The sequence below is a fragment of the Pseudaquabacterium rugosum genome (genome assembly GCF_038066575.1).
In the GTDB taxonomy this organism is placed as follows: domain Bacteria; phylum Pseudomonadota; class Gammaproteobacteria; order Burkholderiales; family Burkholderiaceae_C; genus Pseudaquabacterium; species Pseudaquabacterium rugosum.
The window spans coordinates 1-57,322 of sequence record NZ_JBBUTF010000022.1; the positions used below are offsets into that span (position 1 = coordinate 1).

Here is a 57,322-nt window from a genome sequence, read left to right on the forward strand (position 1 = left end):
GAGCCCCGCAGCGTCTTGCCATCGATGGCGATGTGCTGCTGCGCCAGGTTCGGGCACAGCTGGGTCATCCAGCCTCGAAAACAGTCCTCGAACCGCGCCGAGTCCAGCATCGCGAACACTCGGCTGAAGGTGTCGTGCGAGGCGATGCCCTGCTCGAACGGCAGGAAGCGACGCAACCACTCCAGCTTGAACTCGCCCCACTCACTGACATCGACCCAGTCCTCCGCCCCGGCGGAGATCGCGCACAGCGCCGTCAGCAGCAACTCCTGCAGCGGGTACTGGAAGCGTCCGCTCGGTTTGCGCGGATCGTCCAGGTCTTCGAAGCGCCGCATCAGTTCGTCGCCAGCAGCGGTCAGGTCGGATGCCATCGTGTCAGGTCGTTTTCGGGAGCCGCGTTCGTATCACACATCGGGGGTGGGGGGCTAATGCAATCGCCCTGCGTTCTTCCCCGAGGAGGCGCCCGACGATCTGTTCCTGGTGCGCCAGCGCAAGGCCAAGCTCGAAGGTTATGTGCAGAGCCTGGCGGCGATGGACGAGTTGATCGACTTCGGGGCGATGGCTGCTGCGGTGGATCGGGCCTGCCCCCGGCCCGACCGCAGCAAGGGCGGCCGCCCGCCGTACGCCACCGAGCTGCTGGTGCGCATGGTCTTCCTGCAGGGCCTGTACAACCTGTCGGACGAGCAGTGCGAGCGCCAGGTGCTCGACCGCCTGAGCTTCCAGCGCTTCTGCCGGGTCGATGGCGCACTGCACATTCCGGATGCGCGTACGCTGTGGTCGTTTGGCAGTCACGGCGGCCAACGCCGATGACGGCCGCCAGCTACAGAAGGTGCTGCAGACGGCCAACACACGCGGCCGCTTGTGGGCCGATCGCGCCTACGACAGCGAAGCCAATCGCCAGGCGCTGCGACAGCACGGGCTGTGCAATGGCATCGCGCGGCGGGCCCGGCCGGGCCAGACGGCCAAGGTGAGGCTCAAGCAGCCCAACAAGACGATCAGCCGGACACGGGCGCGGGTCGAGCACGTCTTCGCGGCGCTGCACCAGCAAGGCGGCAAGTGCGTGCGGGCGAGAAGCTTGGCGCGCAACGCGCTGGCATGGGTGGCGTACAACGCGCGGCGGCTGCGGCGGGCGAGCAAGGGCCTGTCACGGTCGGCTTTGGGCGATCTCAGCGCGTTCGGATGGGTTTCGGATAGCGCCCAGATCGATTGAAGCAGGCGGAGTCCAGTTGTTCCATGGGCGCAATGGCGTAGCTCATGTCAGCTCCCGCATCGATCACCGGCCGCAAACATGCATAGAAAAATGGGGTTCTCTGTGCATGTGACCCCCGACATGACAAGGGAAGCTTGCTTTCCTATGCATGCAGGCGCTTCCACCCATGGTGTTGAACTGCTTTTCCACCTGTTGGGCGAACTCGTCCTGCAGCCGCCTGAACCGCCAGCGTGGTCCGCGGAGACCAGTTGGTCTGAGCGGCCCACCCCACCCAGCTCCCTGACAGACAATGCCCCATGCATCCGATCCTGACCTGGACCGCCGCCGACGGCACGCCACACCAAGCCGCCTGGCGCTCGCTGGCCGGCCATCCGGCCCCTGAACGACTCCTGCTCGCCGACGACCGGCTCGGCGCCGACGCCGCACTGCGTGCCGTCGAATCCGGCACCGGCCTGCTGTGGCAGGGCGATTACCTGAACGCGCGCCACCTGCTGCAGGCCATGTCACGCCGGCTGGAGGCGCGGCTGCAGCGCCCGGGCGCGCAGCCGGCGGGCCAGGGCCCGGCCGAGGCCTTCGCCCGCCATCGCGCGCTGCAGGGCGAGCGCGCCCGCCTGCTGGGCCGCCTGTTGCTGCGCCTGGACGCCGATCACCAGCTCGGCCTGCCGCGTGCGCCCGACGTGGCTGACGCCGCGCGCGAGGCCCACGGCCCGGTCGACGGCCCCTGGATCACCAGCCTGCGGGAGCTGCTGGGCCTGATCGGCGCGCACGAGTGGCGCAAGAAGGGTGTGCCGGTGCCCGCCCTCGGCCGCAAGGCGCTGGTGCACCCGCACTACGGCGTGTTCTCGCCGGTGCGCGGCGAGTATGTGCAGTTGGTGGCCGAGGCCCCGCTGCCGGCCATCGTGCACGGCGCGGGCGCCTTCGACATCGGCACCGGCACCGGCGTGCTGGCCGCCGTGCTGGCCCAGCGCAAGCTGCGGGTGACGGCCACCGACAACCAGCCCGCCGCCCTCGCCTGCGCGGCCGAGAACCTGGCGCAGCTCAAGCTGGACAAGCGGGTCACGCTGCTGCAGGCCGATCTGTTCCCGCCCGGCCATGCGGGGCTGATCGTCTGCAACCCGCCGTGGGTGCCGGCCACGCCGGCCTCGCCGCTGGAGTCGGCCGTCTACGACCCCGACAGCCGCATGTTGCGCGGCTTCCTGGCCGGGCTGGCCGCCCACCTGTCGCGCGGCGGCGAGGGCTGGCTGATCCTGTCGGACCTGGCCGAGCACCTGGGCCTGCGCAGCCGCGCCGAGCTGCTGGGCTGGATCGAGGCCGGCGGGCTGTGCGTGATCGACCGCATCGACACGAAGCCGGTGCACCCGAAGTCACGCGACGCCGGCGATCCGCTGGCGATCGCCCGCGCGCAGGAGCTCACCTCGCTGTGGCGCCTGGGGCACCGGCCCAAGGGCTGACCGCTCGCTGACCACCGGCACGCTGCCCAGCCGCGGCCCCAGCGGCGGCAGCGCGGCCAGCGCCGACAGCAGACGGCCGACCTTGCGCAGGCCGGTCTTGTCGCGCAGGCTGCCGATCTGGGCCCGGATGGTCGAGATCTTCACGCAGCGGTGGCGCGCGATCTCGCTGACCGCCTGCCCCTCGCACAGCGCGGACAGCACCTCGACTTCCGACGGCGTGATGCCCAGGCTGCGGGCATAGAGCGCCAGGGTGCTGGCCTCGACCGCCGAGGATCCGCCCTGCATCACCAGCAGGCGCCCCGACTCGCCGGCCAGCGGTGCGACCACCACCGGCCGGCCTGCCTCGCCGCCGGGCACCAGCAAGGAGCGCACGCCGAGCATCGCCTGCTCGTAGGCCCGCCGCAGCGCAGGCTGGGCCTGTGGCAACAGCGCGCGCAACTGCCCCTCGATGACCTCCAGCCCGGCGGCCTGTGCCTGGGCCAGCCGTGCGGCCGGATTCCGATACTCGACGGTGCCCCCGGCATCGACGATCCACAGCGCCAGACCCAGCGCGTCCAGTGCGCTTTCCAACAGCCGCTCACGCGGCGTCATCAGCGTTGATGACATGTTGACCCCCTTTGTCTTGTGTGCAGCGCCGGGTGCGCAGGACTGCCCCAACACTCCGGCGTGTCGCGACTGTCCGACAGGCGATCCGGGCTCGCCAAGCGATGTCTGGTAATGCCCGGCATTAGCGTGCGCGACACCCACCGCCCCGTTCCCGCCCGCCGTACCGCAAGCCCCGAACCGCCCATGCGCTGGACTGCCACTGATTTCGAACGTCTGGATCCCCGCCTGTTCCGTGCCTTCCTGGCCGTGGTCGGCCACGAGAGTTTTTCAGCCGCCGGGCAGCAGATCGGGCTCACCCAGGGCGCCATCAGCCAGCAGATCGCCAAGCTGGAGGACCGGCTGAACGCGCAGCTGTTCGTGCGCGCCGGCAACCGGGTGGTGACCACCGCCGTGGGCCGCATGCTGTCCGACCACGCGCAGGCCTACATCGACCACACCTCGCGCTTTCTCGAACAGCTCAACGAGGAATTCGAGTCCATGCGCGGCCAGGTCAGCTACGCGATGCCCGAGAGCTGCATCCATGCCCCTCATTTCGGCTGGCTGCTGGACCGCCGCCGTGACTACCCGGAGCTGGTGCTGGCCATCGAGCTCAAGCCGGCCGAGGCCGTGCTGGCCGACGTGCTGGCCGGCGAGATCGACTTCGGCTTCGCCAACCGCGACGTCGATCATCCGGCGCTGGTCTGCCACCCGTTCTGCGCCGAGGAATACGTGCTGGCCTGTGCCGCCGGCCGCGTGCAGACGGCCACGCCCGCCTCGCTCGACGAACTGCTGGCCCTGCCGCTGATCGTCTATCCCGGCATGATCGACGGCCTGAATGTCTGGGCCGCACGCCACTGCAACGAGCGCGATCCGGTGGGTGCCGTCGCCCTGCGCACGCTGGGACAGTTCAACGACATCCGTGGCGCGCTGGCCATGGTGGCCGGTGATCTGGGCCTGACCGTGCTGCCGCGCCACGTGGCCGCGGCGCAGGTGGCCGCCGGTGCCATCCGCATCCTCGAGGGCCGGCCCGAGCGCGCGGCCATGCAGCCCATCGGCATCGTCCGCCGCCGTGACCGCCGCATGTCCGCACGGGTGCGGCGCGTGATCCGGTGGTTCCTGGAGATGCACACCGAGCTGCAGCCGGTGCCCGAGGAGTTCCTGGACTGAACTGAACGGCAACGCGGCCTGCGGGCTCCGCCCGGGTGTCGCCGGAACCGGAGCGGCGGCTCAGACCCGCGCGCGCGGCGGCGCCGACCGCGCATCCTCCAGCAGAAGGCGTGCGGCCTCGATGCGCTGGGCCAGCGGCGCGGCGCGCGCGTTCATCACCGCGCGCAGAAAGACCTGGGGATCGTCGGTGGGGGGCAGGTCGTCGAGCCGGGCGTCGGTCGACGAAGGCGGCGGCTCGGCCACCGGGGCTGCCGCGGCCATCACGGCCACCGGGGCCGCCGCCGGCTGCAGGCCCGGCCGGCCCGCGGTGGCGCCGGCCTGCGACGCCGCGGCAGACGGGATCGAGGCCATGGCCGGCGCCGGCGCGGCCACCACGGCCACGGCCTCCGCCATCGCCAGCATGTCCGCCGCCACCCGCCAGGCCTGGGCCCGCACCGGCCGCAGGGCCGCCAGCAGCCGGGCTTGACCATCGTCGCCGGGCGGCAGATCCAGCCAGGGCGTGTCACTGAACAGGGGCGCCAGATCGGGCGCGACGAAGGCCGACCAGCGCGGCTCGCCGTCGTCGCCGGGGCCGTGGTCCTGCGGCACGGTGGGCAGGGCCCAACCGGTCAGCCGGTCGGCGGCGGGATGCAGGGCCCGCAGGAGGGCTCCGGGGTCGGCGGCGTCGAGGGCATCGACCTGGTCCAGGGCCTCGCCGATGTCGACCAGCCCGGGGGCCGCGGTGGCTGCGGTGGCTGCGCTTCGGGCGCTGCGGGCCGCAGGGTCCGTGGGTGCGGGAGCCCCCGCAGCGGGCAAGGGCGGCCAGGTGCGCAGCCGGTGCGCCGGCAGATCGGGCAGCCAGCGGCGCACGGCGGAGGCCAGCCAGGCGGCCGCCTCGGCCTCGGGCACCGGGCGTTCGAGGGCGAACCACAGCTGCATCGCGTCGACGCCGTCGACGGCGATCAGCGGCGCCGGCAGTTGCAACGCGCTCTGCACGCCGGACCACAGCGGCGCCAGCAGGCTCCAGTCGGCCGGGCGGCCGACCGACAGCACCAGCGCGCGGCCGCAGCCGGGCTGCAGCGGCTCGGCCGGATGGGGTTCGAACAGGCGGCGCCAGGCGGCGCCCAGATGGGCAAAACTGTGTTCGGACACGGGCAGGAGACGAGGTCGATCGGTGGAATGGCGGCCGGCCACCACGGCCACGCACCCGGTTGCCCGGACCCGCGGCAGACTGCGCCGGCACTGTGCAGCAATTGTGATCCCCGCGCGGCGCCCCCGGCATGGCGGCCGCGCACTTGCCAGCCGGGGGCGGCCTGCGGTCCACTGCCGGGTCTGCCAGGTTTGCCGAGCCATCGCCCCGTGCATCCTGGGTCGGCCGACCGGTCGGGGCCATCGTGCCGCGGCACCCATGCCGGCCGTGCCCGCCCAGCCGCCGAACGACCCAACGGCCCGTCCCTGCGTCCCAGTACCCCGCCCGCCTTGCCCCGCCTGACGATCACCACCCGCCTGTTCCTGGCCGTGCTGGCGATGACCGCGCTCGTCGCGCTGGTCATGGGCGTGGCCGCGCAATGGAGCTTCCACCGCGGCTTCATCGGCTTTCTCAACGAGCAGGCGGCCGCGCGCCTGGATGTCTCGGTGCCGCGCCTGCAGTCGGCCTATGCCGAGCACGGCGACTGGGAGTTCCTGCGCGGGCGCAACCGGCTGTGGTTCATGCTGACGCGGCCCGACGACGACCCGACGCCGATGGAAAGCCACACGCGCGGCCCGCACCCCGAGCCGGCGCTGGACCCGACCCAGCCGCTGGGCGCCTCCGAGCTGCTGGGCGCCAGCCGCCGCATGAGCCTGCTCGACGCCCAGCGCCAGCACGTGATGGGCTTCCGGCTGCAGTCGGCGCAGTCCGAGGAGCGCGAGATCGTCGTCGGCGGCCAGGTCGTCGGTTACCTGATGCTGGCGCCGATCCAGCGTTTCACCGACGACGCCGCGCTGCGCTTCGTCAACAGCCAGCTGCGCGCCAGCCTGGGCGCCGGCCTGCTGGCCCTGGCCCTGGCCGCGCTGCTGGCCTGGTGGGTGGCGCGCCGGCTGCTGGCCCCGGTGCGCCAGGTGGCGCAGGCCACCCACCGCCTGAGCGCGGGCGACTACACGGTGCGCGTGCCGGTGGCCGGCCACGACGAGGTCGCCCAGCTGGGCCAGGACTTCAACCAGCTGGCGCTGACGCTGGGCCGCAACGAGCAGGCCCGGCGCGACTTCATGGCCGACATCTCGCACGAGCTGCGCACGCCGCTGGCCGTGCTCAAGGGCGAGCTGGAGGCGCTGGAAGACGGCGTGCACCAGCCCACGCCCGAGCTGCTGGCGCTGCTGCGCGGCAAGGTCGATCTGCTGGGCGATCTGGTGGGCGATCTGCACACGCTGGCGCTGGCCGACGTCGGCGCCCTCAGCTACCAGCGCCAGGATCTGGATCTGGTCGACCTGGTGCGCGACGAGGCCCGCACGCTGGCGCTGGGCTGCGAGGCGCGCCGCCTGGCGCTGCAGATCGATCTGCCGGCCGCGGCGCTGCCGGCGCAGGCCGATGCCGCCCGCCTGCGGCAGCTGCTGCACAACCTGTTCGGCAACACCGTGCGCCACACCGATGCCGGCGGCCAGGTGCGCCTGAGCCTGCGCCGCGAGGACGACGCGGCCGTGCTGGACCTGCAGGACTCGGCCCCCGGCGTGCCGGACGCCGACCTGGCGCGCCTGGGCGAACGCTTCTTCCGCGTCGAGCGCTCGCGCACGCGCCAGGGCGCCGGCAGCGGTGGCCAGGGCGGCAGCGGTCTGGGGCTGGCGATCGCGCGCAGCATCGCCGAGGCCCACGGCGGCCACCTGCTGGCCCGCGCCGCGCCGCTGGGCGGGCTGTGGATGCAGCTGCGGCTGCCGCTGCTGCGCCAGACGGCTGTCGAGCGAGCGGGCGAAACGCCCGGCGCCCATTGCGGCCTCGGCCACGGCCTCGGCCACGGCGCCGATCCCAGGCCCACGCCCACGCCCACGCCCATGCCCCGGACAGACCCTGACCGCGCACGCCCACCGACGGACGGCGCCTGATCGCTCGATCGCCCGATCCCGATTTCGATCCCGAACCCCGCCCGGCCCGCCGCGGATGACAGCCCCCACCGATCCCGACAACCGCCTGGACAACCGCCTGGACAGCCGCCCGGACCTGCACCCGGATACCCGCCCCGGCCACGCCAGCGGCGCCCGCCCAGGCCCGGCCCTCCCGCCAGCCCGCATCCTCGTCGTCGAGGACGAGCCTGACCTGGCCCGTCTGCTGGCCGACTACCTGCGCGCCGCCGGCCACCAGGTCCAGGTGCTGGGTGACGGCGCCGCCGTGATCCCGCTGCTGCGTCAGGCCGATCCGGACAGCGCCCCGCAGCTGATGGTGCTGGACCTGATGCTGCCCGGCCGCGACGGGCTGAGCCTTTGTCGCGAACTGCGTGGCTTCAGCGCGATGCCGGTGCTGATGCTGACCGCCCGCGTCGAGGAGATCGACCGCCTGATCGGCCTGGAGGCCGGCGCCGACGACTACGTCTGCAAGCCCTTCAGCCCGCGCGAAGTGGTGGCCCGCGTGGCCGCCATCCTGAGGCGCATGCAGCCGGTGGCGCCGTGGACGGGCGCGGCACCGGTCGCATCGGAACAGCGGTGGCCGGCGGAAGCGCCGGTCTGGGAGGGGGCACAGGGCAACGTTGGAGCTGGAGCTGGAGCTGGAGCTGGAGCAGGTGCAGGTGCGGGTGCGGGTGCGGGTGCGGGTGCGGGTGCGGGTGCTGGCGCGGGTGCGGGTGCGGACCGTGTCGCGGGAGCTGGCGGGGGAGCGGAAGGCGGCCTGGGGCTGGGCATGGGCATGGGCGTCGGCACCGCGGCCTGGGCCGGCCCGGGCCCGGTCTCGCCCCGGGGCACGGCCTTCGACGCGGGCCGGCCCCTGGCGCGCCCCGTCGACGGCCCGCCGCTGCAGATCAACGCGGATTGCATGACGGCCCGCCTCTGCGGCCAGCTGCTGGAGCTGACGCCGCTGGAATTCCGCCTGCTGCGGGCGCTGGCCGCCCATCCCGGGCGCGTCTGGTCGCGCGACCAGCTGCTGGACAAGCTGCACGACGACCACCGCGCCCTGAGCGAGCGCACCGTCGACAGCCACATCAAGAACCTGCGCCGCAAGCTGCAGGGTGCCGGCGCCGGGCCGGACCCGATCCGGTCGATCTACGGCGTCGGCTACGCGCTGGAGTTGCACGGCGGCTGAGCGGCTGAGCGGCTGCTGAGCCGCGGCTGAACGGCGGTCCTGCGACGGGCCGCACGACGGCGGCCGTGAAGCGCTCGCGCCCACGCCCACGCACGCACCTGCACCCGCACCCGCACCCGCACCTGCACCCGCACCCGCACCCGCACCCGGCCCCGGACCCGGACCCACACTCGCATCCGCCACCCGCGCCCGCCCCGCGCCCGCGTTCTGGAAATCCTCGGCTGGCTGTACTCGGCCCCACCGCCCGCGCCCGCGCCAGCGCCCGCACTCGCACTCGCACTCGCACTCGCATCCGCCACCCGCGCCCGCCCCGCGCTCGCGCCCGCGCCCACGTTCTGGAAATCCTCGGCTGGCTGTACTCGGCGCCAGCGCCCACCCCGGCCGGCCGATCCGCCGCCGGCCCCCTACAGTCCGGCCATGACCGACGACCGCCCCGCCCTGCTCGAGATCCACGGCCTGCGCCATGCCTGGCCCGGCCAGCCGCCGCTGTTCGACGGCACGTCGCTGCGGCTGCCCGCCGGCCTGGTGCGGCTGGAGCTGGAGGTCGGCAAGACCACGCTGCTGGCCCTGATGGCGGGACGCCTGCGGCCTGCGGCCGGTCGCCTGTGCTGGCAAGGACAGGACTGGACCCCGGGCACCGGCACCCACACCGCCGGAGCGGCCATCCCGTCGCAGGCGCCGTCCTCGCCGTCGTCAACGTCATCGGCGCCGTCATCGCCGTCATCGCCGTCATCGCCGTCATCGCCGTCACCATCCGCGCCATCCGCACCACCGCGCCCCGACCGCGGCCCCGTCGACATCTGCCACCCCGACGCCCGCGATCCGGCCCTCGACGCGCTGACACCCGCCGGCCTGTGCGCGGCCGGTGCCGCCGCCCACCCCCGTCATGACCCCGCCCGATGGCAGGCGCTGGTGGCGGCCTTCGGCCTCGACGCCCATGCGCACAAGACGCTGGCCATGCTGTCGACCGGCTGGCGGCGCAAGGCCGTGCTGTGCGCGGCCCTGGCCCACCGCGCCGCGCTGACGCTGCTGGACGAGCCCACCGCCGGCCTCGACGGCCCGGCGCTCGACGTGCTGGCCCGCGCCCTCGAGGACGCGGCCGCACACGCCCGGCGCGAGGACCGGCTGCTGGTGCTGGCCGCCGACTGGGGGCTGGCATCGCGGCTGCCATCGGCCCGGGTCATCGCGGTGTGAGCACGGCTCGGCAGCGTGCCGCGCGGCCGTCAGCCATCTGCAGGCGCTCTGCGGTACAACCCTCGGCGTGAGCGCCCTCCCGTCCACCTCCGGTCCCGCCCTTCCGCCCGGCCCGCCCCCCGCTGCACCCTCCGCAGCGACCTCCGCAGCCCCGCTGACCGCTGACCCCGGCCCGGATCGCGCAGCGGCGCCGGAAGCGGCGCCGGTGGCATCGGCATCGGCATCGGCATCTGCACCAGCACCAGCACCAGCGGCGGCAGCATCTGCACCGGCCGCACCGGCCCCAGCCCCCGGCGACGCCCGGCACCTGCGCCTGGCCCGGCTGCAGCGGCTGCGCCGCATCGCCAGCGCTCTGCTGGGCGCGCATGCGCTGGTCTATGGCGTGGCGTTGCTCGCGCCGCACCCGACGCTGGCCACGCCGGGCCCGCTGGCCGCGGTGGGGGACTGGGCCGGCTGGCCCTGGCTGCGCGCCTATGCCGAGGCGGCCATGGTCGGCGGTCTGGCCGACTGGTTCGCCGTCACTGCCCTGTTCCGCCGGCCGCTGGGCCTGCCGATCCCGCACACCGCCATCCTGCCCACGCGCAAGGCCAGGCTGGCGCGGGGTCTGGCCGACTTCATCGTCGAGCGCTTCGCGCGCCCCGATGCGCTGCGCGAGCGCCTGGCCGGCCTGGACCTGGGACGGCGCGTGGGCCGCTGGCTGGCCGATGCCGACCATGCCCGCGCCCTGGCCGAGCGGGTGGACGCCCTGCGCCCGCCGCTGCGCGCGCTGCTCGACGACCCGCAGCTGGACCTGCGCGGCCGCGGCCTGCAGCTGCTGCGCGAGCGCCTGCAGGGCCTGGACGTGGCGCCCCTGGCCGCCCGGCTGGCCGACGAGCTGCAGCAGCGCCGGCGTCACCAGGCGCTGCTCGATGCGGTGCTGCCGCCGCTGGCCGGCTGGCTGGCTGACGAGGACCTGCAGGCCCGGCTGGCCGACAGCATCGCCCAGGAGCTGCGCTACCTGAGCGTGGTGCGGCTGGACCAGGTGGCCGGGCGCGTCGTCGCGCGCAAGCTGGTCGATGGCGCCGGGCGGCTGGCCGCCGCGGTGGCCGAGACCCCCGACCACCCCCTGCGCCAGCGCCTGGACAGCGCCTTCGACGGCTGGGTGCAGCGCCTGCACGGTGACGCCACGCTGGCCGACAGCCTGCGCGCCGGCTGGCTCGCGCTGCTGCGCACGCCGGACACCGACGCCCTCCTCGACGCGCTGTGGGACGGCCTGCGCCGCCAGCTCGACCGGGCGCTGGACGACCCGGCCCGCGCCAGCCTGGCGCCGCTGGTGCGCCGCTTCGGCGAACGGCTGCAGAGCGACGGCGCGCTGCGCGACTGGGCCCAGGCCCTGCTGCTGGAGGCGGCCGAAGCCGCCGTCCACCGCCACCGCCCGGCGCTGCGCGACTACCTGGTCGACGAGATCGACCGGTGGGACACCGCCTCGCTCAGCGCCGAGCTGGAGTCGCAGCTCGGCCCCGATCTGCAGTACGTGCGCATCAACGGCACGCTGGTCGGCGGCCTGGTCGGCCTGACGCTGCACGCGGTGCAGCGGCTGGCGGGGCTCTAGCGGACGGCGGCGGGCACCGCGGCGCCGGTCAACGCGCCCACAGGGCCGCGCCGACCACCACCAGCGACAGCAGCAGGTTGACGCTGACCAGGCGGCGGATGCGGTCCTGCACCGCGGCGGCCTCGGGCCAGGCCGACACCGCGCAATGGTCGCGCAGACGCGGCCACAGCCGCAGCTGGATGACGAGGTAGATCACGGCCATCGCGCCGCCGACACCGGCCATCACGTGCCAGCCCGGCGGCACGCCGGCCCAGCCGCCGGCCGCCATCACCAGGGCCTGGCCGCTGGCCAGCAGCACCAGCACGGCCAGCCCCACCCGCGGCAGGAAGCGCCCCAGCACGGCCGCCCACAGGGGCAGGCGCTGCGGCGGCGCCAGCACCGAGACCGCGGCCGGCCGCAGACACAGATGGGCGAAGGCCATGCCGCCGATCCAGAAGGCGGCGGCGAGCAGGTGGAGCGACAGCAGCAAGGTACGCGACATGGGCAGCGGAACGTCTCGGTGAGGGGGCGCCTCGGCCGGCGGACCTGGATCCGACGCGACACGGGCCCGGCCATCATGCCTGCTGGCCGTGGCCGCCGGACGCTGCCGCGTCATGCGCATGACATGGGTCGGTCAAGGGCGCGTCACGTGCCCCGCGTGCAATGCGCGGCGTGTCCTCGACCCCTGCTTCCGCCCCCGCGCTGCCACCGGCCGGCCTGACGATCCGATGCGCCGTCCGGCCGCCGCTGCGCCGCGTGGTCCGGCCGGCCCTGGTCTGGCTGGCCGTGTTCGCCCTCGTGGGCCTGGCCTGCGCGCTGCAGCAAGGTCCGCTGGACCGCGCGCTGTTCCATGGCCTGAACGCCTGGGGCCCGCAGGCGCCGGGCCTGTGGTCGGCGCTGTCGGTGGCCGGTCTGGGCCTGAGCCTGCTGCTGCTGGTCGGTGCGGCCGGCCCGCGCCAGGCCGCGACCGTCGATGCGCTGCTGCTGACGGTGCTGTTCGGCGGCCTGCTGGTGCAGGCCCTGAAATGGACCTGGGCCGATGCGCGCCCACTGGCCGTGCTGGGTGCGGCCCAGGTGCATGTGCTGGGCGAGCGGCTGCACGGCCGCTCGATGCCCTCGGGCCACACCGCGATGGCCTGCGCCGCCCTGGTGCTGGTCTGGCCGCGGCTGCGCGGCGCGGCGCCGCGCCTGCTGGCGACCGCCTTCGCCGTGGGCGTCGCGTTGTCGCGCAGCGCCGTCGGCGCGCACTGGCCCAGTGATCTGCTGGCCGGCGCCGCCCTCGGCGCAGCGGTGGCCTGGAGCGTGGACCGAGGCCTCGCCCGCCGGCACCGGGCGACCGTGCCGGCGCCGGCAGAGCCGGCGGCCGGGTCGGCGGCAGCGGCAGCCGCCACCGCGTCCCCGGCCTCATCGCCCTCAACCCCCTCAACCGCCGCACCCTGCGCCACCACACCCACGCCCGGCCGCCGGCGGGCGATCGCCATCGGCCTGCTGGTCGGAGCGGTGGCCATCGTGCTGCAGCCGGCGGCCGGCGCGACGGCCGCGGCGCTGCAGTGGGGGCTGGCCGCCTGCGGCCTGGTCGGCGCCTGGCGCTGGTGGCCGCGCCCGCCCGTGACGGCCGGCGCCCCACATCCGACGCGCCCGCCGACCGGCTCCACCACCCCGGCCAGGCCCGCCACCCCGACCGGGCCCACCCGGGAGGCCGCGGCCGCCACCGCCCTCACGTCCGCGGCCTCCGCCGCCGCCACACCCTGCCCATGAGCGCCGTCCTGCAACTGCCCACGGCCACCGGCCCGCGTGCTGCGCCCGCCACGCCCCTCTCCCGCCCCGACGCGGACGGACCGCGGGCCGCCGATCCGCTGGCCCATCGCCTGTCGGTCGTCGTGCCGATGTACGACGAGATCGACAACGTCGTGCCGCTGATCGACGCGGTCCAGGCCGCCCTGGCCGACCACCGCTGGCCCTGGGAGCTGATCGTGGTCGACGACGGCAGCGCCGACGGCACCGGCCCGGCGCTGGAGCGCCACGCGGCGCGCACCGGCGCCCATGTGCGCGTGCTGCGCCTGACGCGCAACTTCCGTCAGACCGCCGCCATGCAGGCCGGCATCGACGCCGCGCGCGGTGACGTCATCGTCACGATGGACGGCGATCTGCAGAACGATCCGCGCGACATCCCGCGCCTGGTCGAACGCCTGCTGCGTGAGGACCTGGACCTGGTGGCCGGCTGGCGGCGCGAGCGCCAGGACGGCTGGTGGCTGCGCAAGCTGCCCTCGCGCCTGGCCAACCGGCTGATCCGGCGCACCACCGGCCTGCACTTCCAGGATCTGGGCTGCAGCCTCAAGGCCTTCCGCGCCAGCGTGCTGCGCCGGGTGCGGCTGTACGGCGAGATGCACCGCTTCATCCCCGCCTGGCTGGCCACCGTGACCTCGCCGGCCCGCATGGCCGAGGAGCCGGTGCAGCACCGCGCCCGCAGCCACGGCCAGTCCAAGTACGGCCTGTCACGCACGCTGCGCGTGCTGACCGATCTGGTGGCGATGCGCTTCTTCCTCAACTTCGGCTCCCGGCCCGGGCACTTCTTCGGCGTCGCCGGGCTGCTGATCTCGGGCGTGGGGGCGCTGATCCTGGCCGGGCTGCTGGTCGAGAAACTGATGGGCGCCGACGTCGGCACCCGGCCGCTGCTGGCGCTGGGCTTCTTCCTGGTGCTCGGCGGCCTGCAGTTCATGACCACCGGCATCATCGGCGAGCTGCTGATCCGCATCTGGTACGACGGCGGCCAGACCCTGCCCTATCACCTGCGCGCCACGGCCACGCCGGCCGACGCTGCCGGCTGGCACGAGGCGGCATGAACGCGAACGGGCGATCCCCTGCGCGGCCACGCTCGCGCACGGCATGCCGGAGCGTGCGGTGAGCGCGGCGCTGCCCACCCACCGCCCGCCGCAGGAACGGGACGACGCGCCGATCAGGGCCAGCGGCCCCCTCAGCGACAGCGCGCCGCGGGGCCAGACCGTGCTGATGTGGGTGGCGATGCTGTCCGCGCTGGTCTGGACCCTGGGCCTGGGCGCGCTGCCGCTGTTCGATGTCGACGAGGGCGCCTTCGCCGAGGCCTCGCGCGAGCTGCTGGTCTCGGGCGACTGGGGCCACACCACGCTCAACGGCGCCGACCGCTTCGACAAGCCCATCCTGGTCTACTGGCTGCAGGCCGCGGCCATGCAGCTGCTGGGGCCGACGACGGCCGCCGCGCGCCTGCCGTCGGCCCTGTGCGCCTGGGCCTGGGGGCTGACGCTGGCGCTGTTCCTCTGGCCGCGCCACGGCGCGCGCGCCGCGCTGTCGGTGCTGGTGCTGCAGGCCACGGCGCTCGGACCGCTGCTGATCGGCCGTGCCGCCACCGCCGACGCGCTGCTGAACCTGCTGCTGGCGCTGACGCTGACCGATCTGTGGCGGCACCTGGAGCGCCAGTCCGGCCAGCAGCGGCCGGCCACTGACCGGACGATCGACCCGACCGCCGACACGGCAGGCCAGCGCAGCGCCGCCCGGCCGCTGCGCCGAGCCGCGCTGTGGATGGGCCTGGGCCTGCTGGCCAAGGGGCCGGTGGCGGTGCTGATCCCGGCCGCGGCGCTGGCGCTGTGGCTGGCCAGCCTGGGGCCACGGCAGGCGCTGCGGCACGCCCGGCCGCTGCTGGGCGACACCCGGGCCTGGCTGATCCTGCTGGGCACCGGCCTGCCCTGGTATGCCTACGCCTGGGCCCGCCACGGCCAGGCCTTCATCGACGGCTTCTTCCTGCGCCACAACCTGCAGCGCTTCGGCGGTCCGCTCGAAGGCCATGGCGGCAGCCTCGGCTACTACCTGCTGGTGCTGCCGCTGCTGTGCCTGCCCTGGGCGCCCCTGCTGTGGCTGCCGCTGCGGCGGCTGTGGCGCGGACCGGCCGCCACGCCGGTCGACGGCCCGGCGGCGCAGCCATCCCCGTCGGCCGCGGCCGACACCGGCGGCCTGTGGACGCAGGCCGAGGCCCGCTGGCTGCTGTGCTGGGCGGGCTTCGTGCTGGTGTTCTTCTCGCTGTCGGGCACCAAGCTGCCGCACTACGCGCTGTATGCGCTGTCACCGCTGCTGCTGCTGGTGGCCCGGCTGCTGCCTTCCGCCGGTGCCGGCCTGTGCCGGCTGACCGCCATCTGCGCGGCGGCCCTGGTGGTCTGCGGCACCGCCGCCCCGTGGCTGGCAGCCCGGCTGGCCACGGCCGCCGAGCGAGCCGGCCACGGTCGCAGCGCCGCGCTGCTGGCCAGCGCCGATCTGCCGGCCGCCCCCGGCCCGCTGCCTGCCGCCCTGACCCTGGCGCTGATCGGCGTGCTGAGCCTGGGGCGGCCGGCCTCGCGTCACGGCCTGTGCGCCGATCTGCGCATCCTGGCGCTGGCCGCGATCGCCGCACTGTGGCTGGGCGCGGCCGTGCTGCCCTGGTGGGCGCAGGTGCTGCAGGGCCCGGTGCAGCAACTGGCCCGCCGCGCGGCACGTGAGCCGGCACCGCTGGTGCAGTGGGGGCTGCACCAGCCGTCGATCGCCTATGTCGCGCGCCGCCCGACGCCCCGCCGGGCCCCCCTGCCGGGCGAGCTGGCGCTGACCTGGGTCGACCGGATCGAGCCCGCGCCGCCGGCGGGCCTGCGGCTGGAGCGCCTGGCCGTCCAGGGGCCGTACGCCCTGGTGCGCCGACTGCCCGATGCGCCGGCCGTGCCGTCCGCCGACGGCCTCGGCCGCGACGGCCGTGCCGTGGATCGGCCGTGAGCGTGCGCCATCCGCCGTGGCGGGCGTCACTGGAGCGGCCATCGGCGCTGCGGCCGGCCGGGGCCGCGCCGTGCCGCGACCCGGCCCTGCTGCCGGCGCGGGTGCGGGGCCTCACGCGGGCCCTGACCCTGGCCGTGGTGCTGATGCTGGTGCTGGCCCTGCGCCTGCTGCTGATGCGCCACACCGGGGCCGGTCTGCACGTGGACGAGGCCCAGTACTGGCTGTGGTCGCGTGAGCTGCAGTGGGGCTACCACTCCAAGCCGCCGGGCATCGCGGCGCTGATCGCGTGGTCGACGGCACTCTGGGGCGACGAGGTGATCGGCGTGCGCGCACTCGCCATGGCCTGCCACCCGCTGGCCGCCGCCGTTCTGTGGCGGCTGGCGCACGACAGCGCGGCCGGGGCGGCGGGCCGAGGCCGAGACAGCGCCGACGCCCGGCGCGCCGGCCACTGGGCGCTGGCGCTGTTCCTGTGCAGCCCGCTGTCGGGCCTGCTGGGCCTGGTGGCCACCACCGATGCCCCGCTGCTGCTGTGCTGGTCGGCCGCGCTGCTGGCCCTGTGGCATCTGGTGCAGGGCGGGCCGGCCGGGGCGACGGCCCCCGCGAACCACCTCCACACGCGGGCCGCCGGCATCGCGCTGGCGCTGGCCGTCGGCCTGGGCCTGCTGTCGAAGTACACGATGGCGGCCTTCCTTCCCGGTGCGCTGGCCTGGGCGGCCTGGGCCGGCGGAGCGCCCGCGCTGCGGCGGGTGGCCCTGGCCCTGGGCGGGGCGCTGCTGGTGTTCGCGCCCCATCTGGGATGGAACCTGGCCAGCGGGATGGCGACCTGGCAGCACACGGTCGCCTCGACCGTGGATGTCGCCCCACCGGGCGACCGCAGCCTGCCGCGGCGCGTGGCGGAACTGCTGGCCGCGCAATGGCTGCTGTTCGGTCCGGTGGCCAGCACGATCGCCCTGGCGGCCGCTCTGGGCGCGTGGCGGAGGCGGCCGCCGCACGCCGGCTGGGCCGATCGGGCCGGTGGGGCCGGCCGGTCCGCCTGGCCCGACCGCCGGACGGTCGCAGAGCTGGCCAGCGGCCTGCTGTGGTTCAGCGCCCTGCCCCTGCTGCTCGCCGGGCTGTCGATGGCCGTGCGCGGGCGCTTCGAGGTCAACTGGATCGCGCCGCTGCACCTGATGGCGGCCCTGGCGCTCGGCCGCTGGCTGGCCGCCGCACCCACGGTCACCCAGCGCCGCAGCGCCGTCGCGCTGGGCCTGCAGGCGCTGCTGGTGATCCTGCTGGCGGCCTTGCCGGCCCTGGTCCAGGCCTGGCGGCCGGGTCATTTCCCGCCACCGGCGCTCGATGCCTGGGCCCGCATGCGGGGCTGGAACGACGCACTCGACCGCCTGCGGCCGAGCCTGTCGCCCACGCCCGGCGACGGACAGCGCCCCCGGATCCTCGGCAGCGACCGCCATCTGCTGGCCCACACCGCCTGGCGCTGGCGCGACCTGCACCCGCAGCTGATCGCCGCCGATGTCGACGGCCGGCCCGACCACCACTTCGAGCGCGTCTGCCCCTGGCAACGCGCACTGCGCGCCGGCGAATCCGCCCTGCTGCTGAGCCAGGAGCGGCCCCCCGCCCGCTGGGCCGCCGCCTTCGACCGCATCACGCCGCTGGCGGACGTGCAGGTCGAGCGCTCGGCCGGACGGCGACTGACGCTGCGCCTGGCCCTCGGCACGGGCTTCCGCCCGGATGCCGCGGTCGATGACCCACGCCTGCTGCCCGCCCCCGACGATCACCGGAGATGCCCATGAAGTCCGCCGTCACGCTGCGACTGCCGCCCCCCGGCCCGGGTGAGGCACCCCGCGCGGGGCTTCACCATACCGCCGCACCGGCCGCCTCCGGCGCGGACGCCGGCGCAAGCGAAGGCGCTGGTCCGGGCCCGGGCCCGGCGTGGCCCACCGCCGTCGACGCCGGAGCGGACATGCGCCAGGCGGCCGCGGACCGTCAGCGCAGGTCGCGGGTGGGGCGGGGTCTGCCGGGTCTGGATCGAAGTCTGGGGATGCGGCTACGGCAGCGCGAACGCGAGGCCGCGGGCACCGTGCTCACGCTGGTCCTGCTGCTCGCGCTGTTCACCACCTGGCCGACGCTGGACCTGCAGGTCAGCGCGCTGTTCCACCGCCCGGACCACGGCTTCATCGGCAACGACTGGGCGCTGGTGCGCGGCGTCTATCTCGCCGTGCCCTGGCTGGGCTGGGCGGCGGCGATGGCCGGTGCGCTGGTCGCGGCCACGCACTGGTCAGGCCCGCGCGGCCTGGGCGTGCGCTGGTGGCGTCGCACGATGGTGCTGGCGCTGATGATGCTGCTGGGCGTGGCCGGCCTGGTCAACGGCGTGCTCAAGGAGCACTGGGGCCGGGCCCGCCCGGTCGCGGTCCAGGCCTTCGGCGGCGAGCGCCAGTTCTCGGCCGCCGGTGTGCCTGTCGACCAATGCAGCCGCAACTGCTCGTTCGTCAGCGGCCATGCCGCCACCGGCTTCGCGGTCGGCGCGATCGGCCTGCTGGGCAGCCCGCGCACGCGCCGGCGCTGGGCTCGGGCCGGACTCATCGCCGGACTGCTGGTGGGCCTGGGCCGCATCAGCCAGGGCGGTCATTTCCTCAGCGACGTGCTGTTCGCCGGGCTGGCGATGCAGGCCTGCGGCTGCGCGCTGCGCCTGGCCTGGTTGCGGGTGCGCGTGTGGGTGCGCCGGCCGCGGGCGGGCCGGCTGGCACTCAGCGGAAGGTCAGGTTGAGGCCGTCGATCAGGCCGTTGACCTTCAGCCGCGCCCCGGAGACGCGGTTGCCATTGGCGCGGTCGATCTCGAGGCAGTCCTCGGTCTCCGACATCACCGTGTTGACGGTGCTGATGGTCTTCAGACACAGCAGCGCATGGGTCGAATCGACCCGCTCCAGCGTCCAGTGCACATTGGCCGTGCCGATGGCCTGGGTCAGGGCCGCGTCGCTGTAGACCACACCGCTGACCAGTGGCGTCACGCCGCTGCCCGGGACCGCGGCCGACGGCAGGCTGGCCTGCAGCGTGGCATAGCGGGTGTAGACGTTGCCGCCGACGGTCAGCAGCGGCTGGAAAGGTCCGTTCGCGTAGGCCGTCACGCTGCCCAGGGAACGGGTGCCGGTGACGCCCGCCTCGACCACCTCGGCCGTCTGTGCGACCTGCTTGATCGTCCGGCCGTCCGTCGTGGTGCCGAGGTCCGATCCTGGTGCCAGCGTGAAGGTCATCGAGAAGCTGCGGCTGCCGGACGTGGCCTGCAGGCCGGCGATGCGCAGCTGGGTACCCGCGTTGGCCGCATAGGCCTGGGTCATCGCCGCGTTCAGGTCATAGACCTCGCTTGGATCGGCCGTGGAGGTGTTGCTGCCGCCACCACCGCCGCCGCCACAGGCCGCGAGCGCGCCTGCTCCGACGATGGCGATCACGGTTCCAAGACGTTGGAACCGGCTCACGTCATGAGCGGCCGGCGGACGGGCGGGGAGGAGGCGACGGAAGTTCATGGCGACAGCGTAGCGAGGGCCGTGGGGGGGCCGCCCCCTCAAGCCGGGGGACGGAGGCCGCATTCTCGACGCATTCATGGCAACAACGAGAAACATTGCACGGTCAGCTCGTGAGCCGATCGGACCGGCCACCGCCCGTGTTCGCCTCAGGTCGGCAGCTCGACCGTGCGGCGGAAGGCCCGCCCGTCGGCGCCGAACAGGTGGCAGACCTCGGGCCGCACGCCGAGGGTGACGACGGTGCCCGGCGCCGCACTGGACGAGCCCTCGACGCGCAGCGTCATCAGCGGCGCCCCCTCGCTCAGCGCCAGATACAGCAGCGAGGCATCGCCCAGGCGCTCGACATGGCGCAGCCGGGTCGACAGTGCGGCGCCGGCTGCCCCGGTGCCGGCATCGGCCGGCGTCAGATGCTCGGGCCGCACGCCCAGGCTGACGGCCGCCCCCGGCGCGCAGTCGCGGGCATCGACCGCGGCCGTGATCTCGCAGCCCTGCACCTCGACCACCGCGTGCGTGGCCTCGGCCCGCAGCAGGCGGCCGGGCAGCACGTTCATCCGCGGTGAGCCGATGAACTCGGCCACGAACAGGTTGTCGGGCCGGTGGTAGAGGTCCATCGGCGTGCCGTACTGGGCGACGCTGCCCAGGGTCTGCACCTCGGGGCCGGCGCGCAGCAGCACGATCTTGTCGGCCAGCGTCATCGCCTCGACCTGGTCGTGCGTCACGTAGATCATGCTGGCATGGCCGATGTCGTGGTGCAGCTTGGCGATCTCCAGCCGGGTCTGCACGCGCAGCGCGGCGTCCAGGTTCGACAGCGGCTCGTCGAACAGGAAGACCGCCGGCTCCTTGACGATGGCGCGGCCGATGGCCACGCGCTGGCGCTGGCCGCCGCTCAGCTGCTTGGGCAGGCGGTCCATCAGGTGGCCGAGCTGCAGGATCTCGGCCGCCCGCTTCACCTTGGCCGTGATCTGGGCCTTGTCCGCGCCCAGCGTCTGCAGGCCGAAGGCCATGTTCTGCTCGACCGTCATGTGCGGATACAGCGCATAACTCTGGAACACCATGGCCACGCCGCGCTGGGCGGGCGGGGTGTCGTTCATGCGCTGGCCGCCGATCAGCAGCTCGCCCGAGCTGATCGTCTCCAGCCCGGCGACCATGCGCAGCAGCGTGGACTTGCCGCAGCCCGACGGGCCGACGAAGACGCAGAACTCGCCCTGCTCGATCACCAGATTGGCGTCGTGGATGGTCAGCGGCAGGTCCGGGCCGTAGCGCTTGCTGAGGTGCTGGAAATCGATGCGGGACATGGGCGGGCTCGGGGTTGCGTCGGTGGAAGGGCGGCGGGGCGGGCGCCTTGGAGAACGGCGGAGACGGGCTCGGCGGAGGAAGCGGCGCGCCCGCCTCAGCCACAGCAGGCGTGCAGCACGCCCCAGGGTTCGAGGACCAGCGCGCCGTCAGCGGCCCACCGCGCGCCGCGGCCGGGCGCGCCGTCGGCCGGGCGCAGCCGGCCGGCGCGGGGCTGCACCGGCAGACGCTGCACCTCAGGGCTCAGGTTGAACGCGCACAGCAGGCGCTGGCCATCGTCCGCGATGCGCTCGAAGAGCAGCACGTCCGGCGCCTCGGCCGCGGCAGGCCAGACCTCGATCGCCCCCGTGCGCAGCGCCGGCTGGCCACGGCGCCAGGCCAGCCAGTCCCGCCAGTGGTTCAGCAGCGAGCCGGGATCGGCCGTCTGCCGGTCGACGGCCAGCGGGCCGTGCGATGCGGCCAGCGGCAACCAGGGCCGGACCGATCCGCTGCCGAAGCCCAGATCCGGCGCATCGGCCACCCACGGCATCGGCGTGCGGCAGCCATCGCGGCCCTTGAACTCCGGCCACATCGTGATGCCGTAGGGATCGCGCAGGTCCGCGAAGGCGATCTCGGCCTCGGGCAGGCCCAGCTCCTCACCCTGGTAGAGGCAGACGCTGCCGCGCAGGCTCAGCAGCAGCGCACAGGCCGCGCGCAGCTGGCGCGCGTCGGGCTCGGCGCCCCCCCAGCGCGTGGCCACGCGCACCACGTCATGGCTGGACAGGGCCCAGCAGGGCCAGCCATCGCCGGCCACCGCCTCGTAGCCGGTGATCACGCGGCGCAGGTGCTCGGCATCGCGCGCCTCGGTCAGCAGGTCGAAGCAGTAGCCCTGGTGCAGCCGATGCTGGCCTTGTGCGCCGCTGCGCGTGTACTCGGCCACCAGGCGGGAGGCCGACGCATCACCGATCTCGCCGAGCAGCACGATGTCGCCGTGGCCATCGCACAGCGCACGCACCCGCTCCAGGAACGCCAGCGTCTCGGGCTGGTTCTTGTCGTACAGATGCTGCTGCCAGGAATAAGGGTTGTTCGAGGGCGCGGTCGCGTTCTCCTCGGTCGGCACGCCGCGGCCGGGGTTGTCGCGCAGCTGCAGGTCGTGGCAGCAGAAGTTGATCGCATCCAGACGGAAGCCGTCCACGCCCAGATCGAGCCAGAAGCCGATGACCTCCAGCAGCGCCTGCTGCACGGCCGGGTTCTGCACGTTGAGGTCGGGCTGGCTGGCCAGGAAGTTGTGCAGGTAGTACTGGCGGCGACGGGTGTCCCACTGCCAGGCGCTGCCGCCGAAGATGCTGAGCCAGTTGTTGGGCGGCGTGCCATCGTTCCTGGCGTCAGCCCAGACGAACCAGTCGGCCCGGGGGTTGTCGCGGCTGGCGCGGCTCTCGATGAACCAGGCGTGCTGGTCCGAGCAGTGCGACAGCACCTGGTCGATCATCACCTTCAGGCCCAGGTCGTGGGCACGGGCGATCAGCGCCCGCAGATCGTCCAGCGTGCCGAACATCGGATCGACCGCGCGGTAGTCGGCGATGTCGTAGCCGAAGTCCTTCATCGGGCTCTTGAAGAACGGCGACAGCCAGACGGCGTCCACGCCCAGCCGGGCGAGATGATCGAGCCGGGCCGTGGCACCGCACAGGTCGCCGATGCCGTCCCCGTTGCCGTCGGCGAAGCTGCGCGGGTAGATCTGGTAGATCACCGCGCCGCGCCAGGCGTGTGCACCGTCAGACATGCTCATGCGCCCCTCAGGCCTGCAGCCAGGCGGCGGCCCAGGGCGCGAGCGTCAGCGCATCGCCGTCGCGCTGCGCGCCCTCGCTGAGCGGCAGCAGCTGCGCGCGCTGCGCATCGGCATCGGCCAGGCCCGACAACGAGACCGTCAGCGGCGTGTCCGACAGGTTGAACAGGCACAGCAGCGCCGGTGCGCCAGCATCGGCCGCCTCGGGCCGGCGCCAGAAGGCCAGCAGCTGCGGATGCCCGGGCCACAGCGTCATCGTGCCGCGCAGCAGGGCCGGCTGGTCGCGGCGCCAGTGCAGCAGCGCACGGTAACGGTGGATCAGGGCGGACGGATCGGCCTCGGCGCGGTCGACGGCGCGCGCACGGTGGCTGTCGGCCAGCGGCAGCCAGGGCCGGGTCGCACCGCTGCCGAAGCCCAGGTCCGGCGCATCGGCCACCCACGGCATCGGCGTGCGGCAGCCGTCGCGGCCCTTGAACTCCGGCCACATCGTGATGCCGTACGGGTCCTGCAGGTCCTCGTGGGCGATGGCGGCCTCGGGCAGGCCCAGCTCGTCGCCCTGGTAGATGCAGGGCGAGCCGCGCAGGCTGAGCTGCAGCGCGATGGCCGCGCGCAGCAGGCGCGGATCAGGCTCGGCGCCGCCCCAGCGCGTGGCCAGCCGCGTGACGTCGTGGTTGGACAGCGCCCAGCTCGGCCAGCCCTGGCCGACGACCTCGCCGAAGCGCGTCAGCACCCGGTGCAGGAAGGGCGCGTCATGCCGCTCACCCAGCAGGTCGAAGCAGTAGGCCATGTGCAGCATCGGCGCCCCGCCGGGGCCGGGCGCGGTGTACTCGGCCACGCGGGCCAGGCCGTCGTCATCGCCGACCTCGCCGACCATCGTGCTGCCCGGGAACTCGTCGAGCAGCGCACGCAGCCGCTGCAGGAAGACCAGGTTCTCCGGCTGGCTCTTGTCGAAGCGGTGCCACTGCCAGCCGTAGGGGTTGATCGCGGGCACGGCCGGATCGGTGCCATCGGGCATGCCGCGCGCCGGGTTGTCGCGCAGCTGGCGGTCGTGGACGTAGAAGTTGACCGTGTCGAGCCGGTAGCCGTCGACGCCCAGCTCCAGCCAGAAGCGCACGTCGTCGAGCAGCGCCTGCTGCACCGCCGGTTGGTGGAAGTTCAGGTCGGGCTGGCTGGCCAGGAAGTTGTGCAGGTAGTACTGGCGGCGTCGCGTGTCCCACTGCCAGGCGCTGCCGCCGAAGATGCTGAGCCAGTTGTTGGGCGGCGTGCCGTCGTCCTTGGCATCGGCCCAGACGTACCAGTCGGCCTTGGGGTTGTCGCGGCTGGCGCGGCTCTCGACGAACCAGGGGTGCTGGTCCGAGCTGTGCGACAGCACCTGGTCGATCATCACCCGCAGGCCCAGGCCGTGGGCGCGCGCGACCAGGGCGCGGAAGTCGTCGAGCGTGCCGAACATCGGATCGACGTCGCGGTAGTCCGAGACGTCGTAGCCGAAGTCCTTCATCGGGCTCTTGAAGAACGGCGACAGCCAGATCGCGTCGGCGCCCAGGCGCGCGACGTGTTCGAGCTTCGCGGTGATGCCCGGCAGATCGCCGATGCCGTCACCGTTGGCATCCGCGTAGCTGCGCGGGTAGATCTGGTAGATGACGCCGCCGCGCCACCAGTCGGGGTTGCCTTGCAGGGCCATGGACGGGGATCCTCAGGTTTCGGGTCAGGTCGGGCTCAGCCCTTGACCGCACCGGCGGTCAGGCCGGAGACGATCTTCTTCTGGAAGGCCAGCACGAGGGCGATCAACGGCAGCGTGACCAGCACCGAGGCGGCCATGATCTTGCCCCAGGGGATCTCGTACTTGCTGGCACCGGAGATCAGCGAGATCGACACCGGCACGGTGCGCTCGTTGTTGTCGATGACGAAGGTCAGCGCGAACAGGAACTCGTTCCAGGCCGCGATGAAGGCCAGCAGCCCGGTGGACACCAGCGCCGGCCACAGCAGCGGCAGGAAGACCTTGACGATGATGCGCCAGGGGCTGCAGCCGTCCATGATGGCGGCCTCCTCCAGCTCGACCGGCAGCTGCTTCATGAAGGTGGTCAGCACCCAGACGGTGAAGGGCAGCGTGAAGATCAGGTAGGGCAGCACCAGGCCGGCGGCGCGGTTGTACAGCCCCAGCCAGCGGATCATCTCGAACATGCCCGAGAGCACGGCCACCTGCGGGAACATCGACACCGCCAGGATGGTCACCAGCAGCAGGCCGCGGCCCTTGAACGGGATGCGGCCCAGCGCATAGGCCGCCGTCACACCCAGGAACAGCGACAGCGCGACCACCGCCACCGACACGCCGATCGAGTTGAGGATGTGGCGGCCGAAGGGCTGCTCGGCGATGGTGAACAGGTCGACGTAGTTGCGCAGCGTGGGCGCGGCGGGCACCAGGTCGGTGGAGAACAGCGCCGAGCCGGTCTTCAACGAGGTCGACACCGCATACAGGAAGGGAAACACCGACACCACGGTGACGACGGCGGCCAGCAGGTACAGCAGGGCCGTGCCCGCGCGGCTGCGCGATCCGACGATCTGGCTCATGGGATCAGTTCTCCGACAGCTTCATGCGCGAGACCCGCATGAAGACCAGGGTGGCGGCGCCGATGATCAGGAACAGCGCGGTCGATGCCGCCGAGCCGTAGCCCAGATAGCCGTTGTCGATCATCTCCCGGCGCACGAAGCCGGACATGCTCATCGTGCTGTTGTTGTTCGAGGTCAGCACGTAGATCAGGTCGAAGATGCGCAGCGCGTCGAGCAGGCGGAAGATCACCGCCACCATCAGCGCCGGACGGATCAGCGGCAGCGTGACCTTCCAGAACACGCGCAGCGGATGCACGCCATCGACGCGCGCCGCCTCGTAGCAGTCGGACGGCAGCGTCTGCAGCGCGGCGAGGATCAGCAGCGCCATGAAGGGCGTGGTCTTCCAGACATCGACCGCCACCACCGTCCACAGCGCGTACTCGGGCTGGGCGGTCCAGGCGATCTTGGCCGTGATCAGCCCGGCGCCCTGCAGCAGCGCGTTCACGACGCCGAACTGGTCATGCAGCATCCAACCCCACATCTTGGCCGACACGATGGTGGGGATGGCCCAGGGCACCAGCACCGCCGCCCGGACCCAGGCGCGGCCGCGGAATTCCTGGTTCAGCAGCAGCGCCACGCCCAGGCCCAGCGTCGTCTCCAGGGCCACCGACACCAGCGCGAACTGCAGCGTGTTGCGGATGGCCACGCCCCAGTCGCTGGCCCAGAAGCCCTCGCTGTGGTTCGGGTTGCCGAACAGGCCGTACTCGCCGACATAGTTGTCCCAACCCACGAACTGGGCGGCGGACATGTCGTTGATGTTGGCGTCGGTGAAGCTGAACCAGATCGTGCGGGCCAGGGGCCAGGCGGCCACCAGCAGCAGCGTGACCAGCATCGGCGCCAGGAACAGCCAGGCGGTACGGGACTTGGACGACATCGAGGGCTCCGGGCGCGCGGTCTTCAGCCGATCACCACTTGCCGCGCTGGACCTGCTTGAGCTTGCCTTCGAGCTTCTTCAGCGAGACCTCGGCCTTCTCCTTGCCCGACAGCACGTCGTGCGTGCTGTTCCAGAACGCGGCGCTGACCTCGTTGTACTTCAGGCCCGTGGCGGTGGCCGGACGCGGCACGGCGCTGGTGAACACGTCATAGAGGCTGCCGAAGAACGGGGCGGCGGCCAGCACCTCCTTGTCCTTGTAGAGCTCGGGGATGGTCGGGTTGTACGAGCCCTTGATCGCACGCTCCTTCTGCACGTCCTTGCTCGTCAGGTACATCACCAGATCAGCGGCCTCGGCGGGGGCCTTGGAGTACTTGCTGACGGCCAGCTGCCAGCCGCCGAGGGTGGCCGCGTGCTGGCCGCCCTCGCCGCCCTTGGGCAGGGCCGAGACGCCGATCTTGTCCTTGATCTTGCTGTCGGCGCCGTTGCCCAGGCTCCAGGCATAGGGCCAGTTGCGCATGAACACGGCATTGCCGTTCTGGAACACGCCGCGGGCGTCCTCCTCGCCGTAGTTCAGCACGCCGGCCGGGGCGATGGTGCCGATCCACGAGGCGGCGGTGTTCAGCGCCTTGACCGCGTTCGGGTTGTTGACGGTGATCTTGCCGCCCGCGTCCACGATGTTGCCGCCGCCGTAGCTCCACAGCCATTCCACGGCATCACAGGTCAGGCCCTCGTAGGCCTTGGCCTGGAAGACGAAGCCCTGCATGTCGGCATTGCCGGCCTTGCGCTCGGCGTCCTGGATCTTCCTGGCGGTGGCCGCCAGCTGCTCCCAGGTGGCCGGCGGCTTCTCGCCGTGCTTGTCCAGCAGGTCCTTGCGGTAGTAGAGCAGGCCGGCATCGGTGAACCACGGCATGGCGATCAGCTTGCCGTCGGCCGTGTTGTTGGCGACGATGGACGGGAAGTGGGTTTTCTCCACACCCTTGGAGTAAGGCTTCAGGTCCAGCAGATGGTCCTTGATCATGCCGGGCCAGACCACGTCGACGTTGATCACGTCGAGATCGGCGCTCTTGGCGGCGAACATCTGGCGGAACAGGGCCAGGATGTCGGTCGTCGACTGCGGCGGCGTGAACAGCTTGACCGTGTGGCCGGTCTTCTTCGACCAGGCCTCCGTGTGCTTCTTGCAGAACTCGAAATCCTGGCCCACCGAGCCGCAGGAGATGGTGACGGTGGCGGCTTGCGCGCCGACGAGGCTGCCTGCGGTGAGCAGAGCGGCGACGGCGATGGGCTTGAGGGTCTTGTGCATGGCGTCTCCGGGTTCGGTTCAGGTCGTTCGGACGGCTCGACGGCCGTCAGGCTGCAGCGACGATGGCGGGGCCACCGTGTCCGGCACCTCCATCTCCAAAGCGGTTTGGACTTTATCCAAATCGCTTTGGATCGCGACTCAGGGCATACCCTGGTCCTGGAGATGCACGACGGGGGATGGCCGGCCCGGCGCGGGCGCGGCCGCCGACCTCATTCCGGCGGCGGGCCGATGGTGTCGCCGTCGACGAAGCCCGGCTGGCGCAGCACCTGGCGCTCGGCCAGCGGCTGGCGGCCGGACACGCCCAGCAGCAGCTCGCCCAGCGCCTGCCCGGTGGTGTAGGCCGTGGGCTGGGTGACGGCCGCGACGCGGAACTGGCTGAACAGCGTGTCCTCGGGCACCCCCTCGTTGACGATGACCGAGATGTCACGCCCGATGCGCACACCCGCATCCAGCAGCGCGCGGATCAGGCCGACGCCACCGAGGTTGTTGTCGACGATCACCGCCGTGGGCCGCGGCGAGAGCACCAGCAGCTGCTGGGCGGCCGCATGACCGCTGCGCCGCGCCAGGCTGCCGCCCAGCACCCAGGCCGGATCGGGCTCGATGCCGGCCTCGCGCATCGCCTGCAGATAGCCGGCATGGCGCTGGAACGCGTAGTTCATCTCCAGCGGCGAGTGCACGTAGGCGATGCGCCGGTGGCCGAGCGCCAGCAGCCGCAGCACGGCCAGCCGCGAGCAGGCCTCGTTGTCGAAGTCCAGCCAGGCGTAGCCGTCGGGCTCGGCCGTGCGGCCGTAGGCGACGAAGGGAAAGCCGGTGCGCTGCAGGTAGTCGATGCGGGGATCGTCACGCAGCGTCTGCGCGACCAGCAGCGCGTCCACCCGACGGCCCTTGACCATGCGTTCGTAGACGCGCAGCTCGTTCTGGCGCGGCGCGGTGGCCACCAGCAGATCGGTCTCGGTCTGCTCCAGCGTGTGCGACAGCCCCTCCAGCATCTCGCGGAAGGACGGATTGCCGAGGAACTCGCTGGCGGCCGAGTAGATGACGCCGATGGCGTCGGAGCGGCCCATCGCCACCTGGCGGGCGGCACGGTTGGGTTGGTAGCCGGACTCGCGGGCGGCCTGCTGCACGCGTTCGCGGGTCACCGGGCTCACGTCACTGTAGCCCCCGAGGGCGCGGCTGACCGTCGTCGGCGACAGCCCCAGCCGCGCGGACAGCTCCTTCAGATTGATCGACATCGGGGCCGATTATCCAAGGCCCGGCCGGGCCGGCCAGGACGGCGGCGGGCGGACACCCGGAGTGAAGGAGCCGTTCATGGTCGGCACGGGCCGCGGAAGCGGCCGGAGTTCAAAGCGGTTTGGCCATTGTCCAAAGCGCTTTTGATCCTGAGCATCCGGGTCATCCCCAGGATCGGTCGGCCGGCCGCGGGCCGGGCATCGGCCGGCGGGCCTCGGGGGTGGCCCCTGGCCGATGCCGTGCGCCTCAGTCCATGTGGCGGCGCGCCATCGCGCGCAGGTCCTCGGCGTAGGACGGCTGGGTGGCCTCGTAGTGGGCGGCCAGCTCCATCAGCTCCTCGGCATTGCGCGGCTCGCTGCTGACCGGGGCCTGCCACCAGCGGCCCAGCGCACCGACGGCGGTCTGGATACCGGCGGCGACGCGGGCGAAGGCCAGATCCAGCGGGCTGCTGTGGCGGAAGGACATGCTGTGGGCGGTCATGGCGGGCTCCTGGGTAGGGCGTCAGGTCGTGGCGCGCCGGTGTGCCGTGCGCCGCTCGGGGGCCTCCGGATCCGAAGGCATCCTGGGGTAAACCCCGATGCTTCGCAGTCTAGGGTTAACCCGCAGTCGGCGTCCGGTGGAAATGCGCATCCCTGATATTCGCGTCAGTGATGACACGGCCATCGAGTGGCCACAGACATGAACTTCCGCACATTCGACCTCAATCTGCTGCGCGTGTTCGACGCCGTGATGGCCGAGCGCAACCTGACCCGCGCCGCCGGTCAGCTGGCGATGACCCAGCCCGCCGTCAGCCAGGCGCTGCGCCGGCTGCGCGAGGCGGTGGGCGAGCCGCTGTTCACCCGCGCCGCCCACGGCGTGCGCCCCACCCAGCGCGCGCACGACCTGTGGCCGCCGGTGCAGCAGGCCCTGCGCCAGCTGCGCCAGACGCTGGACCCGGTCGACTACGACCCGCAGACCGCGCCGCAGTCCTTCGTGCTGGCGATGGCCGACGCCACCGCCGCGCTGATGCTGCCGCCGCTGATGGCCGATCTCGGCGCCCGCGCCGCGCAGGCCCGGCTGCGCGTGCTGCCGCTGGCCACCCGCGATCCGGGCGCCCTGCTCGACCGTGGCGAGGCCGATCTGGCCATCGGCCACTTCCCCGAGGTGGTGGCGCGCCTGTCCGGCCTGGGCGCCCAGGCCGATCTGGCCCACCGCGCACTCTACCCATCGCGTTATGTGTGTGTCATGCGGCGCGGACACCCGCTGGCCGACGGGCCGCTGGATCTGGAGCGCTACTGCGCCGCCGACCACCTGCTGGTGAGCTTCTCCGGCCGGCCGCAGGGCCTGATCGACGAGGCGCTGAGCGCGCTCGGCCGCCAGCGCCGGCTGGTGCTGACGGTCAACCAGTTCTTCACCGCCGGCCGCGTGGTGGCCGCCACCGACCTGCTGGCGGTGCTGCCCGAGGCCTTCCTGCCGATGACGGGCGCGGCCGAGGCGCTGATCAGCCGCCCGCTGCCGCTGCCGATCGCGCCGATGGCGGTGCACCTGCTGTGGCACCGCCGGCTCGACCACCATCCGGCCCAGCGCTGGTTGCGCGAGCGGCTGCTGGCGGCCGCCGCGGCCGGGCCGGCGCCCGAGCTCAGAACCGGGCGCTGACGCTCAGCCGCAGCGCCCGCCCCGGCTCGCGTGAGCCGACCACCCCCTCGTAGCCCGCGATCGACTGGAAATCCTCGTTGCTGCCGTGGTCCAGATGGTCGTGGTCGAACACGTTCTTGAGCACCAGCGAGACGGTCCAGTCCGGCGCGGCCCTCGGACGCCAGTCGGCCTGCAGGTCGTGCACCGCATAGCCGGGCTTGCGCACCGTGCCCACGGCCGTCTCCAACGCGTCGATGGCGCGCACGAAGCGGCCCTGCCAGCCCAGCTCCAGCTGCGGCGTGGCCCGCCACTGCGCCTGGGCGCTGAGGGTGTCGCCCTGGCTGGTGCCCAGGCCGTTGTGCTCGTAGGCGTTCAGGCGCCGCCCGTTCAGCGTGGCCCGCACATGCTGCAGGCCGGCGCCGTACTGCCAGGCGCCCTGCCCGCCGTTGGCCTGCAGCAGCCAACCCTGCGAGCGCAGGCGGCCGACGTTCTCGTAGCGCACCGGACGGCCCAGCGGATCGGCGATCACGTCGTCGACCGTGGTGCGGAAGAGCCGGCCATCGAGCGTCCAGCCGCCGAGCCGGCGCAGCACGCCCAGCTCGGAGCCGGCGGCCTGTTCGGGGCGCAGATCGGCGGCGCTGGCCGCCAGCACGTCCTGCTTGAAGGCGTCGCGCACCTTGGGTCCGCGCAGCGCCCGGCCATGGCCGGCATGCAGCGCCCAGCCGTTCGGTGACTGCCAGCGCAGCGTGGCGTTCGGGCTGTAGCCGTCGGCCGCGCGCTGCGCGCCGTCGACGGTGCTCAGGCGCCAGCGGTCATGGCGCAGGCCCAGGTCCAGCGTCCAGGCGGGCTGCAGCCGCAGCGTGGCCTGGGCATAGGCGCCGCTGACCCGGCCCCGCTCGGCATGGTCGTCCGGGCTGCTGCCGGCGCCCGAGCGGATGCGGTCGAGCCGGTGGTCGATGCCGTAGACCAGCTGGCCCCAGCCACCCTGGGCGATGTTGCGCAGGTCCAGCCCGCTGCTGTGGACCCGGCCGGTGAACAGGCCCCAGCGGCCGACCACGTCCTGCTGCAGGTCCTGGCGGCTGTCGTAGGCCGTGGCCTCGACATGGACGGACGGGTGGCCGGGATCCCAGGTCCAGCCCAGGGTGCCGCTGCGCCGGCTGCTCTCCAGCGGGTAGGCGGCGTTGAAGCTGCTGATCACCCATTGCGGCCGCTGGGCGCGCAGGCCCTCGTCGCGCTGCTGCTGCAGGCCCAGGCTCAGGCGGTGGCCCTGCCAGGGCTCGCCGACGAGCTTGAACATCCCCAGGCGCTGGCGGGCCCCGCTGCCGGTGACGGTGCGGCCGGCCCCGTCGCGGTAGTCGTTCTCGTCCTGGTCGGTCAGCGCCAGCAGGGCCGACCAGTCCTCGTTCAGGCGGCCGAACAGGCTGGTGTGGACGCGGCTGCCCCGGCCATTGCCGCTGTGGCCGAGCTTGACCAGCGCCCCGGCGCGCTCGCCCGGGCGCAGCAGATCCTGCGGATCCTTGGTCTCGAAGCGCAGGGCGCCGCCGAGGGCGCCGGGGCCGGCGGTCGCATCACCCGGGCCGGCCTGCAGGCTGACGCGCTTGAGCAGCTCGGGCTCGACCTGGATGCGGCCGGTGTGGTGGAAGGTCTGGCCCGCGACGGCCGCGCCATCGACGGTGACCTGCAGCAGCGTGTCCTCCAGGCCGCGCAGATAGACCTTCTGGGCCACCGCGTGGCCGCCGCCGACGACCACGTCCGCCTGGCCGGCGAACACGTCCTCCAGGTCGCGGGCCTGGGTCCGCTGCAGGGTGGCGGCCGTGACGCGGGCCGGTTCACCGGGGCGCTCCTCGCGGCCACGCACTCGCAGCGCCGGCAGGCCGACCTCGGCCACCGCGGCGGGGGCCGGCGTGGCGGCCGTGGCCGTGGCCGTGGCCGTGGCCGGGGTCGTGACGCCTGCCGGCAGGCCGGCGGCAGCGCCGGCCGCGGCGGCGCGCAGCACGGTCCAGCCGCCCTGGGGCAGCGCCTGCGCCTGCAGGCCGGTGCCGTCCAGGATGCGGGCCAGGCCGTCCTTCCAGGCCCAGCGGCCCTGCAGGCCGGCGCTGCGCAGGCCGGCCGTCAGCCGCGCATCGACGACCAGGGTCACGCCGGCCTGGGCGGCGTAGCGGTTGAGCACCTCGTCGAGCGTGCCGGCGGAGATGTCGTGCTGCACGAGCCGGGCCTGCTGCTGCTGCTGCTGCTGCTGCTGCGGCGGCGGCGCCACGGCATCGGCGGCCCGGGCCTGCGGCATGGCGCCGGCCAGCAGGGCCCAGACGGCCAGGGCGGCGGCGGTGTGCGCCGGCGGACGGGCGGCGGCCCGGTCGCGCGACGCGAGGAACGGATGCGGGCATCGCGGGATGGGCTGGGCGGTCGGTGTGGGCACGGGATTCCTCCTGGACATCGTGGGCAACGGGGAGCGGCCCCCCAGGCCACCCCTACACCCCGCTATCCCGGACGAGCCGCCCGGGCGTTCGGTGACTGAGCCCTGCCCCGCCACATCACCCCCGCGATCAGGGGGGATGTCGATCGACACCGCCGCTCAGGCCGCCCGCACCGACACCCACCAGGGCCCCAGCCGCTGCAGGCGCAGCGGCAGCACCTGCACCAGCGCCTCCAGCGCGGCATCGACCGGCTGCAGCGCGAACACGCCGCTGACCGGCCAGCGCGCCACCGCCGCATCCCAGCGCAGCCAGCCCGCGCGGTAGCGGCCGAGCTCGGCCAGCAGCTCGCCCAGGGGCTGGCGCTCGACGGCCAGCAGGCCGCGGGTCCAGGCATCGGCCAGTGTCGGCAGCGGCTGCAGCGGGCCGATGGCGCCGGCCGTCCACCAGCACTGGGCGGCCGCCGGCACCCGGCGCGGCGCCGCCGGGCCGTGACCGCGCACGACGGCCGCGCCGGCATGGACCTGCAGCCGGCTGCCCCGCCCACGCTCGGCGGCCACGTGGCGCACCGACACCCGGGCCCCGGGGGCGAACACCTCACCGGCGGGCGTGCGCACGGTCCAGGCGCCCCGGACGCCCTCGCCCTCGCCCTGCGCACCACCCTGCACGCCCGTCCCCCCCCGTGCGAGCGGGCCCGGCGCCAGCAGCAGCTCGCCCTCGTACAGCCGCAGCGTGCGCGCGACCGGATCGACATCGACCGCCGTGGCCGTGCCCAGATGCAGCTGGCTGCCATCGGCCAGCGTCCAGGCCCGCCACTGGCCGACGGCGGTGCGATGGTCGGCGTCCCCGGCGGCCAGCCGCCCACCCGCCGATGGATCGAGGCCGCGCCAGAGGGCGGTGCCGCCGCCCAGGACCAGGCCCGCGCCGAGCAGACGGCGGCGCAGCGGAGCGGGCGTCTGCCGGGACGACGGCGCGGCCGCACCCGGTGAGCCGCCGGCCGGAGCGGCAGACCCGGCCGTGGGCGTGCCGCGCTCGACCGCCGCGGCATGGCCGTCGTCCCGGGCGGGCCGCCGCACGGCGGAGGGACCGGCGCCCGGGCCGGCTCCGGCTCCGACACCTGCAGCGGCGCCGCCCGCCAGCCCCTCCAGGCACAGGCCGAAGCGGCGCACCTGCTGCCAGGCCTGCTGATGCGCCGCCGAGCGCTGGTGCCAGCGCTCGAAGCGGGCCCGCTCGGCCGCCGTCACCTCGCCCGACCACAGACAGACCTGCCAGCGCAGGGCCTCGTCGCGCAGGCGGTCGCTCACGGCGCCACGGCCCCGGTCGCGTCATCGGCCGCGTCACCGGCGGTGTCACCCACCGCATCACCGACGGTGCCACCGTCCGGCAGGCCGCCCGCCGCCCCGTCGAAGGCGGCATGGCAGGCCTGCAGTGCGCGCAGCATGTCGGCCCGCACGGTGGCCGGCGCACAGCCCTGGCGCCCGGCGATCTCGCGGTAGCTCAGGCCCTCCAGCCGCGACAGCAGGAAGGTGTCGCGGCAGCGCGGGGGCAGTGCCTGCAGCGCCCGGTCGATCAGGCGCAGGCTCTGCAGCAGCACGGCCTGCTGCTCGGCCGACAGCGCCAGCGCCTCGGGCTGCACGGCCAGGTGCTGCAACCAGGCCTGTTCCAGCACCTGGCGTCGATGGCCGTCGATGACCAGCGCGCGGGCAATCTGCAGCAGGAAGGCGCGGGCCTGGGCGGGCTCGGGCAGCCGGCCGCTGACGATCAGGCGCAGCCAGGTGTCCTGGGCCAGATCGGCGGCCCGGTGGCCGCAGCCCAGCCGCCGCCGCAGCCAGGCCAGCAGCCAGCCCTGGTGATCGCGGTACAGCAGACCGGCGGCCAGCCCCTCCCGGGGCGACAGCGCCGCGCTCACCGCGACGGCGGTCGCCGGGCCTGCACCCAGGCCAGCGTCCAGGCGACGGACACCACGCCCACCGTCATCAGCATCAGCCAGACCAGCAGGGCCATCGAGCCGCGGTCGACCTGCAGACACAGGACGAAGGACAGCGCCAGCGCCAGGCCGGCCAGCACGCGCAGACCTGTCCGGCCGGCCGGCTGCGCCAGGAGGCGCGCGAGCCAGGCCGGCCGCGCCGGTGCGTGCTCGTCCATCGCCAGGGCCAGGCCGACCATGCCGGCCAGCGCGGCCAGGGCCGCCAGCAGCAGCACGGCGGCGGCCGGCAACGCCACGACAGTGCCGCTCATCGGGCCCGCCCTTCGCGCAGCGCATGCACCGTGGCCACGGCCGCGGCATCGGCACCGCGCGGGGCCACACCGGCCGTGGCCACGCCCGCCGCAGCCGCAGCCGCCGCATCGGCACCCGCCGCGGCGTTCCAGGTGGGCGGCCGGCCCAGGCCGGCGGCCGCGCGGCGGGCCAGACGCTGCGCCGCCCACAGCGCCAGCAGCGCGGTCACCAGCAGGCTCAGGTCGACGCCGGCCACCGCCATGTCCGGTTGCAGGAACAAGGTGCGGCCCAGGTGATCGCCCGTCGTCCAGGCATTGAGCGCGACCGCGGCCACGGCCAGCACGGCCAGCGCCAGGCACTGCTCGCGCCAGGCCGGGTTCAGCCGTGCCCGGGCCACCGGCGCGCCACGCCAGGCCGCATGCAGGCCGGCCGCCAGCCAGACGCCCCAGAACACGCCCTGCTCCCAGTCGCCCTTGCCCACCAGATCGGCCGGCAGCGCCCGGTTGGCCACCAGCATGCCGACGGCCGCCAGCACCATGCCGGTGACGCTGGCCACGCCCAGCGCATCGACCACCCGCGCCCCGATCCGCCCCTGACGCGCATGCTGCTGCTTGCGCTTCTCGACGAAGAAGAGGAAGCCGGTGGCCAGGCACACGCAGCCCAGCAGGCCGCCGGCCACGTACAGCCAGCGCAGCAGCCAGTGCTCGAAATGCTGCAGGTGCAGGCCGACGAAGAACTCGTGCAGGCCGGAGACGGCCGGCGGCTCGGGCTCCTCGTGCAGCACCTCGCCGGTGCTGCCCTTGAAGTGGATGGCCTGGCCGACCAGCGCGATGCGGTCGCTGCCCGCCCGGTAGAGGCTGACGATGGCATTGGCATCGCCGACGTGGCGCACCATCAGGAAGCCGACATCGCCGGCCATGTCGCGCGCGGCCCAGCGCCGGCGGGCCTCGACCATCATCGCGTCGACCGAGGCCAGCGGCGCGGCGATGCCCGCGCGCTCGTGCGGCAGGCCGGTGGCCTGCGCCTCGGCCACCTCGTGCTGGTCGTGCAGCGGCTTGAGCGGCCACAGCGTGACCGGCAGGAAGTAGCTGGACGCGAAGATCAGCAGCCCGGTGAAGGCGAAGAAGAAGTGGAAGGGCAGGCCCGCCACGCCGCTGAGGTTGTGCAGATCGAGCGTGCTGCGCTGCACCGACTTGCGCGGCCGGAAAGTGAAGAACTCGCGGAAGATGCGGCGGTGGATGATCACCCCGCTGACCAGCGCGGCCATCATCACCAGCCCCGCCAGGCCGACCAGGTAGATGCCCAGGTTCATCCAGCCCAGGTGCAGGCCGTAGTGCATCGGATAGAACCAGGCACTGCCGATCTTGAGCTGGTCGGCCCGCACCGCGCGGCCGTCGCGCGGATCGATCGTCGCCTGGCCGTGGATGTGGTTGTGGGTCGACGGATCGCGCGGCTGCGGCACCCGGAAGCCCGTGCCGATGGCCAGCACCGGATCGCGATGCGTGGTGTAGGCCCAGTACTCGTCGGCCGGCAGCTCCAGCCGGGGCGTGGCCGGCCCGCGGGCCGCATCGTGCAGCGCCGGCATCTGCGCGGCGTACTCGGCCTCGTCGGGCTGCACCCGCTGCAGGGCCGGCAGCAGCACGCGGTCGAACGAGGGCATGGGCTGCGGCGCGAAGCGGGTCTGCGGCAGCGCCCAACGGTCGATCTCGCGGTCGAAGACCGAGAGCGCGCCGAAGAAGAAGACCACGATCAGCACGAAGCCGATCACCAGCCCGAACCAGGTGTGCAGCCAGGCCATGGCCTGACGGAGAGGGGCGGTCATGGGAACTCCTCGTCTCGAACGTCAGGCGACCAGGCGGGACTGCAGCGCCAGCGCCAGCGCGGTCGGCAGCGCGGTGCCCAGCGCCAGCACCCAGCCGACCCGGCGCAGGCTGCGGGCGACCAGCACCCACAGGAACAGCACCAGGAACAGCAGCAGGCCGGCCATCGTCATCGTCTGCTCGGCCGGATGGAAATCGACCCCGACGCCGACCAGCAGGGCCACCCCGCCGGCGGTCACCGCCCAGGTGCAGGCCCAGGCGCCGAAGATGGCCGCCAGCACGCGCAAGGTGATCTGCATCGCCGGCCTCAGAAGCTGTAGCGCGCGCTCAGGCGCGTGGTGCGTGGTGCACCCCAGCCGTAGGAGCTGTAGAAGCCCACCTGGCTGTAGTAGCGCTTGTCGAGGGCGTTGTCGACGTTGAGCTGCAGCGCGAGCGCCGGCTGCACCTGCCAGCGCGCCATCAGGCTGACCAGCGCGTAGGCGCCCTGCGACACGCGCTCGGCCTGGCCCAGCGGGTTGCTGCCGTCGGCCCAGACCGCGCTTTCCCAGTTCACGCCGCCGCCCACGGTGACGGCCTGCCACTGCGCGGGCAGGCGCCAGCGGGTGTGCAGCTTCAGCGTGCGCCGCGGATGGTCGCTGTTGACGGCCTGGCCCTGCGCATCCTCGGCGATGAAGTGGGACCAGCCGGCCGACAGCTGCCAGTCGGCGCTCGGCGAGCCGGTCAGCTCCAGCTCGTAGCCGCGGCTGGTCGCGCCTTCGCTGGCATAGGACGCCTCGACGGGCGGGCTGGTGCCGGGCACGTACTGGCCGGTGTCGGTCTGCGCCAACCCGTCCTGGCGGATGTGGAACAGGCTGGCCTGGCCCTGCAGCCGGCCGTCCAGGAAATCGCCCTTCAGGCCGACCTCGCTGACGCGGCCGATGACCGGTGCGAGATAGGCGCCGTAGCGGTCGCGCTCGGTCTGCGGCTTGAAGATGCTGGTGTGGCTGGCATAGGCCGACAGGCGCTCGTCCAGATCCAGCACCAGCCCCAGATAGGGCGTCAGGCGATCGGCCTGCAGCTTCACGCCGCTGCTGGTGACGTCCTTGCGCCAGCGGGTCTGGCGCAGGCCGGCGATGAGCTTGAGGTCATCGGCCAGGCTGAAACGGCCGACGGCCGACAGCGCGGTCTGGCGCGTCTCGTAGGACTCGTAGGGGCTGGCGCTGGTCCAGGCCGGCTCGGCATAGCTGCCGTCCCAGGCGCGGATGTCGCCCACGCTGTCGAGCGCGGCCCAGTCGAAGCCCCAGCCGAGCGCGGCGAAGTCCTGCCGCGCGTGGTGCAGGTTCACGCTCAGCTCGTGGCGGCGGCCGAACAGCTGCAGCGGGCCGCTGGCGCGCAGGCTCAGGTCGTCCTGCGTGCGCTCGGTGTCATAACGGCCGGGCCAGGCGGACATGCCCAGACCCGTGGTGGCATCGGCATAACCGTAGAGATAGAGCAACTTGGAGTGGCTCTCGGTCTGCACCCGCTGCAGCACGCCACGCAGGCTCCAGCCGCCGGCCAGCGTGTGGCGCAGGTCGACGTTGAGCTTGCGGTTGTCGGTCAGCCAGCGCGTCCAGCGGGCGGCGGTGGTGTCCGACAGGCCGAAGTCGGTGTCGCTGCCATCGGCATACCAGGTCGGCAGCGCGCCCCAGGTCGGGCCCTTCGGGTCGTTGCGCTGCACGCTCCAGGAGACGTCGAGCTGGGTGCGCGGCCCCAGGTCGGCGCCGAGGGTCGCCAGCAGCAGCTGACGGTTGTCCTGTGCGTAGCGGCGCCAGGAATCCTGCTGACCGGCCAAGGCCACCACGCGGCCGCGCAGGTCGCCGCGGGCGTCCAGCGGCGCGCTGACGTCGACCATGCCCTCGCGCAGCGAGCGGCTGCCCAGGCTCAGCTGGGCCTGGCCGGTCAGCGTGCGCGCGGTGGCCCGCTTCTGCACCAGGTTGATGGCCGCGCCCGGATCACCGACCCCGGCGACCAGACCGGCCGCCCCGCGCACGACCTCGACCCGGTCGTAGAACTCGGCCGGCAACAGCGTCTCGCCGCCGGCCCAGCTGGCCTCCCAGGCCATGGGCAGGCCGTCGTGCAGCAGGCTGGAGATGTCGAAGCCACGCGCCTTGTAGCCGTGGCGGTGGCTGTCGTATTCCTTGGCCGTCACGCCGGTGGCGGCGTTGACGATGTCGGTGACGGTGGCGAGCGCCTGGTCCTCGATGCGCTGGCGGGTGATGACGGTGACGGCCTGCGGCGTCTCGCGCGGGCTCAGGTTCAGGCCGGTGGCGGTGGACGTGCTTTCCGCGTGATAGGCGCCGGTGCCCTCCGTCGGCGCAGACCGGTCGGCGGCCATCGCCCGGGCACGGACCTTCAGCGGCTGCAGCGCGGTCGTGGCGGACGCGGCGGGGGCCGGGGCCTGCACGGTGGCAGTGGCGGTGGCGGTGGCGGTGGCCGGTGCCGTGGCAGCCGGCGGCTCAGCGGACGGGGACTGGGCCAGGGCCGGGCCGGCGACGGCAGCCAGGGACGTGCAGCAGGCGACGGCGCGGGGCCAGGCCATGCGGGGCCGGCGGCGGCCTCGGACAGGGTTCGACATCGGATGACGGAAGACAGCAGGGACACGGATGCCGGCGGCGGACCGTGACCACGGTGCTGCCGGCAGGACGGACCGCATCCGGGCGACGGCTACCGGATGCACCGCCCCGCAGGACTGAACGCTGCGGGCACGGCACGGCGGATCCGGCGGGCGGATCGGCCGATTCAGGACGAATCAATGCAAATGATAACGCCTCGCATTGCGATTCATCAAATCCGCACCTCAACCCAGGGCATGCACCGCCGCACGCCAGCGCTGCCCGACCGCGGCCCAGTCCATCACCTGGAAGAAGGCGGCGACGTACTCGGCCCGCCGGTTCTGGTACTTCAGGTAGTAGGCATGCTCCCAGACGTCCAGCCCGGCCAGCGGCTGGTGGCCGTGCATCAGCGGGCTGTCCTGGTTGGCGCTGCTCTCGATGACCAGATGGCCATCCGGCTTCAGGCACAGCCAGGCCCAGCCGCTGCCGAAGCGGCTGAGCGCGGCCTCGGTCCAGCGGGTGCGGAAGCCCTCGATGCCGCCCAGGTCGCGCGTCAGGGAGGCCGCCAGTTCGGCGTCGGGCGTCCCGCCGCCCGGCGTCATGGTCTGCCAGAACAGGCTGTGGTTGGCATGGCCGCCGCCGTGGTTGCGCACGGCGCCCTGCAGCGTCGCGGGCAGGTCGTCCCAGCGCCGCAGCAGGGCCTCGACCGGCAGGTCTTCCAGGCCGCTGCCGGCCAGGGCCTTGTTCAGGCCGTCGACATAGGTCTGATGGTGGCGGCCATGGTGGATCTCCATGGTCGCGGTGTCGATGCAGGGCTCCAGCGCGGACGTGGGCCAGGGCAAGGCGGGCAGGACGTGGGGCATGAGGAAGCAAGGCTCCAGCAGAGGGTTCCGGTCAGACCGGAAACGGCACGGCGGCGCAGGGCCGCCGCGGGATCAGTGCAGACGCCGTGGCCCGGCCGGCGCCGGTGGCGTCGATCGGGTGGAGGACGGGGCCGTGCCGGCCGGCGCGGGCACGGCCGGCGGCCAGCCCGCCGACAGCCAGCGGCGCAACTCCGGCATCGGCCCGTGGCAGGCATCCAGACGGCTCAGGGCCGACAGCGTGGCCGGCAGCTGCGAGGCGGCGGCCGCCCGCAACGCGGCCGGTGTGCGGCCATCGGCCAGCGCGCCCAGCAGGCTGGCGTGGATGGACAGCACGGTGCGCACGGCCGCCTCCACCCGGCCGCAGCCGCGCAGGGCCTCGGACAGGTTCAGGTGGCTGACGGTCAGCGTGGCCAGGGCATCGTCCATTGCCGGCCAGCGGTGGAAGGCCGACAGCACCATCGCGCGGGCTTCCTCGTAGAGCGGCACCGCGCGTTCGCACAGACCGTGCTCGTACAGACCGTGGGCGCGCAGGGTCAGCTGCTCCCAGAGACGGACGACGTCGTGTGGCATGGGATCAGGCCAGCAGATGGTCGAGCGCCGTCATCAGCACGAAGCCCAGCAGCAGCCCGGTGGTGGCCGAGCGCTCGTGGCCCTGGCGGTGGGACTCGGGGATGACCTCGTGGCTGACGACGAACAGCATGGCCCCCGCCGCGAAGGCCAGCGCCGCCGGCAGCGCCGCCTGCGCCGGGGCCAGCGCCAGGGCCGCCACCACCGCCGCCAAGGGCTCGACCAGACCCGAGACCGCGCCGATCACCGCCGCGCGCCAGCGCGCCATGCCCGCCTGCCACAGCGCCAGTGCGACGAGCAGGCCTTCGGGCACATCCTGCAGCGCGATGCCGATGCCCAGCGCGGAGGCCTGGCCCTCGGTCAGGCCCACGGCCGCCACGCCCAGCGCCAGCCCCTCGGGCAGGTTGTGCAGGACGATGGCCAGCACGAACAGCAGGCTGCGCCGCCACGGCAGCTCGGCGCCACCCACCGCAGGCCGGCCGCCATCGGGCTGGTGCTGGTGCGGCAGCACACGCTCCAGCGCCATCAGCGTGAAGCCGCCGGCCAGCAAGGCCAGGAGCACGCCCACGGCCCCACCGGCGCCGAAGGCCGACGGTCCGCGCACCATCTGCAGCGCCGGCAGGATCAGCGACCAGGCCGACGCCGCCAGCATCACCCCGGCACCGAAGCCCAGCAGCACGTCCAGCATCTGGCGCGACGGCGCCCGCAGCAACAGCATCGGCAACACCCCGAGGGCGGTCGCCAGGGCCGCGCCGCTGGACAGCAGCAGCGCATGGCGCACGTCCACCGCGGTGGCCTGCGCCCACAGCGGGGCCAACGTCACCCACAGGCCGGCCAGGCAGATCGACAGACCGATCCACTGGCGCGGCAACAGGCTGCGGCCGCTCATGGCAGCCCCCCGACCGGCACCCACCACCAGACGGCACCGACCACGGCCAGCACCAGCCCCCAGTCCGTCAGGGCCTGCCAGCGGGACGAGCGGCGGGCCGCCTGGCGCGGACATTCACGCGCGGCCGACCGCCGGTCCGACCACCACCCGAACCGCAGGCCGGCCCGCGCTGGCCGCCGCGACGGCCGACCCGCCACCCGGCAAGCCTCCAGGGACACCCCTGCAGAGCCACGCGCAACAGACATCCCCAGCCTCCTTCAGCAAGGATCGAAGGCTGGCGCTGGGCTGGCGTTCGGATGGAACGATCGGACGATGCTCAGGCGGCGCCCCCGGCCGGCCCCGGACACACAGGCCGGGACGGCCGGACACCGCCTCACAATCGAATGATAATCATTCTCGTTTGAGAATGAAAGCCTCGCCCTCAGCAGGGCCGTTGCGCCCGCCGGGCACGGGCCACCCGGGAGACCGGCGCACGGCCCAGCTCGGCACTGATCCAGTGCGCCGTGTCCACCAGCCGGTCCAGATCGATGCCGGTGTCCACGCCCAGCCCCTGGAACAGCCAGACCAGATCCTCCGTCGCGACATTGCCGGTGGCCCCGGGCGCATACGGACAGCCCCCGAGCCCGGCCACCGAGGCGTCGAAGCAGCGCACCCCCGCCTGCCAGGCCGCATGCACATTGGCCACGCCCATGCCCCAGGTGTCGTGGAAATGGCCGGCCAGGCGCGCCACCGGCACCCGCCGCGCCACGGCGTCCAGCATGGCCTGCACCTGGGCCGGCGTACCCACGCCGATGGTGTCGCCCAGCGAGACCTCCTCGCAGCCCAGGTCATCCAGCCGCCAGGCCACCTCGGCGACCTGATGCGGATCGACCGCGCCCTCCAGCGGACAGCCCAACACGCAGGAGACGTAGCCCCGCACGGCGACGCCGGCCTCACGCGCCCGGGCCATCAGCGGCGCGAAGCGGGCGATGGACTCGGCGATCGAGCAGTTGATGTTGCGCCGCGAGAACGACTCCGAGGCGGCGGCGAACACCGCCACCTCCCGCGCACCGGCGGCCAGCGCGGCCTCGAAGCCCTGCAGATTGGGCGTCAGCACCGGATAGCGCACGCCGGGCCGGCGCACCAGCGCCTGCATCAGGGCGGCATGGTCGGCCATCTGCGGCACCCATTTCGGCGAGACGAAGGCGGTGGCCTCGATCTCGCGCAGGCCGGCGTCGGCCAGGCGGTCGATCAGCGCCAGCTTGGTGGCGGTGGTCACCGGTTGCGCCTCGTTCTGCAGGCCGTCGCGCGGCCCCATCTCGACCAGGCGCACCGCCTCGCGCACCACCTCGCGCATCACCGACATCGTCGTCTTCCTTCCGCATCGACGGCCACCGGACCCGACGGCGCGCCGTCGCGCCGCCCTCGGCGTCCCGGGGCCGCGGCGCACTGTGCCACAGCCGGCCACGGCGCGCGCGCAGGGCCGGCCTGGCGGCAAGCCCCGGCTTGCGCCGCGCCACGCAGACGCCACAATCGGCGCGTCCGGCCCTGTACGGCTGCCCTGCGCTGCACTGCGGCGGGGACGCGCCGTCGCCACACAGGCATCCACGATCGAGATGCCACGGCAGATCACGGGCCGCTCAGGAGGACGCAGGGGTGACGACGCAGCAGTACGGCCAGTCCTGGCAGGAACGGGACGCACGACGGCGTCGCCAGATCGACGAGCAGACCGCCCGGCGCCTGCTCGGCAGCGTGGGCACCCTCACGCTGGGTGGCGCGCTGCTGACCTGTGTCCTGACCTACGACATCCCCCGCGCCCACTACCTGGCCATGGTGATCAGCCAGGGCCTGGTCGGTCTGGCCTGTCTGGCCGCGATGACACGGGTCACCCGGCTGGCGCTGCGGCCCGTGGTGCTGGCCACCACCTGGGCGGCCTGGGCCTTGCTGGTCGAACTGACCTGGTTCAGCCAGCTCGGCTCCTGGGGGCTGGCGCTGAACTTCGTGCCGCTGCTGGTGTGTGCACAGGCCTTGCTGGTCGGCCCCCGGCCGGCGATCGCGATGGCGGTGACCAGCACCGCGCACATGGGCCTGCTGGTGTGGGCCGAACAGGCCGGCTGGCTGCGCGGCGCGGCCGCCATCGGCCCGGGCCTGGCGGTGCTGGCGCCGGTCAACCACCTGCTGCTGCTGCTGGCGGGCCTGGCCGCCGGGGCCCTGGTGCTGCGCTGGTCCAACCTGTCCTACGACGGCACGCTGCAGCGGGAATCGCGCTTCCGCGCGCTGCTGTCGATGGCCGCCGCCCAGTACTGGGAAACCGACCGCACGCTGCGCATCGTGCGCTGCGAGAGCGCGCAGGCCAGCGATCCGGCCTGGTCATCGCGGCTGCGCTGCGGCACCGATCTGGCCGAGCTGGTCAGCCTGCACGCGGTCGACGCACAGGTCCGCGACGCCACCCTGCTGGACCTGGCCGCCGGCCGGCCGGTGACCAAGGTGCTGATCCATCTGCCCGACGCCCAGGGCGGCGTGCACCTGCGACTCAGCGGCCAGGCCCGGCTGGACCCGCATGGCCGCACCGACGGCTACTGGGGCGTGGTGCACGACGCGACGGCCGAGGTGCGCCAGCAGCAGGAGGCCCGCGCGACCTCGGCCATGCTGGGCACCACCTTCGACGCCTCGCCCGACGGCCTGATGGTCACCGAGTTCGACGGCGGCCGCATCCTGATGTGCAACCAGCCGATGCTCGACATGCTGGGTCTGGCCCGCCACGAGGCGCTGGGACGCAGCACCGCCGAGCTCGGCATCTGGCAGAACCCCCACGAGCGGGACCGCCTGATGGAGGCGCTGCGCAACCACGGCCGTGTCGACGGGCTGCGGGCCCAGGCACGCAACCGGCTGGGCCCGCCCCACACGCTGCGGCTGTCGTCGCGGCTCTACGAGCTCAACGGCCAGATCCACACGGTGACCAGCGCGCGCGACGTCACCCACACCGATCGCCTGCAGTTCGAGATGCGCACCCTCCTCGAACGCGCGCCGGTGGGCATCGCCGTGACCCGCCAGGGACGCCTGGTGACCGCCAACCACAGCTTCGAACGCATGATGGGCTGGTCGGCCCAGACGCGACAGGGCCGGCCGCTGACCGCCCTCGACGAGGGCGCCACCCGGCCGTCCGGGCTGCCCGCGCTGATGCAGTCCTGGCCGTGGCCGGACGCCGAGCTGCCGCACGAGGCCCGCATCGGCCGCACCGACGGCAGCAGCTTCTGGTGCCGCATGCACGCCGCCCACACCGCCCCGCAGGACAGCGCCGACGATGCGGTCATGTGGATCGCCGAGGACGTCAGCGAACCGCGCCGCCAGGCCGAGGAGCTGGCCCGGGCGCGCGACACCGCCGAGGCCGCGGTGCGCGCCAAGGCCCGCCTGCTGGCCACCACCACGCACGAGATCCGCACCCCGCTGAACGCCGTCGTCGCGCTGCTCAGGCTGGCGCGCCAGCCGGGGCTCGGTGATCCCCAGCGGCTGGCCTTCCTGCAGCAGATCGACGGCAGCGCGCGCACGCTGGTGCAGGTGGTCGACGACATCCTGGACTGGTCGAAGATCGAGGCGGGCAAGCTCTGCGTGCAGCCCCAGCCCTTCGCCCTGCAACCGCTGCTCGAACGGCTGCTGCAGAACCACCGGGGGCTGGCCCAGGTCAAGGGGCTGACGCTGGGCTGCGACTGCCCGCCGGACCTGCCGGTCTGGGTGCTGGGCGACGACCGGCGGCTGGCCCAGGTGCTGGGCAACTACGTGTCCAACGCGCTGAAGTTCACCGACACCGGCTCGGTCGAGCTGGAGGTGCGCCGCGGCGCGGGCCCGGACACCCTGGAGTTCAGCGTGCGCGACAGCGGCATCGGCATGAACGCGGCCCAGCTCGGGCGGCTGTTCCAGCCCTTCAGCCAGGCCGACGACGCGACCGCCCGGCTCTACGGCGGCACCGGACTGGGGCTGTCGATCTGCCGCGAACTGTCGCAGCTGATGGGCGGTGAGGTGGGCTGCGAGAGCCGACCCGGCCAGGGCAGCCGCTTCTGGCTGCGCCTGCCGCTGCCGGCCGCGGCCTGCCCGGAGGCCACGCCACGGCCCGCGGCCACGCTGCCCGCCGAGACCGTGCCCCCGATGCCCGAGCGTGCGCTGGTCGGCATGCGCGTGCTGCTGGCCGAGGACAACCCGGTCAACCAGACGGTGATGCAGCTCCTGCTCGACGAATGGGACGTGGCCCACGTGCTGGCGCCCACCGGCACCGATGCGGTGGCCATGACGCTCGCGGCCCAGGCCGGCCCGCTGCCCTTCGACGCCGTGCTGATGGACAACCAGATGCCCGGCTGCAGCGGCCTGGAAGCCACACGGCAGCTGGTGCAGACGCTGGGGCCGCGCTGCCCGCCGATCATCGGCCTGTCGGCGGCCGTCGGCGACGACGAGCGGCGGGCCGGCCTGCAGGCGGGCATGGTCGAGTACCTGGACAAGCCCATCGATCCGGACCGCCTGCTGGCCGTGCTGCGCCGCTGCAGGACCGGCCTGCGCGAGGCGGCCTGAGCGCTGCCCCGCCGCAGGCCGAGGGCCTGCTAACCTGCCACATCACGATTCTGCGGAGACACGAGCGCTCATGGCCAACCCGTTCAAGGACGCGCTGCGGCGCGGGGAATCCACCATCGGCCTGTGGCTGTCCCTCGGCGACCCCTATGCGGCCGAGTTGTGCGCGGCCACCGGCTTCCAGTGGGTGCTGGTCGATGGCGAGCACGGCCCGCACGACCTGCGCAGCATGCTGACCACGCTGCAGGCCTTGGCCCCCTACCCCGCCCATCCGGTGGTGCGCGTGGTGCAGGGCGAGACGGCGCTGCTCAAGCAGGTGCTCGACATCGGCGCGCAGACGGTGCTGGTGCCGATGGTCGACACCGCGGCCCAGGCCGCCGAGCTGGTGCGGGCGGTGCGCTACGCGCCGCAGGGCGTGCGTGGCGTGGGCGCGGCGGTGGCCCGCGCCGCGCGCTGGTCGACCCGTGCCGACTACATCGAACAGGCAAATGACGAGACCTGCCTGCTGGTGCAGGCCGAATCGGTGACCGCCCTGTCCAACCTGGAGGCCATCTGCGCGGTCGAGGGTGTGGACGGCGTGTTCATCGGCCCGGCCGATCTGGCGGCCTCGATGGGCCATCGCGGCCATGCCGGTCATCCTGAGGTGCAGGCCGCCATCGAACAGGCCATCACCCGCATCCGCGCCGCCGGCAAGGCGCCCGGCATCCTGACCGGCGACACCACCCAGGCCCGGCGTTACCTGGCGCTGGGTGCGCAGTTCGTCGCCGTCGGCATCGACGTGCTGCTGCTGGTCGATGCCGCCCGCCGGCTGGCCGGCGAGTTCGGCGTCGGCCACGGGCCGGCGGCCGAGCGCCAGGGCGGCAGCTACTGACGCCCGCGGCGGGCTTCCCGCCGCGGCCGCTCACGCGCGGCGCAAGGCACCGCCGGGCAGCGGCACCGCACGCCGCAGCACGCCCTCGGCCAGCCACAGCGCGCCACGCCGCGCGCGCTCGCAGACCTGGGCCAGCGGCAGCTGCTGGTAGTCGTCGTTGAAGACCTCGAAGCTGTAGTCGCCGCGGTAGCCCATCGCATCGAGCCGGCGCACCAGATCGGCCACCGCCGCACCGTGCACGCCCTCACCGGGGAAGACGCGGAAATGGCGGGCGGTCTCCAGCCGCTCCTGCGGCGTGGGCGTGCGCTCCCACAGGAAGTCCGACAGCTGGACCAGGAAGATCATCCGCGGGTCGACCTCGTCGAGCCGGGCCAGCGCCGTGTCCGTGGCCAGGATGTGATAGGAATCGATGCCCAGGCCGAGATTGGGCATGTCGGCGCGCGCCACCAGATCCCAGGCCTCGTGCACCTCGTCGATGTGGCGGCCCCAGGACAGGGCCTCGTAGGCGACACGGATGCCGTGCGGCAGCGCCAGCATCGCCAGCTTGCGCAGATCGCGCGCCTGGGCGGCCGGATCCTGGGTGGCCTGGGGCAGCGTCGAGCTGCAGGCCAGCAGCAGACGGGCACCGACGGCACGCGCCATCAGGATCATCTGCTGCGCGATCTCGACCTTGTAGCTGTGCAGCGCGCCCGACAGGCCCTCGAAATCGCGCAGCACCTGGAAGCCGGTCACGCGCAGGCCCGAGGCCCGCACCGCGGCGATGGCCGCGGCAATGCCCTGCGGATGGCCGACGATGTCGCGCGCGGCCAGCATCACCTGGTTGAACCCGGCGGCCTGCACGGCGGCCAGCCTGGCCTCCAGCGGGCCGGCCAGCGTGATCGTGTCCATGCCGAAGTCGGCGAAATGGGCCGAGCGCGGCAACCGGCCGGCGGCGATGCCGGCCAGATCGCCGGAGGCGACGGCCGGCGGGCCCGACGGGGTGATCAGTTCACGCACCAACGGGTGCTGCAGGCTGCGGCTCATCGAAGGGCTCCGGCACGGGTGGACGTCAGACGCGGGCGCACGGCCCTCAGCGCGGATCGCGCACGAACTCGAAGCTCGGGCCGTCGTCGCTGGGCAGGGTCAGCGCACCGCGGTCGTCGCTGTGCACGCCCTGGGCGGCCTCGACGAACAGCACGCCGCGGGCCTTGAGCTCGGCCACCGCGGCCATCACGTCGGCGGTGCCGAAGGCCACGCGCTGCAGCAGCTCGTCCGGATCGGCATCGAGCGCATCGGCCACCGGCTCGACCAGCTGCCAGTACAGCGTGCCGCAGGGGCTGGCCAGGATGCGGCCCGAAGGCAGCACGCCGAAGCGCTGGGCATCGGGCAGCTCGGCGAAGCCGAACAGCTCGCGGTAGAACGCGCACCAGTCCTCCATGCGCTCCCAACCGATGTACTGCACGATGCCGAACCAGTGCAGACCGGCGATGGCCGGCGGGCGCGGATCGACGCCGGGAATCGGGATGAAGTCGACGTCGTAGATCGAGAACTCGCCGACGCGGTCGACGAAGTAGATCTGGCTGGCCCCCACGCCGTGGATGGCGGGGATGTTGAGCTCCATCACCTCGACCGTGCGGTGCACCGGCCAGGCGCCGAGCGCGCTGAGCTGGCGCACGGCCCGGGCCGCGTCACGCACGCGCAAGGCCACGGCGGCCAGCTCGCCATGCGGTGACAGGGGGGGCTCGTCGGTGCCGCGGTGGGCATTGACGATGATGTTCATGTCGCCCTGGCGGTACAGCAGCACCTCGCGCGAGCGGTGCCGCGCCACCGGGCGGAAGCCCAGACGCTCCAGGCTGTGGCCGAGGGCCTGCGGCCGGGCGGTGCGGTACTCGACGAATTCGAGGCCCAGCAGGCCCAGCGGATTGGGCATCTCGCCCAGAGCCTCGCGCCAGGGCGTGGCACTTGCGGCGGGAATCGCGGACGAAGGCATCGCTGCTCACCTCATGTGGACGGGCAGGCGACACCCCATGCGACGCGACCCGACAGCCCCGATTACATCAGATCAGACCGGCCGCGCGCTGCGCCAGCAGCTGATGGAAGTGACGCTCGACGCGATCGGCGTCGGCACCCAGGCCGGTGAACAGCTCGAAGGCGCCGAGGGCCTGGCCGACGGCCATGCCGCCGCCATCGCTGATCGGGCAGCCCAGCGCACGCGCGGTGCGCAGCAGCTCGGTCTCGAGCGGGAAATACACCACCTCCGACACCCACAGCCCCGGGTGCAGCAGACCGGCATCCAGCGGCAGGCCCGGCAGCTTGGCCATGCCGGTGGGCGTGGCATGGATCAGGCCGCAGGCGCCCTGCAGCGCCTCGGCCGCCGTGGCGGCCAGCGCGGCCCGATCGGCGCCGAAGCGCGCGTTCAGCGCCTCGACCAGCGCCTGACCCCGCACGGCATCGGGCTCGACGATGCGCAGGCGATGCGCGCCCAGGCCCAGCACCGCATGGGCGATGGCCGCACCCGCACCCCCACCGCCCAGCAGCGCGACGCAGGACAGATCGGCCGTGGGCAGCGCACGGCGGAAGCCGCGGGCCCAGCCCGAACCATCGGTGTTGTGGCCGGTCAGGCGACCATCGGCACCGATCACCACGGTGTTGACCGCGCCCATGGCCTGCGCCTCGTCCGACAGCGCGTCCAGCAGCGGGATGACCGCCTGCTTGCACGGGTAGGTGATGTTCAGACCGGCGAAGCCCATGGCTCGCGCGGCCTTCAGCAGCCAGGGCAGATCAGCGGCGGTCGAGCCGCTGCGGTCCAGGTCGATCAGCTGGTAGTGGGTGCGCAGGCCGTGCTGGCGCGCCTCCTCCATCTGCATGGCAGGGGTCAGCGACTGCTGGATGCCCGAGCCGATCAGGCCGAGCAGCATCTGGCGGGCAGGCGTGGGCATGACCGCGCCCAGCGCCGGGTCTTGGACCGTGGCGTTCATGGTTCGATAAGGGAATGGGGCGACCGCTTGTCTGACGGTCGCGGGTGAGGGGCGACGGTGCCGGCGGGCCGGCCGGGGTCTGTGCCCCGGTCCGCGCGGCCCGGCTCAGGACCGCCGCAGGAGACTCACTTGCGCAGCTTGGCCAGCTCGGCCTGGACCTCGGCCAGCGTGGCGGGGATGGCCGCGCCGTGCTTGTCGATCACCGGCTTGAGCTTGTCGCGCAGCTTGGCCTGCTCGGCGGCGCTGAACTGGGTGACCTGCATGCCGGCCTTCTGCAGTTCCTGCACGTCGTCGGCCGACTTGTCGCGGTTGACCTTGCGCTGGTAGAGCGAGGCCTCCTTGGCCGCGTCGGCCAGCACCTTGCGCTCGCCTTCGCTCAGCGTGTCCCAGATCTTCTTGCTGAAGATGATGGACTGCGGGTTGTACTGGTGGTTGGTCACCGCCAGATGCTTCTGCACCTCGAAGAACTTGTTGGCCAGGATGACCGACGGCGGGTTTTCCTGGCCGTCGATGGCCTTCTGCTCCAGACCGGCGTAGACCTCGGGGAAGGCCATCGGCGTCGGGTTGGCACCCAGCGCCTTGACCCAGTCGACGTTGATCGCGTTCGGGATCACGCGCAGCTTCAGGCCGGCGATGTCCTCGACCGTGTTGATCGCCTTCTTGCTGTTGGTGATGTTGCGGAAGCCCAGCTCGACATAGGCCAGACCGACGATGCCCTTCTCGGCCAGCTTCGCGTGCAGCTTCTGGCCGACCGGGCCGTCGACGATGGCGTCGGCCTCCTTGGCGTTGGCGAACAGGAAGGGCAGATCGAAGACCTCGAAGTCCTTGACCTGCGAGGCCAGGATGCCGGAGTTCAGCTGCACGAACTCGATCGTGCCGCCCTGCAGGGCCGACACGTTCTGCGCATCACCGCCCAGCGTGCCGCCGGCGAACACCTTGACGGCCATCTTGCCGCCGGACTTGGCCGCGACCAGTTCCGCGAACTTCTGCGCGCCCATCTCCAGCGGGTGACCCTTGGGGTTCTGCAGCGCGAACTTGAAGGTGCGTTCCTGCGCAGCGGCACCGCCGGCAGCGCAGACCAGACCGACGGCGGCCAGCGCGGCGGCCAGGGTACGGCGGTTGAAACGGATCATCGTGGGTCTCCTGGGACGGGAAGGAAGGCCGCTGCAACGGCGGCCTGGGTGGGAAATCGGATCGGATCAGCGCGTGGCGAACCACTGCGCCGGCACGGTGACGATCTGCGGGAAGATCACCATCAGGAACATGACGATGAACTGCGCGGTCATGAAGGGCAGCACGCCGCGCGTGACCTGGTCCATCTTCATCTTGCCGACGCCGGCCACCACGTTGAGCACGGTGCCCACCGGCGGCGTGATCAGGCCGATCGCGTTGTTGATGATGAACAGCACGCCGAAGTAGATCGGATCGATGCCGGCCGCCTTGACCACCGGCATCAGGACGGGCGTCATGATCAGGATGGTCGGCGTCATGTCCATCGCCGTGCCCACCGCCATCACCAGCAGCATGATGGCGATCAGCAGCAGGGTCTGGTTGCCCATGAAGGGCTCCAGCAGCGCGATCATCTTGCTCGGAATGTCGGCCACCGTGATCAGCCAGGCGCTGACCATGGCCGCGGCCACCAGGAACATGATCACGGCCGTGGTCTTGGCGGCCGACACCAGCACCTCACGCACCTGGTGCAGGCGCATCTCGCGGTAGACCAGGGTCGAGACCAGCAGCGCGTAGACGGCGGCCACCACCGCGGCCTCGGTCGGCGTGAAAACGCCCATCTTCAGGCCCACGACGACGATCAGCGGCAGGCCGAGTGCCCAGCCGGCGTCGCGCAGCGCCTTCAGGCGGTCCGTCAGGCTGGCCTTGGGCGGCGGCACGATGCGCTCGCGCTTGGCCACCCACCACCAGGCGACGGCGATCGACAGCCCCATCAGCAGGCCCGGCACGATGCCGGCCAGGAACAGCTTGCTGATCGACAGGTTGGCCGCGACACCGAAGATCACGAAGCCGATCGACGGCGGGATCACCGGCGCGATGATGCCGGCCGAGGCGATCAGGCCGGCCGACTTGGCCGGGTCGTGGCCGGCGCGCTTCATCATCGGCAGCAGCAGCGAGGCGAGCGCGGCCGTGTCGGCCACCGCCGAGCCCGACAGCGCGGCCAGCATGCAGGCCGCGACGATGGCGACGAAGCCGAGGCCGCCCCGCACATGGCCGACCAGCGTCAGCGCCAGGTTGACGATGCGCCGGCTCAGGCCGCCGACGTTCATGATCTCGCCGGCCAGCATGAAGAAGGGCACGGCCAGCAGCGGGAAGCTGTCGGCGCCGTTGATCACGTTCTGCGCCAGGATCTGCGCATCGAACATGTCCAGATGCCACATCAGCGCGACGCCCGACAGCAGCAGCGCGTAGGCGATGGGCACGCCGATGAACATGGCGGCCAGCAGCGCGCCCAGGAAGATGAAGACGGTCATGGGAGGTACCGGGAAATGCGGGACGCGGGGCGTGGCGTGGTGCTCAGTGCTTGCGGAAGGTCTCGCTGCGGTCCAGGTGCAGCTCGTCGACCTGGGCCAGGTCCTCGCTCTCGCGCATCTGGCCGATCTCGGCATCGCTGATGCGGCCGGTGACCGTCAGCAGCAGCTCACGCACCAGCAGCAGCAGCGCGATGGCCGCGAACAGCACGCCCGCGCCGTAGACCCAGGCCATCGACGCACCCGTCACCGGCGCCTCGACGTCGAGGTTGATCTGCATCTGCGCCCAGGCACCCTTGAGCATCACGGCCGTCACGCCGACCATCATCAGCAGCGACAACGTGACCAGCGCGCGACGGCCACCGGGCTTCAGGCGCGACAGCAGCATGTCGGTGCCCAGGTGGGCGCGCTCGTAGATGCCGACGGCCGCGCCGAGGAAGGTCATCCAGACGAAGAACCAGCGCGAGAGCTCCTCCGAGATCGTGATGCCGCCGTCGAAGGCATAGCGCATCACGACGTTGCCGAAGACCAGCACGACCATCGCCAGCATCAGCAGGGCCATCAGGTTCTCGGTCAGCCGGCACCAGGCCCGCAGCAGTCGGTCGATCATGGGGTCTCCAGGGAGTCAGGTGTGCCGCGGACGGCGTGGGCACATGCGCCGCACACGACATCGTCGACGCGGCCCGAATAATGTACGAACTGGTTCGTTTTGGTCTTGGTAAAAACCCGGAGCGGGTTTGCGGATGCGCGGGACCGCGCGCATCCGGCACACGGCGCGCCCGTCAGGGCCGCACGTAGCGCACCACCATCTCGACGATGGACTCGCGGCGCGCGGCGATCGCCGCCGGGGTCGTCATCTCGCGCTCGAAGATCAGCGCGAAGGTGTGGCGGTTGGAGACGTTGAAGAAGCTCAGCGCCGAGATCGACATGTGCAGGTCGACCGGATCGATGTCGGCACGGAACACGCCGCCGGCCACGCCGCGGCGGTAGACCTCCTCGACCGCGCGGATGGCCGGCACGTTCAGCCGCCGGATCACCTGCGAGCGCTGCAGGAACTCGCCCTGGTGCATGTTCTCGTTCATCACCAGACGGATGAAATCGGGGTTGGCGAGCTGGTAATCGACGGTGAAGCCCACCAGCGTGCGCAGGGCGACCTCGGGCGCCAGGTTCTCCAGGTGCAGCTCGGCCTCGATGCGGCGGATGCGGGCGTAGGCCTCCTCGAGCACGCGGATGTACAGCCCTTCCTTGCTCTCGAAGTGGTAGTAGATCATCCGCTTGCTGGTGCGCGTCAGCGCGGCGATCTCGTCGATGCGCGCACCGGCCAGGCCCTTGGCGGCGAACTCGGCGGTGGCCACCGTCAGGATGTCGGCGATGGTGGCGTCGGCGTCGTGCACGCGCGGGCCGGCGGGCTCGTCACCGGCCGGCAGGGCGGCGGCCTGCTTCGGCGGCCGGCCACGGCGGCGCGGCGGCGGCACGACGGCTGATCCGGCGCCCTGGACGGGCTCGGCGGCCGGGCCGGCCACCGCGTCCGCCGAAGAATGTACTGAACGGTTCATGTCGTCGACAGCATACGCGGATTCGAGGTCCCGGACGGGCAGGGTCATCGCGCAGGTGCCACCGAATGGGCCGCCGCATGGGCCGGCCGCGCGGCGGCCTGCACGGACTCCACCAGCCGCACCAGCGCCCAGACCGCCCTGTGCGAGGGCGTGGGCACGCCGAGCGCCCGGCCGCGCGCCACCAGATGGCCGTTGAGGTGATCGATCTCGCTGGGCCGGCCGCGGGCCAGGTCCTGCGCGGTCGACGAGCGCTGCTGCGGCATGGTCTGCGCGATGCGGGCCACGGCCGCGCGCAGCTCGTCGGCATCGAGCGCGACGCCCTCGGCCCGGGCGACGGCCAGGCCCTCGTCGAGCAGGGCGTCCAGCAGCTCGCGCACGGGTGCCAGCGCGGCCATCTGCGCATAGTCGGCCTGGGCCAGGGCCGACACCGCATTGCAGCAGCCGTTGACCAGCAGCTTGCGCCACAGCGCGGGCCGTGCATCGGCCACCGTCTGCACCGTGTAGCCGGCCGCCGTGAGGGCGGCGCCAAGGTCGGCCAGCGCGACCGGCACGGGAGGCGGGGCGCCCGGGCGGGCGGGCTCGGCCTTGTTCTCGGCTTCGTTCTCGGCTTCGTGCCCGGCCGGGTTCTCGGCCATCGGCGTGGCCGGCGCCAGCACCAGCGTGCCCCCGCCGTGGTGCTCCACCACGCCGGGCCGGGGTGAGGCCGCGGCCAGATAGGCCAGACCGACGAGCAGCGGCGCGTCCGGCAGGGCCTCGGCCAGGACGCGCGCGTTGTCGACCCCGTTCTGCAGGCTCAGCACCGGCACGCCCGGCGGCAGCCAGGGCGCCAGGGCGCGGGCCGTCGTGGCCGTGTCGCCGGATTTCACGCAGACGAGCACGGCGCGCGCCGCGGCCCAGGGCAAGGCATCGATCCGGTCAAAAACCGACACCGTGATCGCCTGCGCTCGGCCCGCCTCGACCAGGCACAGGCCGGAGGCCTCGATGGCCCGTGCCTGGACCGGCCGCGCCAGCAGCGCGACCGCGACGCCCGCACGGGCGAGCCGCACCGCCACATGGCCGCCGAGCGCACCGGCCCCGATCACGATCAGCGGGCGACACGGTGCGGACGGGGTGATCCCGGTTGGCGGGCCGAGCGGATCGGTCAGGGCCGCAGGGCGACCGGCATCGGCGCGGGACGGAGCAGGCGTGGCGTCGGGCAAGGCGTCGGGCAAGGCGTCGGGCAAGGCGTCGGGCAAGGCGTCGGGCAAGGCGTCGGGCGTGGCGTCGGGCATGGCGTCGGGCATGGCGTGATTGTGGCGGGCGCGGGCGGACCCACCGGCCGGCCGGTGCGCGGCGGGCGCCGCCGTCGCCCATCCGCCCGTCGCCGATCCGGGGCGACCGGACGCCGCCGCACCCCTCACCACATCCGGACATCCACGTCCAGCGACGGATGCCCATCGCACCCCCTCCATTCACGGGAACATCGTCACAAGATGTCATCATGGCCACCAAGGCACCCGGGGCCGCCCGGGTGCCGGACCGGTCGTCCGTCTGCCGCGCGACGACCATGCCCTGACCGACGATGGCCGCCGCCGATGTCCACGACGCCTACCGTCCCCGCGCTGCCGTGTCCGCCGCGCGCGAACGACCTGCCCGCCCTGTCGCTGACGGCCAGTGCTGCCGTTGGGGTCTCGATGCTGGCGCTGCTGGCCCTGCGCCAACCCGGCCTGGCCGGTCCGCCGCTGGTCGCGCTGACCGCCCTGCTCGCGCTGCTGCACCTGCTGGCCAGCTGGACCTTGGCCCCGCACCGGCCCCAGGTGCTGGCCTGGATGGCCGGCGGCCCGCTGGCGATCGCGCTGGCCTGCTGGTGGCTGCCGATCGGCGATCGGCGCGCCCTGCCCTGGCTGGCGCTGACGGTGCCCGCCTGTCTGGCGCTGGCGCTGTGGCGCTGCCGCCAGTGCCGCCGCCGGAACGATGCCGCGGCGGGCGCCTTGGCCGACGAGCTGCACACCGAGCTCGACCGCGCCTGGACCTGGGTCGCCGACGCCCAGGGCCGGCTGCTGCGCGGGCCGTCCTGGCTGGCCACCGACGGCACGACGCTGGTGGCGCAGTTGCAGCCGCTGCACGGGGCGGCGCTGCCGCCGGCGGGCGACGACACCCCACGGCCCCGCCTGCCCTCGGCGTCGGCGTCGGATCCAGCGGCTCCGGACGCCCCCGCGATCGGCGTCGAGCCCGCCCAGCGCCAGGCGCTGCACAGCCTGGCACTGGGCCTGCGGCGCGGCCTGCCGATCCGCGATCTGCTGACCCCGCTGCGGGTCTCCGGCCGCGACGGCCTGTGGTCCTTGAGCGCCCAGCCGCTGCGCGATGCCGACGGCCGGCTGCGGGGCTGGCGCGGGCTGTGCGTGGACGTCACCGAATCCCATGCCCGTGACCAGGCCCTGCTGCGCCTGGCCACCCGCGACCCGCTGACCGGGCTGGCCAACCGCCACGGCTTCAGCGGCGCGCTCGCCCACCACTTCGCCTCGGCCGACGGCCGCTGCACGACGCCGTGCACGCTGATGATGCTGGACCTCGACGACTTCAAGGAAGTCAACGATTCGCTCGGCCACGCGGCGGGCGACCAGCTGCTGATCGAGGTCGCGCAGCGGCTGCGCGCCGCGCTGCCCGAGGGCGCGCTGCTGGCCCGTCTGGGCGGTGACGAGTTCGCGCTGGTGCTGACCCCGCCACCCGCGCCGCCAGCGCTGCAGGCGATGGCCGACGGCCTGCTGCAGGCGCTGGCGCAGCCCTGCCCGCTGCAGGACCAGGTGCTGGAGGTGCATGCCAGCATCGGCGTGGCCCACGCGCCGCAGGATGCCGACACCGCCGCGCAGCTGCTGCACCATGCCGATCTGGCGCTCTATGACGCCAAGGCCGCCGGGCGCTGCACCTGGCGCAGCTTCCACCCACGCCTCGACGCCGTCGCCCGCGACCGCCTCGCCCTGCTGGCGCAGCTGCGCGAGGCCCTGCGCCGCGACGCGCTGCAGCTGCACTACCAGCCTCAGATCGAGCTGGCCAGCGGCCGGCTCGTCGGCTTCGAGGCGCTGGCCCGCTGGCGCCACCCGCAGCGCGGCTGGGTGCCGCCGGCCGAGTTCATCGCGCTGGCCGAAAGCGCGCGCCTGATCGAGCCGCTGGGCGCCTGGGTGCTGCGCCAGGCCTGTGCCGATGCCGCACGCTGGCCGGCCGGCCTGCGGGT

At 73.3% G+C, this 57,322-nt stretch carries 49 protein-coding genes and 1 pseudogene (1 of these 50 cut by a window edge); 18 read left to right on the forward strand and 32 right to left on the reverse strand.

Features of this window, described 5'->3' with window-relative positions:
* The coding region (locus AACH11_RS20180) for an ISAs1 family transposase (RefSeq protein WP_341376073.1) at positions 1-368 on the reverse strand (368 nt) is incomplete at its 3' end.
* A 109-nt stretch (positions 369-477) separates the two neighbouring features.
* Here AACH11_RS20180 and AACH11_RS20185 point away from each other — a divergent pair.
* The 3 genes from AACH11_RS20185 to AACH11_RS20195 all read left to right on the forward strand — a co-directional run bounded on the left by AACH11_RS20185 (position 478) and on the right by AACH11_RS20195 (position 2,658).
* Positions 478-807, forward strand: a complete 330-nt coding sequence (locus tag AACH11_RS20185; protein WP_341376074.1) for a transposase — start codon at positions 478-480, stop codon at positions 805-807.
* Entirely contained in the window at positions 758-1,207 is a 450-nt protein-coding gene (locus AACH11_RS20190) for a transposase (RefSeq protein WP_341376075.1), read from the forward strand. The genes AACH11_RS20185 and AACH11_RS20190 overlap by 50 nt, the downstream gene beginning before the upstream one ends.
* Before the next feature lie 296 nt (positions 1,208-1,503).
* Positions 1,504-2,658 (forward strand): methyltransferase, encoded by a 1,155-nt coding sequence (locus tag AACH11_RS20195; protein WP_341376076.1) that lies wholly within the window; start codon positions 1,504-1,506, stop codon positions 2,656-2,658.
* Here the strand turns inward: AACH11_RS20195 and AACH11_RS20200 are convergent.
* Complete coding sequence (locus AACH11_RS20200) at positions 2,572-3,264, reverse strand: helix-turn-helix transcriptional regulator (protein ID WP_341376077.1); 693 nt, start codon at positions 3,262-3,264, stop codon at positions 2,572-2,574. The genes AACH11_RS20195 and AACH11_RS20200 overlap by 87 nt on opposite strands.
* Before the next feature lie 183 nt (positions 3,265-3,447).
* On the opposite strand from AACH11_RS20200, the gene AACH11_RS20205 reads away from it, so the two are divergent.
* A complete protein-coding gene (locus AACH11_RS20205) occupies positions 3,448-4,410 on the forward strand; it encodes a LysR family transcriptional regulator (protein WP_341376078.1) in 963 nt (320 codons plus the stop codon).
* 60 nt (positions 4,411-4,470) lie between these two features.
* Here AACH11_RS20205 and AACH11_RS20210 read toward each other — a convergent pair whose 3' ends face one another.
* Positions 4,471-5,541 carry a hypothetical protein gene (locus tag AACH11_RS20210; protein WP_341376079.1) on the reverse strand — a complete coding sequence of 357 codons (1,071 nt, stop codon included), beginning with the start codon at positions 5,539-5,541 and terminating at the stop codon, positions 4,471-4,473.
* A gap of 327 nt (positions 5,542-5,868) precedes the next feature.
* Here AACH11_RS20210 and AACH11_RS20215 point away from each other — a divergent pair, with 327 nt between their 5' ends.
* The 5 genes and pseudogenes from AACH11_RS20215 (at position 5,869) to AACH11_RS20235 (ending at position 11,435) form a co-directional block, all read left to right on the forward strand.
* On the forward strand, positions 5,869-7,464 hold the full coding sequence (locus AACH11_RS20215) for an ATP-binding protein (protein WP_341376080.1): 1,596 nt from the start codon (positions 5,869-5,871) through the stop codon (positions 7,462-7,464).
* A gap of 184 nt (positions 7,465-7,648) precedes the next feature.
* Positions 7,649-8,011 (forward strand): annotated as a pseudogene (locus AACH11_RS20220) (response regulator); the annotation flags it as partial.
* 372 nt (positions 8,012-8,383) lie between these two features.
* Complete coding sequence (locus AACH11_RS20225; RefSeq protein WP_423228780.1) at positions 8,384-8,650, forward strand: winged helix-turn-helix domain-containing protein; 267 nt, start codon at positions 8,384-8,386, stop codon at positions 8,648-8,650.
* A 417-nt stretch (positions 8,651-9,067) separates the two neighbouring features.
* Complete coding sequence (locus AACH11_RS20230) at positions 9,068-9,844, forward strand: ABC transporter ATP-binding protein (protein ID WP_341376081.1); 777 nt, start codon at positions 9,068-9,070, stop codon at positions 9,842-9,844.
* A gap of 205 nt (positions 9,845-10,049) precedes the next feature.
* A complete protein-coding gene (locus AACH11_RS20235) occupies positions 10,050-11,435 on the forward strand; it encodes a DUF445 domain-containing protein (protein WP_341376082.1) in 1,386 nt (461 codons plus the stop codon).
* Positions 11,436-11,463: 28 nt separating this feature from the next.
* On the opposite strand, the gene AACH11_RS20240 is transcribed toward AACH11_RS20235, so the two are convergent.
* Entirely contained in the window at positions 11,464-11,916 is a 453-nt protein-coding gene (locus AACH11_RS20240; protein ID WP_341376083.1) for a CopD family protein, read from the reverse strand.
* A gap of 170 nt (positions 11,917-12,086) precedes the next feature.
* On the opposite strand from AACH11_RS20240, the gene AACH11_RS20245 reads away from it, so the two are divergent.
* From AACH11_RS20245 to AACH11_RS20265, 5 genes are all read left to right on the forward strand, one after another.
* On the forward strand, positions 12,087-13,172 hold the full coding sequence (locus tag AACH11_RS20245) for a phosphatase PAP2 family protein (RefSeq protein ID WP_341376084.1): 1,086 nt from the start codon (positions 12,087-12,089) through the stop codon (positions 13,170-13,172).
* The gene (locus tag AACH11_RS20250; RefSeq protein ID WP_341376085.1) at positions 13,169-14,257 is read left to right on the forward strand and encodes a glycosyltransferase family 2 protein; all 1,089 of its coding nucleotides are present in this window, start codon (positions 13,169-13,171) and stop codon (positions 14,255-14,257) included. The genes AACH11_RS20245 and AACH11_RS20250 overlap by 4 nt, the downstream gene beginning before the upstream one ends.
* 58 nt (positions 14,258-14,315) lie before the next feature.
* Positions 14,316-16,181, forward strand: a complete 1,866-nt coding sequence (locus AACH11_RS20255) for a glycosyltransferase family 39 protein (protein ID WP_341376086.1) — start codon at positions 14,316-14,318, stop codon at positions 16,179-16,181.
* Positions 16,178-17,968 carry a glycosyltransferase family 39 protein gene (locus tag AACH11_RS20260; RefSeq protein WP_341376087.1) on the forward strand — a complete coding sequence of 597 codons (1,791 nt, stop codon included), beginning with the start codon at positions 16,178-16,180 and terminating at the stop codon, positions 17,966-17,968. Before AACH11_RS20255 ends, AACH11_RS20260 begins: the two co-directional genes overlap by 4 nt.
* A gap of 287 nt (positions 17,969-18,255) precedes the next feature.
* Complete coding sequence (locus AACH11_RS20265) at positions 18,256-18,942, forward strand: phosphatase PAP2 family protein (protein WP_341376088.1); 687 nt, start codon at positions 18,256-18,258, stop codon at positions 18,940-18,942.
* Here the strand turns inward: AACH11_RS20265 and AACH11_RS20270 are convergent.
* From AACH11_RS20270 to AACH11_RS20310, 9 genes are all read right to left on the reverse strand, one after another.
* Complete coding sequence (locus AACH11_RS20270) at positions 18,923-19,621, reverse strand: hypothetical protein (RefSeq protein WP_341376089.1); 699 nt, start codon at positions 19,619-19,621, stop codon at positions 18,923-18,925. The two genes, AACH11_RS20265 and AACH11_RS20270, sit on opposite strands and share 20 nt — an antisense overlap.
* A gap of 221 nt (positions 19,622-19,842) precedes the next feature.
* Positions 19,843-20,988, reverse strand: coding sequence for an ABC transporter ATP-binding protein (locus tag AACH11_RS20275; RefSeq protein WP_341376090.1), 1,146 nt, complete (start codon positions 20,986-20,988; stop codon positions 19,843-19,845).
* Positions 20,989-21,083: 95 nt separating this feature from the next.
* On the reverse strand, positions 21,084-22,751 hold the full coding sequence (locus AACH11_RS20280) for an alpha-amylase family glycosyl hydrolase (RefSeq protein ID WP_341376091.1): 1,668 nt from the start codon (positions 22,749-22,751) through the stop codon (positions 21,084-21,086).
* A gap of 7 nt (positions 22,752-22,758) precedes the next feature.
* Positions 22,759-24,429, reverse strand: a complete 1,671-nt coding sequence (locus tag AACH11_RS20285; RefSeq protein ID WP_341376092.1) for an alpha-amylase family glycosyl hydrolase — start codon at positions 24,427-24,429, stop codon at positions 22,759-22,761.
* Between the two features lie 35 nt (positions 24,430-24,464).
* Positions 24,465-25,316, reverse strand: coding sequence for a carbohydrate ABC transporter permease (locus tag AACH11_RS20290; RefSeq protein ID WP_341376093.1), 852 nt, complete (start codon positions 25,314-25,316; stop codon positions 24,465-24,467).
* Between the two features lie 4 nt (positions 25,317-25,320).
* A complete protein-coding gene (locus AACH11_RS20295; protein ID WP_341376094.1) occupies positions 25,321-26,229 on the reverse strand; it encodes a carbohydrate ABC transporter permease in 909 nt (302 codons plus the stop codon).
* Between the two features lie 31 nt (positions 26,230-26,260).
* Complete coding sequence (locus AACH11_RS20300) at positions 26,261-27,529, reverse strand: ABC transporter substrate-binding protein (protein WP_341376095.1); 1,269 nt, start codon at positions 27,527-27,529, stop codon at positions 26,261-26,263.
* Positions 27,530-27,738: 209 nt separating this feature from the next.
* Entirely contained in the window at positions 27,739-28,761 is a 1,023-nt protein-coding gene (locus AACH11_RS20305) for a substrate-binding domain-containing protein (RefSeq protein ID WP_341376096.1), read from the reverse strand.
* Between the two features lie 244 nt (positions 28,762-29,005).
* Entirely contained in the window at positions 29,006-29,239 is a 234-nt protein-coding gene (locus AACH11_RS20310) for a hypothetical protein (RefSeq protein ID WP_341376097.1), read from the reverse strand.
* A 198-nt stretch (positions 29,240-29,437) separates the two neighbouring features.
* On the opposite strand from AACH11_RS20310, the gene AACH11_RS20315 reads away from it, so the two are divergent.
* Positions 29,438-30,394: a LysR family transcriptional regulator gene (locus AACH11_RS20315; protein WP_341376098.1), complete on the forward strand. Its 957-nt coding sequence runs from the start codon at positions 29,438-29,440 to the stop codon at positions 30,392-30,394.
* Here AACH11_RS20315 and AACH11_RS20320 read toward each other — a convergent pair.
* The 11 genes from AACH11_RS20320 to AACH11_RS20370 form a co-directional block, all read right to left on the reverse strand.
* Complete coding sequence (locus AACH11_RS20320) at positions 30,378-32,789, reverse strand: TonB-dependent receptor (RefSeq protein ID WP_341376099.1); 2,412 nt, start codon at positions 32,787-32,789, stop codon at positions 30,378-30,380. The genes AACH11_RS20315 and AACH11_RS20320 overlap by 17 nt on opposite strands.
* Positions 32,790-32,945: 156 nt before the next feature.
* Complete coding sequence (locus AACH11_RS20325) at positions 32,946-34,088, reverse strand: DUF4880 domain-containing protein (RefSeq protein ID WP_341376100.1); 1,143 nt, start codon at positions 34,086-34,088, stop codon at positions 32,946-32,948.
* Positions 34,085-34,693, reverse strand: coding sequence for a sigma-70 family RNA polymerase sigma factor (locus AACH11_RS20330; RefSeq protein ID WP_341376101.1), 609 nt, complete (start codon positions 34,691-34,693; stop codon positions 34,085-34,087). Before AACH11_RS20330 ends, AACH11_RS20325 begins: the two co-directional genes overlap by 4 nt.
* Positions 34,690-35,022 (reverse strand): DUF3325 family protein, encoded by a 333-nt coding sequence (locus AACH11_RS20335; protein WP_341376102.1) that lies wholly within the window; start codon positions 35,020-35,022, stop codon positions 34,690-34,692. The genes AACH11_RS20330 and AACH11_RS20335 overlap by 4 nt, the downstream gene beginning before the upstream one ends.
* Positions 35,019-36,824, reverse strand: a complete 1,806-nt coding sequence (locus AACH11_RS20340) for a PepSY-associated TM helix domain-containing protein (protein WP_341376103.1) — start codon at positions 36,822-36,824, stop codon at positions 35,019-35,021. Before AACH11_RS20340 ends, AACH11_RS20335 begins: the two co-directional genes overlap by 4 nt.
* 21 nt (positions 36,825-36,845) lie before the next feature.
* A complete protein-coding gene (locus AACH11_RS20345) occupies positions 36,846-37,121 on the reverse strand; it encodes an iron uptake protein (protein WP_341376104.1) in 276 nt (91 codons plus the stop codon).
* An 8-nt stretch (positions 37,122-37,129) separates the two neighbouring features.
* Entirely contained in the window at positions 37,130-39,379 is a 2,250-nt protein-coding gene (locus tag AACH11_RS20350) for a TonB-dependent siderophore receptor (protein ID WP_341376105.1), read from the reverse strand.
* A gap of 258 nt (positions 39,380-39,637) precedes the next feature.
* Positions 39,638-40,255: a superoxide dismutase gene (locus AACH11_RS20355; RefSeq protein ID WP_341376106.1), complete on the reverse strand. Its 618-nt coding sequence runs from the start codon at positions 40,253-40,255 to the stop codon at positions 39,638-39,640.
* A 72-nt stretch (positions 40,256-40,327) separates the two neighbouring features.
* Positions 40,328-40,825: a hypothetical protein gene (locus AACH11_RS20360; RefSeq protein WP_341376107.1), complete on the reverse strand. Its 498-nt coding sequence runs from the start codon at positions 40,823-40,825 to the stop codon at positions 40,328-40,330.
* Between the two features lie 4 nt (positions 40,826-40,829).
* On the reverse strand, positions 40,830-41,711 hold the full coding sequence (locus AACH11_RS20365; protein ID WP_341376108.1) for a ZIP family metal transporter: 882 nt from the start codon (positions 41,709-41,711) through the stop codon (positions 40,830-40,832).
* A 421-nt stretch (positions 41,712-42,132) separates the two neighbouring features.
* Positions 42,133-43,047 carry a hydroxymethylglutaryl-CoA lyase gene (locus tag AACH11_RS20370; protein ID WP_423228781.1) on the reverse strand — a complete coding sequence of 305 codons (915 nt, stop codon included), beginning with the start codon at positions 43,045-43,047 and terminating at the stop codon, positions 42,133-42,135.
* 299 nt (positions 43,048-43,346) lie between these two features.
* Between AACH11_RS20370 and AACH11_RS20375 the strand changes: the two genes are divergently transcribed.
* Together AACH11_RS20375 and hpaI are read left to right on the forward strand one after the other, a co-directional pair.
* Positions 43,347-46,250: a hybrid sensor histidine kinase/response regulator gene (locus AACH11_RS20375; RefSeq protein WP_341376110.1), complete on the forward strand. Its 2,904-nt coding sequence runs from the start codon at positions 43,347-43,349 to the stop codon at positions 46,248-46,250.
* 70 nt (positions 46,251-46,320) lie between these two features.
* Positions 46,321-47,118, forward strand: coding sequence for a 4-hydroxy-2-oxoheptanedioate aldolase (gene hpaI / locus AACH11_RS20380; RefSeq protein ID WP_341376111.1), 798 nt, complete (start codon positions 46,321-46,323; stop codon positions 47,116-47,118).
* Positions 47,119-47,148: 30 nt separating this feature from the next.
* On the opposite strand, the gene AACH11_RS20385 is transcribed toward hpaI, so the two are convergent.
* The 8 genes from AACH11_RS20385 to AACH11_RS20420 form a co-directional block, all read right to left on the reverse strand.
* On the reverse strand, positions 47,149-48,006 hold the full coding sequence (locus tag AACH11_RS20385; protein WP_341376136.1) for a sugar phosphate isomerase/epimerase family protein: 858 nt from the start codon (positions 48,004-48,006) through the stop codon (positions 47,149-47,151).
* A 181-nt stretch (positions 48,007-48,187) separates the two neighbouring features.
* Positions 48,188-49,087, reverse strand: a complete 900-nt coding sequence (locus AACH11_RS20390) for a VOC family protein (protein WP_341376112.1) — start codon at positions 49,085-49,087, stop codon at positions 48,188-48,190.
* Positions 49,088-49,154: 67 nt separating this feature from the next.
* Positions 49,155-50,036, reverse strand: a complete 882-nt coding sequence (locus AACH11_RS20395) for a shikimate dehydrogenase (RefSeq protein WP_341376137.1) — start codon at positions 50,034-50,036, stop codon at positions 49,155-49,157.
* Positions 50,037-50,200: 164 nt separating this feature from the next.
* Positions 50,201-51,208, reverse strand: a complete 1,008-nt coding sequence (locus AACH11_RS20400) for a TRAP transporter substrate-binding protein (RefSeq protein ID WP_341376113.1) — start codon at positions 51,206-51,208, stop codon at positions 50,201-50,203.
* A 66-nt stretch (positions 51,209-51,274) separates the two neighbouring features.
* Positions 51,275-52,558: a TRAP transporter large permease subunit gene (locus tag AACH11_RS20405; protein ID WP_341376114.1), complete on the reverse strand. Its 1,284-nt coding sequence runs from the start codon at positions 52,556-52,558 to the stop codon at positions 51,275-51,277.
* Between the two features lie 43 nt (positions 52,559-52,601).
* Positions 52,602-53,165, reverse strand: coding sequence for a TRAP transporter small permease (locus AACH11_RS20410; protein WP_341376115.1), 564 nt, complete (start codon positions 53,163-53,165; stop codon positions 52,602-52,604).
* Positions 53,166-53,337: 172 nt separating this feature from the next.
* Positions 53,338-54,111 (reverse strand): TetR family transcriptional regulator, encoded by a 774-nt coding sequence (locus tag AACH11_RS20415; RefSeq protein WP_341376116.1) that lies wholly within the window; start codon positions 54,109-54,111, stop codon positions 53,338-53,340.
* Positions 54,112-54,155: 44 nt separating this feature from the next.
* The gene (locus AACH11_RS20420; protein ID WP_341376117.1) at positions 54,156-55,394 is read right to left on the reverse strand and encodes a ketopantoate reductase family protein; all 1,239 of its coding nucleotides are present in this window, start codon (positions 55,392-55,394) and stop codon (positions 54,156-54,158) included.
* A gap of 291 nt (positions 55,395-55,685) precedes the next feature.
* On the opposite strand from AACH11_RS20420, the gene AACH11_RS20425 reads away from it, so the two are divergent.
* Positions 55,686-57,322 carry the 5' portion of a putative bifunctional diguanylate cyclase/phosphodiesterase gene (locus AACH11_RS20425; protein ID WP_341376118.1) on the forward strand. 580 nt of this gene lie beyond the right edge of the window, so only the first 1,637 of its 2,217 coding nucleotides appear in the window; it begins with the start codon at positions 55,686-55,688; its stop codon lies off the right edge, out of view.

Excerpts from the sequence above, each read along its gene's own strand:
- AACH11_RS20405 (WP_341376114.1), bottom strand. The coding sequence starts at position 52,558 with ATGACCGTCTTCATCTTCCTGGGCGCGCTGCTGGCCGCCATGTTCATC.
- AACH11_RS20240 (WP_341376083.1), bottom strand. The coding sequence starts at position 11,916 with ATGTCGCGTACCTTGCTGCTGTCGCTCCACCTGCTCGCCGCCGCCTTC.
- AACH11_RS20310 (WP_341376097.1), bottom strand. The coding sequence starts at position 29,239 with ATGACCGCCCACAGCATGTCCTTCCGCCACAGCAGCCCGCTGGATCTG.
- AACH11_RS20205 (WP_341376078.1), top strand. The coding sequence starts at position 3,448 with ATGCGCTGGACTGCCACTGATTTCGAACGTCTGGATCCCCGCCTGTTC.
- AACH11_RS20295 (WP_341376094.1), bottom strand. The coding sequence starts at position 26,229 with ATGTCGTCCAAGTCCCGTACCGCCTGGCTGTTCCTGGCGCCGATGCTG.
- AACH11_RS20415 (WP_341376116.1), bottom strand. The coding sequence starts at position 54,111 with ATGAACCGTTCAGTACATTCTTCGGCGGACGCGGTGGCCGGCCCGGCC.
- hpaI (WP_341376111.1), top strand. The coding sequence starts at position 46,321 with ATGGCCAACCCGTTCAAGGACGCGCTGCGGCGCGGGGAATCCACCATC.
- AACH11_RS20395 (WP_341376137.1), bottom strand. The coding sequence starts at position 50,036 with ATGCCCACGCCTGCCCGCCAGATGCTGCTCGGCCTGATCGGCTCGGGC.
- AACH11_RS20350 (WP_341376105.1), bottom strand. The coding sequence starts at position 39,379 with ATGGCCTGGCCCCGCGCCGTCGCCTGCTGCACGTCCCTGGCTGCCGTC.
- AACH11_RS20230 (WP_341376081.1), top strand. The coding sequence starts at position 9,068 with ATGACCGACGACCGCCCCGCCCTGCTCGAGATCCACGGCCTGCGCCAT.
- AACH11_RS20370 (WP_423228781.1), bottom strand. The coding sequence starts at position 43,047 with ATGCGCGAGGTGGTGCGCGAGGCGGTGCGCCTGGTCGAGATGGGGCCG.
- AACH11_RS20410 (WP_341376115.1), bottom strand. The coding sequence starts at position 53,165 with ATGATCGACCGACTGCTGCGGGCCTGGTGCCGGCTGACCGAGAACCTG.
- AACH11_RS20345 (WP_341376104.1), bottom strand. The coding sequence starts at position 37,121 with ATGCAGATCACCTTGCGCGTGCTGGCGGCCATCTTCGGCGCCTGGGCC.
- AACH11_RS20305 (WP_341376096.1), bottom strand. The coding sequence starts at position 28,761 with ATGTCGATCAATCTGAAGGAGCTGTCCGCGCGGCTGGGGCTGTCGCCG.
- AACH11_RS20400 (WP_341376113.1), bottom strand. The coding sequence starts at position 51,208 with ATGATCCGTTTCAACCGCCGTACCCTGGCCGCCGCGCTGGCCGCCGTC.
- AACH11_RS20300 (WP_341376095.1), bottom strand. The coding sequence starts at position 27,529 with ATGCACAAGACCCTCAAGCCCATCGCCGTCGCCGCTCTGCTCACCGCA.
- AACH11_RS20315 (WP_341376098.1), top strand. The coding sequence starts at position 29,438 with ATGAACTTCCGCACATTCGACCTCAATCTGCTGCGCGTGTTCGACGCC.
- AACH11_RS20200 (WP_341376077.1), bottom strand. The coding sequence starts at position 3,264 with ATGTCATCAACGCTGATGACGCCGCGTGAGCGGCTGTTGGAAAGCGCA.
- AACH11_RS20275 (WP_341376090.1), bottom strand. The coding sequence starts at position 20,988 with ATGTCCCGCATCGATTTCCAGCACCTCAGCAAGCGCTACGGCCCGGAC.
- AACH11_RS20285 (WP_341376092.1), bottom strand. The coding sequence starts at position 24,429 with ATGGCCCTGCAAGGCAACCCCGACTGGTGGCGCGGCGGCGTCATCTAC.
- AACH11_RS20250 (WP_341376085.1), top strand. The coding sequence starts at position 13,169 with ATGAGCGCCGTCCTGCAACTGCCCACGGCCACCGGCCCGCGTGCTGCG.
- AACH11_RS20365 (WP_341376108.1), bottom strand. The coding sequence starts at position 41,711 with ATGAGCGGCCGCAGCCTGTTGCCGCGCCAGTGGATCGGTCTGTCGATC.
- AACH11_RS20190 (WP_341376075.1), top strand. The coding sequence starts at position 758 with ATGCGCGTACGCTGTGGTCGTTTGGCAGTCACGGCGGCCAACGCCGAT.
- AACH11_RS20360 (WP_341376107.1), bottom strand. The coding sequence starts at position 40,825 with ATGCCACACGACGTCGTCCGTCTCTGGGAGCAGCTGACCCTGCGCGCC.
- AACH11_RS20195 (WP_341376076.1), top strand. The coding sequence starts at position 1,504 with ATGCATCCGATCCTGACCTGGACCGCCGCCGACGGCACGCCACACCAA.
- AACH11_RS20335 (WP_341376102.1), bottom strand. The coding sequence starts at position 35,022 with ATGAGCGGCACTGTCGTGGCGTTGCCGGCCGCCGCCGTGCTGCTGCTG.
- AACH11_RS20225 (WP_423228780.1), top strand. The coding sequence starts at position 8,384 with ATGACGGCCCGCCTCTGCGGCCAGCTGCTGGAGCTGACGCCGCTGGAA.
- AACH11_RS20290 (WP_341376093.1), bottom strand. The coding sequence starts at position 25,316 with ATGAGCCAGATCGTCGGATCGCGCAGCCGCGCGGGCACGGCCCTGCTG.
- AACH11_RS20340 (WP_341376103.1), bottom strand. The coding sequence starts at position 36,824 with ATGACCGCCCCTCTCCGTCAGGCCATGGCCTGGCTGCACACCTGGTTC.
- AACH11_RS20280 (WP_341376091.1), bottom strand. The coding sequence starts at position 22,751 with ATGAGCATGTCTGACGGTGCACACGCCTGGCGCGGCGCGGTGATCTAC.
- AACH11_RS20385 (WP_341376136.1), bottom strand. The coding sequence starts at position 48,006 with ATGGACACGATCACGCTGGCCGGCCCGCTGGAGGCCAGGCTGGCCGCC.
- AACH11_RS20420 (WP_341376117.1), bottom strand. The coding sequence starts at position 55,394 with ATGCCCGACGCCATGCCCGACGCCACGCCCGACGCCTTGCCCGACGCC.
- AACH11_RS20390 (WP_341376112.1), bottom strand. The coding sequence starts at position 49,087 with ATGCCTTCGTCCGCGATTCCCGCCGCAAGTGCCACGCCCTGGCGCGAG.
- AACH11_RS20355 (WP_341376106.1), bottom strand. The coding sequence starts at position 40,255 with ATGCCCCACGTCCTGCCCGCCTTGCCCTGGCCCACGTCCGCGCTGGAG.